This window comes from Moorena sp. SIO3E8 (assembly GCF_010692445.1).
Classification (GTDB): Bacteria; Cyanobacteriota; Cyanobacteriia; order Cyanobacteriales; family Coleofasciculaceae; genus Moorena; species Moorena bouillonii.
The window spans coordinates 1-57,671 of record NZ_JAAHHM010000036.1; the positions used below are offsets into that span (position 1 = coordinate 1).

Sequence of the window (57,671 nt, forward strand, 5' to 3'; positions counted from 1 at the left end):
TAATACCATAAAGTTCCTGAGTCAGGCTGTGTCCTTAGCAGTCAGGCAGCGTTCTCACGAATTGTCTCTGATTCCGCTTTTGAAGTGAGTGGGGTGACTTTGTCAATCTCTACACCTGAATGCTTACGACATTTCCAGCAGTAGAGTATCCTAATTTAGACTTTAAACTTATGGATGCTACAGCGATTAACCTAAACCATAGCTTTGATGTTATCTTTTCTAATGCTGTCTTACATTGGATCACTGACCATGGGTCAGTTTTAAAAGGCATTCGTAATCACCTGAAACCTCACGGAAAATTACTGTTTCAGATGGGAGGTAAGGGTAATGCTAGGGAATTACTGCTGATCATAGATGAAATTATTACTGCTCCAGACTGGAAAGAGTATTTTATAGACTTTAACTTTCCTTATTCATTTTATGGCATTGAAGACTATCAAAGATGGTTACCGGAAAATGGATTTAAAGCTCAACGTTTGCAGTTAATTCCTAAGGATATGCAGCATCAAGGCAAAGAAGGATTGAAAGGGTGGTTAAGAACAACCTGGTTTCCGTATACCAATAGAATTCCTCAGGAATTGAGAGAAACATTTTTGAATACTGTTGTGGATAGGTACATCCAGCGCTATCCAATAGATAGTCAAGGCTTGACTCATGTCAAAATGCTTCGCTTGGAAGTTGAGGCTTATGCTATCGAGAGGTAAGCTATCAGCTTAAGCGCTACGCGCACGCTACGCGAACAGCTATCAGTTATAAGCTGTCAGTTATCAGTTATCAGTTATTAGCTATCAGCTGTAAGCTATTAGTTATTAGCTATTAGTTATTAGCTTATGGGTTAGGTCACAGGCTGGAAGCCTGTGCCACTTTGAGGTGCTTTTGAATAAAATAAGCTGAGCACTGACCACTGACCACTGACTACTGACTACTGACCACTGACAGCTGACCGCTTACTGGTATTGAAAATTTTCTGCATAATCCTTGGTAGTTCGCCCGATAAGTCTATAGATACTTAGAAATCAGCTATTAGCACTCAGCATTCAGCAGGTAGTGCCTTAGCTGAATGCTTACCTTGTCAACCTTTAGAATCGGGTGTTAATCGATGTCACAGAAAAAGGATACCGTTACTGGTGATCAGCCGAAACAAATTATTTTTGAGACTTACCGATATCAGTCCGAATACTACCATAACCGTCACCCAATCTCCGTCAACCGTCAAGCCTCAACCATTAACCGTCAAGGCTCAACCATTAACCGTCACCCAATCTCCGTCAAGCGTGAAGAGCAAACCATTAACCGTCAACCATATATAGGTGATCCTAATGTGTTTTGGTTTTCAGAAATGGGCAGTGAGTGGAGTGCGACGATTAGAGAGGCGTGCTGGGAAACCATTAAGGAACCCATTGAAGAACAAGAGGATTTATCTGAGGATAAGAAAGGTGTTTCTACAATTGTATCAGCTTTGGCTTTATTGGGGATGATTGCTCTGGCTCTTATTTAAATAATTGCTATAATTTATAAACTTGTCGTCCAAGCGCTAATTGTTCTCCTTAAGGGATTTTTTCATCTTATTTAGACGCTTGGTAACTTGTGTATATTCCTTAGTGATGGGATGATTTTCTGGCAGACTTTCGATCTCGAAGTTATATTCCAGCATTAGCTCAATTTCTTCCAGCTTTGTAATTGCCTTCTCAACTCCTCCACTGGATTTTCCAGCTAAGTCTTCAGCATAGAAACGTGTTAGTTCACTAAATTGAATATAAAACTTTGGATCTTGTTTATATTTGTTTTTATTTTGCTCAAATAGATTGAGTACTTCTCTTGCTTTTTTAGAATCTTTGTTTGCTCTCAGTTGATCAATTGCCGAGAAAGCTTTAGCTTCAAGTTCCTCCCATTCAGTGCTACTTGGAGTAGTGTCAGGAGGGGGATTATCTGAATTAGATTGATTATCTGAATCAAATAGATTATTTATCAATGGAATAGCAACAGCCGCTAATAGCACCAAACCGAATATAACTCCAATCACCCATCTTGAAATCTCAGTTCGATTCCTTTCTTGTGAAGGCTCTAGTAAGTTTAGCCAGTCTGAGATTGAATGAGATCTTCGCTTTGGATTTAATTCCATCCCTTTGAGAATTGCTCTTCTCAAAGCTAGGTTACTGACGAATTTTTCGGTATCTTGTTTTTGAGGGTCTCTTTTATATATTTTGATTTCACTTTCCCTGTCTCTGCTGCTAACTGGTTTCTGTCCGGTTAACAAAAAATAGAAAGTGGCAGATAAGGCATAGATATCAACTCGTGGGCCTGCTCTAAGGCGGCGTTGTTGTTGCTCGGGTGGAGCATAATATTCAGACCATTGTTGTGTTAGCTCTATTGTCCGGTCGGGAACAAATTCCCGGGCGATGCCAAAATCAATCAGTATTGCTTCTTCGGTTCCATGTCTCACCATAATATTACGATGATTGACATCTCTATGAATCAAATTCACCTCATGCATTGCTGCTAATGCATCGGCAACTTGTTTAATATAGTTGATGGCTTGTTCCTCTGGAAGTCCACTCTCTGGTTGAGTAAGTGTCTCTAAGGTCTTTCCCTCGATATATTCCATCACCAGGCAAGGACGGTTTATGGTCTGGTCATAGAAGTACTCTATGAATTTAACAATATGCTTATGGTTAAATTGCTTGAGTCGCTTCGCTTCATCTTTAAATTTTTGTTCTCTTTCGCTTCGTTGATTATCGGGTAATTCATCTTTGCCAATTTTTATCGCAACAATCTCTTCCTGACCATCGTGTAACTGACGAGTGGCTTGGTAAGTCGTTCCAAAGGTCCCCGTTCCTAATTCACCTTGGATGATATAGTCGCCATCTTTCAGAGAATATCCTGGTTCTAAGCTTGTCATTTGGTGTTTTTTATTTAATTGTTTTTGCTAATCTTTTGCAAATCCTCTAGTTTTTCCCATAACCTATCGATTTGGTCTTGGTAAACATCTTGAACTTTGTCTTCAAAGGTGGATTTGTCCAAACCCTCTCTTTCTTCATCTACGGATACTCTGATCCCACCAGGCATGACGTGAGCAAGTACATACAAAATAATTCTACTGGATAGTAAAATAAAAATAATAACAACAACAGCACCTAATAATTGCACAATCAGTTGACTGGGGCCACCTCCGCGCAAAAACCCTGGAGCAGGTCCATCTCCAAGAGCGTAAGCCCAGGCCAAACCTTTGTTTGCTTCTATAGTGTTTGGTCCGATGCTAAACAATCCCACCGCTAGGGTTCCCCATAATCCACAACCAAAGTGAACCGGAATAGCACCAACTGGGTCATCAATTTCCCACCAATCTAATAATCGCTCAGTAACAAGAGGCACCAGGATTCCTCCCCCGATAGACCCAATCACTACTGCGTCTAATAAACTAACGTAAGCGCAGGGTGCGGTGATGCTAACTAATCCCCCCAAAATGCCATTGATGATAAAGGCAAGACTGGGTTGACCGTATCTGACAAAGCAAAAGATAATCGAGCTAATTGCACCAGCTGCGGCTGCTAAAGTAGTGGTTAAAACAATGTGAGGAATGGCGGGGGAAGTGGCCTCTAAGGTAGAGCCAGCATTAAACCCAAACCAACCTAGCCAGAGAATCAGACATCCCAAGGTGGCAAGGGTGGTATTATGCCCGTTTAAGGGTTCAATTTTCTTGTTAAACTTAGTTTTTTGTCGTGGCTCAAGTTTATCGAACTCTGATGGCTCAATGTCACGATATTTATCAGCCCGTGCCCCCAGGACGATGGTTCCCATCAAGCCAGCAGCTCCTCCCACGGTGTGGACTACCGTTGAACCGGCAAAATCCCAAAATGCTAATTTCTCAGAATCTCGGAGACTGATCTCGGTTAGCCATCCAGACTCCGACCACGCCCAATGTCCGGTGATGGGATACAAAAATCCCACTAGCAAGAAACTGAAGATTAGAAAGCTCAAAAATCTCATGCGCTCGGCCACCGCTCCAGAAACAATGGTTGCTGCGGTGCCAGCAAACATTAATTGAAAGAAAAACTTAGCTTCCCTCATAGCCAGAGAGTCAGAACCACCGGGGTTAAAAATGTCCTGGCCACTAAAAAAGAACCCTTCAGTCCCAATCCAGGGATTGTTACCACCAAACATTAATCCAGCTCCGCAAAGCCAGAAGGCTACTGTGGCGATACTGAACACTACTAGGTTCTTTGCCAAAATATTGATCGCATTTTGCTTGCGACAAAAACCGGTTTCCAATAAGCAGAATCCCGCATTCATAAAAAATACGAAACATCCTGCTATCACCAACCAGATCGTGTCCAGGACGCCCTTCAGTTCAGGGTCTATTGAGGCAGTCTGTTGAGCCACTGCCCCATGACTCCACACCAGCACAAGCATCACAGCTAGTGATATACCAAGGTAGACGCATCTTCTTTTGAAATGCCTACTGGATATTAAATTCATAGGATAGGTAGATTTGCTGATTAAGTTTTGCTGATTAATTTTCAAATAAAAAAAATATTTGTCTTGATGCAATAGGGAGTACTGGAAACCCCCTGATTAAGGAGCTCCATCGCTTTTGAGTAAGGCTTCTAGAATTTAGATGCGTTTGCCCTGAGTGATATAACTAATATAGTTAGAGAATAATTTAGACCTTAACAACCATCTTTTGTGGCTGTTGGGTTGCTTTAGCTTAATGATGCAACTGCTTGATTTCCTTAGAGTCTAAGATAATCCTCCAGCTAGATCAGCTTAGTTTAAGACAATATAAGTTAACTTAAAATCATCTCTAAATCATCAGGTGCCCTGGGAGTATATCACTTATAGCATTTCTCAATTGCTTGAGGTACTTTCGTTCTGGGTTAATGGGAGCAGAGACTTCGGAACAGATAGTAGGGATACATCCCTCTCCTGAGAGTTTCACCCATTGGCCGACTTCATCAAGACACTGACTGCCCCTCATAAGTACGATAAAATCTATATATAGTTGATTTGTTATTCAACTCTGACCTGCTCCTGGTTCCCTCCACGACCCATCGCTTTTTGACCACGAGAAATTCCCAGGGATTCTGATGGCTAGAGCACCAGCTCCAGAATCCCACCCAAGGTACCCATCCCCCAATCTAGAAGGGAGTAACAGCTGCAATGGCCATCCACCAAATTATGGGGCGGCTGCGCAGGGGCAGGATAACATTTTTCTTATAGCATATAATAACAATATGCAATACAACACGCAATCATGTATTTACAAGTTCAAATAAGGCAGAAGTGCTAAAACCAATCTCACTCCCGTTGTTGGTCATGGGAAACCACGGCAGTTGCTCATGGTGGCAATGCCCTTTGGCAACGTTAGTTACCTACTCCCTACTCCCTACTCCCTAAAACCTAGGACGAAATTACCTCTCTCCATTAAGACCTGCTATATACTGCAAATAGAATCAGGACTTTTAAGAAAAAAGGATACAGGTGATTGGCTTATTAAACAAGTGTCTAAGCAAGACTTGGTTTCGTGTAGTGGTTGCTCTCATTATTGCTTACTTGGTTCTAGTGGTATTAAGTCTATTGCAGCAAAAGACAACTCAAACCGAACAAGTTTGCTCATCTAAAGACTCAGTTTTGTCTTGTTTGGCAAAGCAACTATTATTCGTCTGTACAGTAGACAATCTTGAAGGTTTCGCTCTTTTATTTGGAGCATCTTTTTACATACTAGAAAGTCCAGAACGCAGAAACAGGATAATCTATGAGGCATGGCAAATTGTTGATAATGCCGCAGGAACGGGAGTCTCTACTAGCTATGCCAGAGTAGAAGCCCTTGAGGTTTTGAACAAGTATGGTGTTTCCATGAGGGGGCTGGATGCCCCAAAAGCCGATTTGACTGACATTGACCTGGCGAATGCTATACTCAATAAAGCTACTCTCAATGACGCTGAACTTAGTGGAGCTAACCTTACTGGAGCTGATCTCACTAAAGCCAACCTTGCTGGAGCTAACCTCAGAGTAGCTAACCTTGCTAAAGCATTACTGATGGAAGCGAACCTCAGTAAAACTGACCTGAGTATAGCTGACCTGAGATCAGCTATACTCAGTCGTGCGAACCTCAGTGGTGCGAACCTCAGTGGTGCAGACCTCAGTGGTGCGGACCTCACTAGTGCGGACCTTAAAGGCATCTTGTGGGATCGACAGACGAAGTGGAAAAATGCCAGAGGTTTGGACCAAGCCGAGAATATGCCTGATGCGTTGCGACAAAAGCTTGGTCTGGGATAGGAAATAGGGAAAGAGAGGGGAGTGTGGGAAGTATGTGGCCAGATAGGGTAATTATGTGGAGATGATGTTACAAGCCCAGTAAAAATTTCAGTGCAATCGCTTCCAGTTTCACTCCAGTCAAAATCATATCCAGTCCCAGAGCCACCTGCATCACCCCAAACACAAAACCAAGCACTCTTAGAGTCACGGGTTTGATGAGATTCAAAAGGGGATGGGCGACCAACATCACTCCTAAGTTGAGTACCATAACCACAAATAATAGCAAAAACATAGAACCCGGAGCAATTGCCATCCGTCCAAACATGGCGCTCATAGTCACCACAACAGCAATGCCATAGGGAGTTAAAATATTGGGAAAAACTAAAGGATTAATCGTTAATTTCAGAGAAGGATTTACCGGGTAGTTATCCTTAGTTGTGGGGGGATTATACTGAGCTAATACTGTTCGCAGAGCCACTAAAAAAAGGATAATACCTGTTGCGATTAGCATGGCTGAGATATCAATTTGCCAGGCTTTCAGAACATTTTGGCAAAGTAGTGCTACTGCAAAAATAACTAAGGTAGATATGCCAAAACCCCGTAAGGCAAGCTGGCGACGCAAGGCCGGATCCGCATTAGCTGTCAGCTTCACAAAAGGTACAATTAGCTTGAGCGGACCGACGGTAAGTAAAAAGATAATCAGGATATTTAATAGTCCAAATCCCTCAAAAAGTTGCTCAAACAACACCTGAGTTTTAGCATCAATCTCAGCCTTGACCGGTATGGCAATTTGATTGCTCGATGATTCGAGAGCTTGGGCTGAGATTATCGCTGTTTGCCCAGTAAAATCCTTTGCCAGTAAGGGAGATGGCGGTGTAGGGATGGTTGCTGTGGCACTGTTAAGTGCTAACATCGAGGCAAAATAAGCCGATGCGATCGCTATCCCTAGAATTCTCAACAACCTACCCATCTCTCCATCTCCCCACTTTTACAAGATTTTCTAGCGCAACTTCATATTGCTAAACAGCTTTGCCACTGGTTCCGGAAGATTAGGTAGATTGGGTAAGTCGGGAGTCTCGGACATGGCAAGGCCCGTGAGGTTGTTATCCTTGATCAGCCTTGGAATTTCGTCGAGAGCAAAAACCATGCCCCAGTCCCGCTCTGCGTTTGCCACACCTTTGCGATCGCCCCCCTTCAAGGAGTCAACGAATCCCTCAAAGGTTTCCTGACCTGACAGCTCAATGTAATGAGCTGGTGTATCGGTGGAGTTCCAGAAAGCATGGACAATGCCCCGTGGCTTTTGGACATAGCTTCCCGCAGGAGCTGTAAACCTTAGTCCATCTGCACCCCCAATCTCGAAGACAAGTTCACTCGATATCACGTAGACCAGTTGATCGCAAAACTTATGGCTGTGGGGTGACAGCAAGTGACCGGGATTGATCACACCCTGCATCACTGAGAAATCACCACCCATGTGTCTGGATCGAGCCATGATAATCATGTCCGTGGCTGTCCTTTCTCCTTCACCAGGTTTCTTGAGGAGATCCTGGGCATCAAATCGATCGTTTACATTATATTCACTCATTGTTCTACTCCTTTAATCTTGCTTTGCTGAAAAATTCCTTGAGTAAATTTAAAGGTGCAACCCTGTCATCAAATGCCTTAAAAATGGCAAACCGATAATGCAGCTCATGGGGCACTATAATGGTTTTGAAGCTATCAGCTATCAGCTATCAGCTATCAGCTATCAGCTATCAGCTATCAGCTAATGCGCACGCTGCGCGAACAGCTTTTGAATGAAAGAGCTAAGCATTCGTTTAATCTCAGTTCTCTGGCCTTTTGGCCTTTTGGCCACGCTACGCGAACGGACACGCTAAGCGAACGCCCAAGCTAGGAATTAATAGTCTTTGGCTTTGAGTCCGTTGAACTTGTCAGCCGAATAGCTTGTTTTAAGCTGACGGCTGAGAGCTGAGAGCTGTTCGCGTAGCGTGCGCGTAGCGCATAAGCTGACGAGCTTTCTATAACCAAAGTGCCACGTTTGGCAGAGGTGTGATAAGGACAATGGGCGCACCAAAACGGACATTTCACGACAGATTGCACAAACCCGAAATGCTAGCTAGCGTGGTGGCGAGTACCGTAGCTTATGCAGTGGCACGGGGAGTAGACATGGAACAGATCACTGCCGCCACAGGACTAACCCGTACCGATCTGCTCGATCCCGATGCCCATCTGTCTCAACATCTGGTACCAACGGTATGGCGCTTACTGACCAAGGCTTACCCAGGGGAAGCGATCGCACTCCACATGGCCAGTGCTACTCCCTTCTCATACTTTGGAACACTAGCCTATGGAGCTAGATATGCTGAAAATCTCAGACAAGCGTTGCAGAACTTAGTCCGCTATCGGTCTGTGCTATCGGATCAACTGCACATCGCCCTGATTGAGTCCTCTTCAGAGGGGATTTTACACATGCATCATCCCATGGATGCCGAAGATGGGGGTTGCGCTGCTGAAGTGGGACTAGCTTTGGGCTTGCGCTATATGCGGGAAATTTTAGGAGCAGATGATATCCTTCTGCGCGTGGACTTTACTCACCTGCCCTTCGGACCAATCCAGGTTTATGAAGAGTTCTTTGGTAGCCCAGTATGCTTTCAACAATCCCACAATGCCCTTGTGTTTCGTCAAGGGGCCCTAGACCTACCCACCAAACAGCCTGATCCGGATCTGTTTCGTTATATCCAGAGCCATCTAGACCTGGTGCGAGAACGGTTAGCAGGTTCTAGTAATTCTCCGGAACTATCTAGGGTCCGTGATGCGATCGCTCACAATGCTGAACGTTCTGAATATGGTGCAGAAGCCCTAGCACGACAGATGAACATGAGTCTTCGTGCTTTGCAACGCTTGACCCAAGACCATGGTATCACCGTTCGGCAACTGTTAGACGAAACTCGTCAAGCAAACGCACAACAATTCCTCAGTGACGCCAGACTCAGTATCGAAGCCATATCTTGTTTGCTGGGTTACTCAGAAGATCGTGCATTCCGCAGAGCCTTCAAGCGTTGGACCGGGCACACCCCTGCCGAGTTCCGGCGGAATGTTGGATAAGTATTTTAGTATACCCAATTAAGCGGTTATCAATTTAAGTCTGAACTAACCTGTAACGTGTAACTTTCCGTTTTTATGCCTTGATCACCACCAACAACTTAACAACAATGGTAGAAACAATCCAAGCTAAAGACGTCACCCTCAAGCAATTAAAGACCCTAGTCAATCTTCAGCTAGTTAACGATAACCAATTCTTTCACGAGTGGCAAGACAACTTACCAGAAATCAGCGAATTACAACAGCAATTACTAGATGACGTTAAAGCTGGTTATTTTAATTTACTCTATTACCCACCCTTACTAGAAAAAACCGTTAATCTTGCCATCCTATCCCCCCTGCTATTTATCGGAAAATTTTATCTGGAACCCTTTCACATCAAAGCCGAAAAAACCGTAGATATTTCTGTTGATGACCACGGCATTATTGTCAAAGGAAGCATTGATACCCTAGTCTTACATAACGAATTTTGGATGACGATTATCGAATCCAAACAGGCTAGCTTCTCCATAGAAGCTGGACTACCCCAAATTCTGGCCTACATGTTAGCTAATCCCAACCCAGATCAACCAAGCTATGGCATGATTACCACTGGTGGTACCTTCATTTTCATCAAACTAGTTAAGAGTGAAAAGCCCAGATATGGGACATCTGCTGAATTTTCACTGCGCAATCCCGGAAATGATTTGTATCAGGTGCTTCGGATTCTTAAAAAACTGAGTCACATAGACATCTAGTTCTGAAGGGGTAACCAGCAGATTAAAATACTTAATAGCAATCCGTGTAGGAATTGTGATAATTTTTGATGCCATATTCCCAGGGAGTGCGCGTTCACGCTTAGCTTTGAAAAAGCGCGGGGTCGCACCGCTCCCTACTCCCTACTCCCTACTCCCTACTCCCTACTCCCTTTACTATATGTGTTATGACTTACGACAGTACCCTGAAGTATTTAGTGGAACAATATCCCCAAGCCTTTACCCGTTGGTTGTGGAACCAGGAACCACCAGAAGATATAGAAATTCTCAACACCGAATTAAGTACAGAACCAATTCGGGCAGATGCCTTGTTTTTTGTGCGGGTTGCTGATGCGATTTTGCATTTGGAATTTCAAACCTTACCCCAATCTGAACCTCCCTTACCCCTGCGGATGCTGGATTATTGGGTGAGGTTGTATCGCCAGTATCGCTGTAAGATTAACCAGGTAATAATTTTTCTGAAACCAACCCGATTAGCGGGAGTATTTGTGAATCAATTTACCGAGCCGAACCTATCCTTCCACTACCGAGTGATTCGGATTTGGGAATGTGATCCACAACCGTTACTGACAACCCCGGGGTTACTACCCTTGGCAGTATTAGCACAAGCTGAAGTCCCAGAAACATTACTCTCCCAGGTAGCAGCCAAAATCGATATGATTGAAGATACACAAGAGCAGCGTAACCTATCTGCTTGCGTGCAACTCTTGGCTGGGGTGAAATTTGATGAGCAGTTAATTCAAGCTTATTTTCGGGAGGATATCATGCAAGAGTCGGTGGTTTATCAACGCATTATTCGTCAAGGATTAGAACAAGGATTAGAACAAGGATTAAAACAAGGATTAGAACAAGGATTAGAACAAGGATTAGAACAAGGATTAAAACAAGGATTAAAACAAGGATTAGAACAAGGATTAGGACAAGGATTAGAACAAGGATTAGAACAAGGATTAGAACAAGGATTAGAACAAGGAAAGCGCAATGAGCTTAATTTAATTATCCGTCTACTTAACCGTCGCCTAGGTCAGCTCAATCCCCAATTACAGCATCAAATTGAGCAATTATCCTTTTCCCAGTTGGAGGATTTAGGGGAAGCATTGTTAGATTTTGAAACCGAGGTGGATTTGACCAATTGGTTGAACCAGTTCAGGGATAGGTAATATGTAAGCTATCAGCTATCAGCTATCAGCTATCAGCTATCAGCTATCAGCTATCAGCTATCAGCTATCAGCTTTTGAATAAGCGATGCAGCGCGGTCTTGGGGAGGCAGCGCGGTCTTGGGGAGGCAGCGCCGCCAAAGGGGGTTTCCCCCATGAGCGACTGCCGTGGTCTCCCCCATCAGCGACTGCCGTGGTTCCCCCCATCAGCGCTTTGCATCAAGACAACAGTTCAGCATTCGTTTAATCTGAGTTATGTCAAAGCGTCGAAAGCTTTGCCACAAAGCTGTTTGCGTAGCGTGAGCCTTTAGCTGACGGCTGACGGCTGACGGCTGACGGCTGACGGCTGAAAACTGATAGCTTACCTGCTATCTATGGAGAATAGGGGATTCGAACCCCTGACCTCTGCGGTGCGATCGCAGCGCTCTACCAACTGAGCCAATTCCCCCTAGTACTTTTGTTTATTGTGTTTATTCTAGCACCGGGACTGATATCCCTGTGCCCTTGTATGGTCTAGATTTCTGCTACTGGCTGAGGTGATACCCCAGAATAGACCTGCTGCACCCGTTCTAATTCCAGCTGATTCAAATAATCCACAGTCCAGTTAGCGTGACGCTGTAGCATATGAAGGGGATAAGTACTAGCCACTCCTACCACTGGCATGCCAGCTCGCTTCGCCGCCTCAATTCCAGCCAAAGAATCTTCTATCACTAGACATTCCCCAGGTTTTAAGTTCAGGTTACCATAAACTTGATTGAGCCGCTCTACCGCTAGCAGATAGCCATCCGGTTCCGGTTTACTAGTAGTAATATCATCACCAGCAACAATCAAACTAAAATAGTGAGCTAAACCAGCGCGATTGAGCACCACTTCTGCTTCATTCCGCAGTGCTCCAGTTACCAGAGCCATCGGTATCTGAGCACCCTTGATCTGAACCATTAAATCCTCCACACCAGGATAAATGGGCAACGTTTCTATACTTTCTAGCTGACGTTGATAGGCAGCAGCTTTGCGGCTGATTAGCTGGTTTAAGTAATCCTCCGTAACCACCCGACCCCGACGCTTAAGTAACTCTCGCAGACAAGAGCGATCGCCTCTGCCTGTACAAACCTGTCGAAACTCTTCGGAATCCGGACGCAAATTTTCCCCAATAATAATTTCCTCAATTAGTTTTTCGTGAATCGGCTCATCATTGATTATTACTCCGTTAAAATCAAACAGAACTGCTTTCAAACTCATAAGTACCTAGAGATAAATTCTGTTACTATTGTTTATAAGCATAAAAAAAATAACGTTAATCAACCCTTTTTTGTTCCCCGTTACCCCTTGCCTATTCCCTTATTTTAACATTCAACGTTACTAATCTTAACAGTCAAGGTTAATTGTGTCCAAGTGCTTACTTGAGGTCAGCTATCAGCTATCAGCTATCAGCTATCAGCTTATGGGTTATAGGCACTGAAGTATAGTTTAGGACATAGTATTTTGGTTTAAAGGGAGCAGGGAGCAGGGAGCAGGGAGCAGGGAGCAGGGAGCAGGGAGCAGGGAGCAGGGAAAATAAATATGTCCTAAGCTTTGCTTCGACTGCTATACCTCACAGGCTAGAAGCCTGTGCGACGCTACTTGACTTTTGAATAAAACAGGTAACCATTCATTTATCTGAGTTAAGTCTGCTGAGCGCTGAGCGCTGACCGCTGAATGCTTACTACTTGAGAAAGGCACTATACCGCTGGAACCGGCAGCCCTTGTGACGCAATATCATCTGGAAAATTCCTCTGAGATTGAGATTCCCAAACAGCTGATTTCCCTACTGACAAAGGTTTTATACCCTGAGTTATTTGATGCAGCCACCACCATTGGGTAGTGCGCACTGCTTCAAAACTAGCTGCCCCCATCCAAGCATCAATACTACCGTTAGCGTAAGCCTTGATATAGGGTTCTTCAAAAACTTCTGTTAGCCAATTCGCCTCCCGGATCGTAGTCTGATTCCCGTCTAGAATCAAGACTTGTCCTCCCCCTTGCAGCAGTCGAAAGGATTCATGCAAGATCGACTGAGTTACCTTAGGTGGAGTTTCGTGAAACAACAGTGATGCAGTAACTAGATCAAAAGACTGATCAGCTAAACCGGTCTGTTCAGCCATACCATGAAGCCACTGAATATCCACATTAGCCTTCTTAGCTTTATACTCAGCCATGACCAGCATATAAGGTGACAAGTCAAGACCAATGACCTCGGCATCAGGAAACCTCTGCTTTAACATCAAGGTTGTGGAACCGGTGCCACAGCCCAAATCCAGAATTCGTCGTGGCTTCCCTACTATAGTATCAATCAACCCCTGACGGACCCAGGCTTCATTAGGGGGCAATGCATATTGGGTAATTGGGTCATAGGTTGTGGCTGCACTTCCATTCAAGTAGCCCCCTTCAATACCATGGAAATTCTGAGTGCTGTAATAGTCAGGATAGATTAGGTCAGGGTTACGGAAGCGATGCTCGATACGAGCCGCTACGCGAACGCACTCAGCTTCCCAATTCATAGTTTCGTCAAACTGCTGCAGCTTTTCAAAATCAATCAAGCTACCGATGATCGGGGATAAGAAACGGTCCCAAAGTGTATCTTGATTAACGGCCATAGTTATACCTGGAGATATCAAACCAACTCCTAACGCAGTATACCTTGAGGCTGATTAATCTAGCACCACACTCCTTACCGTGACCCTTTAACATTCCGAGCAAACTGCTCCCGACCCTCTTGCAGATTAGCAGGAATACCATTAGGGTAAGTTTTAGCAATCAGACTCTGGAGTTGTTCAATCCGATTACTAGGGTTAGGGTCACTCAACAAATAGAACTCAAAGGGATAAGGTGAACCAGAGGCTGCCGACTTTTTGACAATCCGCTCTCCCACTTGAGAAATATATCCTTGAAGGGCTTTATCTTGGTAAAGACCACCGTGTTGAGCGGCCATTTCCGTGCTTGTAACCCAATCACCACTTCCTGACGGGGGGAAAGTTGGATGCGCTGCTTTTCCCCAGTTACTGGGTTTTCAGAGACACTGGTAAAGTAGCTGATCAACCCAAACAAGCCGACTATGAATGCAATTCCTAAACGAAGGATTAGTCTACGCACCGATTATCTCCCAAATTTATCCATAGCAAAATACTATAAGACTATTGTTATGGAAGATATGATTAATGATTAGAACCGTTATGATTAGAGCTATCATTTAACAAGTATTACCCTATATTGACCAATCTGTATTAGTCCTGAAAACTTACATAGGTGCCCTTGACCCATTAAGAATTAAATTCGCCACGGGTCGCACCTCTTGTTTGGCCTAGAAACCATTAAGCTATGACCCACCATATTTTAGTTGTCGAAGATGAAACCAAACTAGCCCAGTTTATTGAACTGGAACTGAAGTACGAAGGTTATCAGGTTAGTGTTGCCTACGATGGCTTAGCTGGTTTGGGAGAAGCGCGGGAATCTAATCCAGATTTAGTAATACTCGACTGGATGCTACCGGGGATATCAGGACCAGAAATTTGCCGACGCCTGCGCAGTACTGGTAATCAGGTGCCGATTATCTTATTAACCGCTAAAGATGAAGTAAGCGATCGCGTTAGTGGTTTAGATGCTGGTGCTGATGACTACGTAGTCAAACCCTTCAGCGTAGAGGAATTATTAGCCAGAGTCCGAGCTCATCTGCGACGCAATCAAACCGAAGACCCCAACATCCTCCAATTTGCCGACTTAAGTTTAAACCATAGCACCCGTGAAGTCTATCGAGGTCAGCGATTAATTGAACTGACTGTCAAAGAATTTGATCTACTCGAATATCTTCTTGCCCATCCCCGACAAGTCCTCACCCGAGAGCAAATCCTGGAAAGAGTCTGGGGTTATGACTTTATGGGTGACTCTAATATCATAGAAGTTTACATTCGCTACTTGCGCCTGAAGCTAGAAGCCAACAACGAAAACCGTCTAGTCCAAACCGTGCGCGGTGTTGGCTACGTCTTGCGAGATTAGTCCTGAGTGCTTCAGTCGGGAGTGGGTCAGTCCACCCCGTCCATCCCAACTCCCGATTCCCGACTCCCGACTCCCGACTCCCGACTCCCTAAAAGCATGGAAAACTGCTATACCTAATAGCCAAAACTCATATGGATGCGGGGATGGAGTTTTGCCCTTACTAACTTACCCCCTTGGAGATGTTCTTCCACAATTACCGGCACATCTTGTGGTTTGACTCGGCAATACCAAGTCTCCTCTGGAACAATCCGCACCGTTGGACCAGAACTACACTGTCCCTGGCAAGTTGTACCAATTACGCTAAACTCAGAAACCTCAGCTTGCTCAAAGGCAGCCAGCACCTCAGCTGAACCGGCTGCTAAACAAGACTTATGTTGGCAGACTAAAACACAAGGCTTTTCGGTTTTGGCACTGTGTTGAGTAAAATCTGTTTCCACGTTGGGTTCAGTTAATATTAAGAATTATTACTACCTTCATCATAACCATTGACTTTTATGCATAGTTGAATGTCATTATCCCGTAGGATGCTAAATAACTGTTTTCAGTCCTGAGTTGGTTTTGAGGAAGCACAGTCTCCTGTTATGCACAAATGACCAATGAATAATTACCAATAACTCATTGCTCAACCATCCAATTCAATCGGACAGCAGCTTAACATTAGAATCAAGAGCACACTTTGAACCCAATTGTCCCTGAATCCGTCATGAATGCAAAACTCTTAAACAATCGCTACCGTGTCCTTGAGACTCTAGGTTCGGGTGGGTTCGGTGACACCTTTCTCGCCGAAGATATCCATATGCCCTCAAGACGGCGGTGTGTGATTAAGCAACTTAAGGCATTGGCTCATAATTCTAAAGCTTACAAGCTCGTCCAAGAGCGATTCCAACGAGAAGCAGCTGTTTTAGAAGCCTTAGGGGAAGCACATGACCAGATTCCGAGACTTTATGCCTATTTCTCTGAAGCCGAAAAGTTTTACCTGGTTCAAGAGTGGATTCGAGGAAATACCTTTACAACACTGGTCAGACAGGGAAAAAAATTTACTGAGATTGAAGTTAGGGAACTCCTAATTAGTTTGTTAAAAGTTCTAGAGTATGTCCACTCTCGCCGTATCATTCATCGGGACATAAAGCCAGATAACATCATTATCCGCCAACGAGATGGAGTACCAGTTCTAATTGATTTTGGTGCAGTCAAAGAAGCAATGAGTACCGTAGTCACTAACTCTGGCACCCCCCACCCAGCATCAATTATAATTGGCACTCCTGGCTATATGTCTTCGGAACAGTCAGCAGGACACCCAACCTATAGCAGTGATCTCTACAGTTTGGGGCTGACAGCAATTTTTTTGCTCACGGGTAAAATACCACAGCTATTCCACACAGATGAGAGGACTGGTGAGATTTTATGGCGTGAAGATGCCCCACCCCTTTATTCAAACCTAGGAATAGTGCTCGACAAAGCGATTCGATTCCATCCACGCGATCGCTTTATTAGTGCCAGACAAATGCTTGATGCTCTCCAATCTGACCCGGCATCACCTACGGAAGCCACAGTCCCCATGTCTCCCGGTGCCCCATCAACAGCCAACAACGGTACCGTAGCAACAGTCCCCATTTCTCCCGGTGAGCCACCAGCCAACAACGGTTCAGTGTCCACTATTAAAGGCCCTTATCCAGTCACTGTAAAACAAAACGATAGTTACAAGGCAGTTTTAAAGGGAGGTTTAATCGGAGGCGGTATATTACTGATTGTGGTGGCATTTGGTTCAGGATTCAACAAATTCTTGAATCCCTCTACGACCGTGCCATCCTATGATCAATCTAAATCAACATCATACCCAGACAAGCCAAGTTCTCAAGAACCGCAAGATAAAAAAGTATCATCAAAAGACCCATCACCAGAAACACCATCATACCCATCACAGTCCCAGACCAATAACCCATCACAACCAGTAACTAAACCAGAAACACCATCATACCCATCACAGTCCCAGACCAAGGATCGATCATCCCCATCACAACCAGAAACTAAGGTAACTGATCCGGTCACACCATCATCCCCATCACAACCAGAGACTACCGTAACTGATCCGGTCACACCATCATCCCCATCACAACCAGAGACTACCGTAACTGATCCGGTCACACCATCATCCCCATCACAACCAGAGACTACCGTAACTGATCCGGTCACACCAACATCCCCATCAAAACCAGACACTACTGTAAAACCAGTTCCAGTAAGGACACCGAAACCTATCACCGAACCTTCACCCATCGTAGAAAACAATACCAATAACCCAAATCTTGCTCAGCTCAACGCTATTCCCAAATTTCCCCCAGGAACTCAGCGAAGAGCAGTGGAATATGCTTTAGGCAAGCCCACAAAACAATCAAACGGCATGTGGAAGACTCGCGCTTTCCTTTATAAAAACGTTGTCCCCAATCATGTAGACCTAGGATACCTGTTCGATCGAAGTTCTGGGCGTCTGCGCCAAACGGAAGTTACCTTTTCCCAATCCGTTGACTTAGAAATCATGTCACAGACCTTAAACAAGCTGCTCAGTAACAACATCTCCACTGACATTAAACAGGGACTGAAAGATGTATATCAGCGTGAGTCTAAGACCTATAAATTTTCCAGTGGTAACAATAACAGCTTGCAGGGTGTGATTCAACGAAACGATAGCGATCGCATTTACATTGCTGTTTGGGAAGCCGATTTAAAGTAAAAAGTAATCCTAATTCCCTGATCAAGACTGTAGTGCTCAAGGCTCCCCGGCTGATAGCTGATAGCTAAGGGTTCCGTAGCGTGCGCGTAGCGTATATGCTTACTTTTTGTCTATTTCCTTAAAACATGAGACAGATACTGATATTCGGTAACTCTGGAGCAGGAAAAACTACCTTAGCCTTAAAATTACAGGTTGAGTTAAGCTTACCCATATTAGATCTAGATACTATTACTTGGATACCCGATCTACCAGGAGTAAGACGGGAAGATGCGGAAAGCGAGAGATTATTAATCGACTTTATTCAAAAAAATCCTGAATGGATAATTGAAGGATGCTACGGAAGTTTAATTGAAACAGCCGCCAAATATTCATCAGAGATGATATTTTTGAATCCTGGAGTTGAAAAATGCCTAGAAAACAATCGACTCAGACCATGGGAGCCTCATAAGTATAAGACTCCCAAAGAACAAGAAGCGAATTTTTAATTTCTACAAACCTGGATTAAAGAGTACTATTCACGTGATGATGAATATTCCTTTAAGTGCCATGATAGATTATTCAAAAGGTTTAGCGGCAAGAAAAGAGAAATAAATTAATCATGCGAGGCTACGCGATCGCCAAATCGCATTTTCTAATGCTAGGATTTTCCAACACCCTCTTTAGGATTTTATCACTCCCTCTAATTATGTATTAACTAATTATTCTCAGTTGCGTAGGGTGCGTTAGGGGGGGCTCGCCGTTATTTTCCGCCTCGTAGCCAGGGTTCGTAAAGCCCCCCGATTGTAACGGGCAAGATGCCCGTTCCACCCACCGGGTCAAACAGCAAACATGAGATGCACCCCTTCTGTGCAACCTAGGACAAAAGTACCTCACCAAATTGATAAATGTGATAAGTGGTAAATAGTTGGGTTTAACTCAAGCACTTGTCCGACATCCTTTGATTAGAAACTCGAATTTTTGTTGTGTAGCATAACGAGTCAAATCAGCCGGATCATTAAGATTTTTAGAGCTGCCATAGTAGTTAGGTGATTGCTGAATTTTGGAAGCTTTATTTTGATAAGATTGGCCGAGTAATCTATCAGCTAAAATAATAGAAATAGCTTTGTAAAAACGGGAAGCAAAATCTGTATTTTGCTGTAGCTTTTCCTGCAATTGCTGCCGACAAATTGACCAAACTACTGAGTCATTTACAGCCGTAACAGTAGCGGCAGGTAAACTTCGTGTTAGAAAAGACATTTCTCCCACTACTTCACCTCCCGATAATTCAGCAATATCTCTGCCCTCAACTGAAACTGTAAACTGTCCATCCAACACTATATACAGTGCATCAATCTCTTTCCCTTCTTCTATAAGCGTAGTATCGGCAATAATTTCTTTCTTGCTTCCTGTAGCAATCATCCATTCCACATCCCTATCACTCAATTCCTCTATCATCAAAAGTGTTTTTTTGATACCCTGCTTCCAGAGAGCTTCTACATTATGTAATTTTTCTATAGGAAGCAAGAATTCCTTATAATCATCAAAAAAAATTGCCCCTTGAGCCTTGAGAGCAGATATAATATCCTCAGTAAGCCCTAAATTATTACCAAATTTAGCGTTGTCTAAAATAGCATTACTAAAGTCAGCACCGGTTAGATTAGCATTTCTAAGATCAGCACCGCTCAGATTGGCATTCCTAAAAATCGTTCCTCTTAAATCAGCATTATTCAGATTAACATTTTCTAAGTTAACCCCGCTTAAGTCAACTCTAGCCAAGTCTTCAGAAAGATTTAGATCAGCTATCTCCGCCAGTGTAGAAAAATTAGTAGTGTTAGCGCCTTCAACACTTCTGATTAATTCTTCCAAATCCTGGTTAAATTTTTCGTTAGTTACCGGTTTAGATTGTTCGTTAGTCATACTTTAGTACCACTTTACTTAAATAAGGTTTTAATTGGTGCTTTAGAATCAGTAAGGCAATTCCTCTATCTAAGACTACACGTTCTTCCCGACTAATTTCGGGAGACCACAACCCTTCAGCTCCAGTCAGATGAACATCTGGCGTAAAAACTTCAAAGGTAGCTTCTATGTCCCAAGGCTTTGCCATTACATCTATTGTTCCCAGCTCGACTTCTTTAAGTAATCCTTTAAACACTGGTTGACCCGTTTTTACTTCAAAAACCCAAGCCGGAGAATCTTCTGATCCCTTCGTTGTGATCTGATAGTCAATGAAGTGAAACCCATCGGTTGTTCCTCCTGTATTTTTGTGACCATGGTTAGCTTTAACCCCAGGTTTATTCTTATCCCAAGACGCCTCGACTTTACTGTGATTTTCTTTATTCTCTTGCTGCTTCCTCTGTTTTTCAACATCAGGGTCAAATGAGCCACTGTAGTTACGGGCTGCCAAAGGGATCTTGGCATTTTTCAGGGTTAGCCTGAGTTCTCCACCTTTGAGTCCGAACCTAACTCGACCGAATGGCATCTGCACCCACTGTTCATTAAATTGTATAGTCAGGTATAGTTTCCATTGCTCTGTCTCGCGAGATGGAAAAATTCCTGTGGAGACTGGCTCGACTTTTAGCTCCATTGTCAGACAGTCTGGAAATTTATTTTCCTCTTGTAGGATAAGCGGTGTCGTTTTTATTTTGAACATGCTAAATTAGAATACAGAGGTTCACACTTTACTCCCGAGGCAACCCTAAGGCTTATCGGCAAACGAGTTATTCGTTAAGTTTGCAAAGAGGTGCTTTTAGGTTAGTGATGACAGAGACCTTTGCTCGAATTGTTTGAGCATAAATGCAAGTAAAATCTAGTTAAACGTAAAACACACGGCACAATTTAGAGCATCTAAAGTTTAGCTGAAGACACCGATACAGCTTTACTGAAATGATCTGAACTGATCTATTAGTTCAAGTCCAGTTAATTACTTCTAAAATAGTCTCTATATTTTTGGGTAAGCGTAATCGGTAATGGGTAATCCTCAACTACCAATTACCAATTCCAAATCACCCATTCCAAATTACCAATTCCAAATTACCTGATTTCGGATCTGATAATTAGTCAATCAAAGATGATATTATATTTATTGACTGATATAGTTAATTACCCAGAGATGTGCTACCCTGAGCTGATAATGCTGAGCGTATAATAAGATGCTTTGCCCTGAAATGATAAATTAAAAGACTTGGCTGACTAATCTTATAATTTTCCCTAATAATCATTATTATCGATATAGTTAAATAAAGGTGTGATATAAATCACATCAACTGGTGAAGTTAATGACTCCATGGAGTGACTGGATTCACTGACTGGATTCACTGACTGGATGGAGTTATTAAAATTAGCGTCTTCTCAAGCCCTAGGCGGGATTCCCCGCCAAAAAAAAAGGAGCCGATTGCGTCGGCTCCCAAAAAATCGAGGTTGATTCAACTGAGCTCAAGTGCCGTGAATCACTTACCAAATCGTCCCTAATCGTAAACTAGCAATTACCAATTACCCGATAAGGGATATGATGATTAGTCAACCGGACATGATAGTAGATGTTACTTGACGGTAACTTTAGCACCAGCCTCTTCCAGTTGCTTCTTAGCGTCTTCAGCCGCCTCTTTAGCAATGGCCTCTTTAATCGCTTTAGGAGCAGATTCCACCAACTCTTTGGCTTCTTTGAGTCCCAAACCAGTGATGCCTCGCACCACCTTAAGTACAGCAATCTTCTTATCAGAGGGGAACTCTTCTAGAACCACATCAAATTCAGTTTTCTCTTCCTCTGGCTCAGCCTCAGCAGCTGGAGCACCAGGCATAGCACCAGCCATCATCATCATACCGCCAGCAGGAGCAGCAGCGCTGACACCAAAAGCCTCTTCGATCTGCTTAACCAGCTCAGACGCTTCTAGCAGAGTCAGAGATTTTAATTTTTCGAGAATTTCATCAGTTGTAGCAGACATTGATATAACTCCTTTTAGGTGAATTGTTTAATGTGTTGAGTATTGTACTTAAGTGTTGTACAAATCTCAGAAAGGGAGAAAACCGAGTACTAGCTGTCGCCTTCTTCCTTGGCAGCAATGCCTTGGATGCATCGACCCAAAGAAGCTGGCACCTCGTTAATACTACGACCCAAGGAGGCTGGTACCTCATTAATCCCGACAGCAAGTTTGGTAGCGATAGAATTAATCGCTCCAGCAACTTGCGCGATCAGTTCCTCCTTAGAAGGCAAGTCGGCAATTGCCTTAACTTGCTCTTCATTTAAGGCTTGACCTTGCATCACGCCGCCGCGAAATTCAGTCTTCTTGGCGGCTTTCTTAAACTCCTGGTAAGCTCTGATGGCACTACCAACATCGTCTTTGACCAGGAGAAAAGCTGAAGTACCACTCAGGAATTCTGTCATCGGCTGCCAGTTTTCGTCTTCTTCCACCGCAAGCCGCATGAAGGTGTTTTTGGTCACCTTGCAAATCGTGCCAGTGGGACGCAGACGATTCCGTAAATCGGTAATTTCAGCAACCGACAGCCCCTGGTAATCAATAACTACAGCCAGCTGAGACTCACTCAAGGTTTGCTTGAGCTCCGCCACAATTGTCTTTTTCTCGTCAAGTGTTCTACCCATTTTGTTAAGTGTTAACTGGTTAATTGTTAATTGAAAATAAATAAAAATAAATATTATTTATTTTTAATTGACTCTCAACCAAGAATGATAAGTATTGAACGGTCGGTCGCGTAGCGTGTGCGTAGCACATAGATCTGACGGATAACAAATAACCAAACTAAAACCCCGGAGACTTGGCCGGGGTTAAGGGTCGTATCATTACCGCGTTCGCGTAGCGTGTGCGTAGCACAATCGCACTCACTGTAGGATCAGTGCCTGGGCAGATGATACATAGTACTTTAACCTCGGCAGGATATTAAGCTAGTTACTCCTGCTGTCTTCAGCGCAAGCCTTCTTCAATTGTCTAGTTTGTGTTGTCGAATTGTCCGGTAATTTCTAATCTCGGTTTTACGCAGCACCCTCAAGCTTGAGTTCACGCAGAATAGCAATATCCACTTCAATCGATGGACCCATGCTGGCAGACACATATAGAGTACGCCAATAGCGACCTTTCGCGCCAGATGGGCGATTGCGGTCGATAGTTTCCTGCAAAGCCTTCAGATTCACCAGTAAGTCTTCGGGGCTAAAGGATGCCTTACCAAACATAACATGAACAATGCCAGTACGGTCAGCCCTAAATTCTAGTTTACCAGCTTTGAATTCTTGAATTGCCTGAGCTATGTCATTAGTAACTGTACCACCTTTAGGAGAAGGCATCAAGCCCCGTGGTCCGAGGAGACGACCCAATCTGGCTACTTTGGGCATCATGTCCGGCGTAGCAATTAGCCGGTCAAAATCCATCATCCCATTTTGAATTTCTGCAATTAACTCCTCAGAACCGGCAATGTCTGCCCCTGCATTAGTAGCTTCCGAGACTTTTTCACCCCGAGCAATCACTGCTACTCGTATCGTCTGACCTGTTCCCTTCGGTAAAGCCACTGTAGTGCGCAGTTGCTGGTCAGTATACTTTGGGTCAATTCCTAAGCGAATATGGGCTTCAGCGGATTCCGAAAATTTGGCCGTGGCTGTTTCTTTGAGGAGTTTGAGAGCTTCTATGGGTTCATAAGGTCGCTCTTCAACCTTCTTTTTTAGTTCTTGTAATCGACGCGATGGTTTCTTGGGCATCTGTATCTCCTGGGGTACTTAGCGAAGTAAAACTCCTCCCCCTCTATGGTTTACGTTAATACATTGGAGTTGAAAGTTGAAAGTTGAAAGTTGAAAGTTAAAAGTTGAAAGTTGAAATTTCCAGGTTACAGCGTCAATTCATCTTTCATCCTTGATCCTTCATCCTTGATCTTTCATCCTTACTAATCGGTTATGGCTACACCCATGTTTCTAGCTGTGCCTTCCACAATTTTCATTGCCGCTTCTATATCATTAGCATTGAGGTCAGGCATTTTAGTTTGGGCGATTTCTTGCAGCTGGGAGCGAGTAAGGGTACCAACTCTAGTGCGGTTAGGTTGTGCTGACCCTTTCTCAATACCAGCAGCTTTCTTGATCAGTACAGATGCTGGTGGGGTTTTGAGGATAAAGGTAAAGCTTCGATCCTCAAACACGGAAATTTCCACTGGTATCACCATACCAGCTTGATCAGCAGTTTTGGCATTGTACTCTTTACAGAATGCCATAATATTTACCCCGTGCTGACCGAGTGCTGGTCCGACGGGGGGAGCTGGGTTAGCTTTCCCAGCTGGGAGCGCTAACTTAATCAATGCAACAACTTTTTTAGCCATGATCTAGGGTCTAGCTTGTTTTTTCAATCTGATTGAACTCCAATTCTACTGGTGTATCCCGCCCAAAGATCGAGAGTAAGGCTTTGAGTTTGCTCCTTTCGGGGCTAACTTCAATCACTTCCCCTTCAAATTCTTTAAACGGACCAGATAGCACCATGATTTTGTCCCCTACTGCCATATCTACTTTGACAATCGGTTCTTGCTCTTCGGTTTGCTTGAAGATCCGCTCTACTTCACCATAGCTGAGGGGTACGGGTTTAACATGTCCTCTGCCACGCCCGTAGCGGCGTTTTTGTTCTGCCCCAACAAAATTAATCACATTTGGTGTGTTTTTGACAACTTGCCAAGCTTCATCATCCATCACCATCTGGACTAACACATAGCCAGGGAAAACTTTTTCTTCGCTGTGTTGGCGAGAACCATCCTTACGGATTTTAACCGTAGGTGTTTGGGGAATCTGTACTTTTAAAATCCGGTCCCCTACATCCATAGTTTGGATGCGCTGTTCCAAGTTCGTCTTAACCCGTTTTTCACAGCCAGAAGCAACCTGAACTGCGTACCAACGTGGACTTGCAGGTTTTGATACCTCTTGATCGAAATCTTGGGATTCGTCTGCAGCAAAACTCATCAAAATACCTGTCCTGATGCCCAGGAAAATAAACCATCTACCAAGTAAATTATGGTGGCAGACAGAATGACCATCAACAATACCGCTGCTGATTCACTAATCAACTGTTGCCGAGAAGGCCAAACAACTTTAGCGAGTTCTTCTTTGGTTTCGTTGAAGAACTGACCTAGGTTAAACCCAGATTCAGTTTCTTTAGTCTCTGGTTCAGCTTTTGTTTTCTTTGCCACAACTTCTCCTTTCCCCCATCAACGCATTAATATCGGTCTACCATGGTCGGTGCTGAGTGCTATGTTCGCATCTTGCTCAGTTAATCCAGCCAGGGATTAGATGACACAAGTCGGCTTTACTGGAGGTGCGACCCGTGGCCAATTTAATTCGCCAAGTAAGAGCGCACCTATCTCAATTTCCTGTTCCTTGTATCGGGGATAGTCTAGCTGGTAGGGCTCCCGCCACAAAAATCCACTAGTCCTGATGGTTGAGTCAAACTGTTCTACTCAGCCCCCTCAACTGAAGGAATCCCAGTGGATTTGCTCAGGTAAACCCTGGCATAGCACAGGTGCGACCCCTGGAGAATTTAATTCGCCAAGTAAGAGCGCACCTAACTTTTGTATTCTACCAATTTTGAGCGCGCCCTGGAGGACTCGAACCCCCGACATCAGGTTTTGGAGACCTGCGTTCTACCAACTGAACTAAGGACGCAGATGGATTAGAGAGGTAGAGGTCAACCTCTCGCTTGATCTAGTTTACCCTAATTTTGGCATTTACACCAACCAACTTGATGCTAGGCCAGAAAAAGTTTATAAACTACGGTCAAAGCGTTGTTTGATGCGAGTAGCCTTACCAACGCGATCGCGTAAATAGTATAGCTTAGCTCGACGCACCTTGCCTCGACGGACTATTTTTATATTAGCAATTTTTGGAGAATGGAGTAGAAAAACCCTTTCCACACCAACCCCTTGGAAAATCCGGCGTACTGTAATCGTTTCATTAATGCCACCATTTCGCATGGCAATCACAGTGCCTTCATAGGGTTGAACCCGTTCCTTATTACCTTCTTTAATCCGTACCCCCACCCGCACGGTGTCACCGACGTAGATGGTAGGGACATTTTCCTTAAGTTGTTCCGCTTCAAGGGAACGAATGATTTCTTGAGCATTCATGGTTTTTGCCTATGCCTAAAAGCACCAGTTTCTGATTATATCCGAAAGAAACACTTGAAGTCTAGATTTTTTTGGGAAAAGGTAGGACTTCAGCACCACTACCTGTTTCTGTGTCTGTCTATTTCGTTTAATACCGAGTTGCATTCAAAGAGAGTAGATTAGTTGGATAGGGAGATGGGGAGATTGGGAGATTGGGAGATTGGGAGATGGGGAGATTGGGAGATGGGGAGATTGGGAGATTGGCGGAAGAGAAAGTTGTACCTTTGACCGCAACTTAGTATAAATAGCTGATCTGGTAGCTATATCTACTTTCTGTTGCTTCCTTTTTTTCTTTGAGTACTCAAACGTGTACCTATAATACCAAGGGCTAGTAAACCCAATGTAGCAGTAGGTTCATTAACACTAGCCTCTGAGGGGCTAGGCTCAGAGAACACTGGATACAGGAACTGGCGACCAGCGTAGTCATCGTTAACCAAGGGGCTAAGGTTGGTGACTGGGTTGCCTGGAGCTATACCTAGTCCTCGGGATTCCATCAGAATATCTACGCCTGGGGTGTCAACACCCGGATCCTGATCTGGAACTGTAAACAATGAAAATGGCGAAGCGGCTGGATTGAGGGGATCGATTAGTTGGGCGATCGGGTTGCTCAATGTGGCTAGAGCTGTGGCGCTAGTACTGCCATCATAGTTGTCGTCGATAAATCTATTAGGACTGATGTCTCCCTCGATATCCCCTAATCCAATGGCATGACCGATCTCGTGGGTCAACAATCGCCTGAAAAAGTCGAGGGTATATACTGTTCCGGCATTATTGTTGAAGGTGATATCTGCTCCGACAATGGCGCTTGAGCCTGCGTAATTTTCCGTTCCAGAAGTGAGAGTTACAGTATCGTTGATGTAATAGAAAAACGATTCACCTTGGGGTGAGGTATTTCCAGGATTCCAGAACGTTGCATCGGTCGAGGCAAACAGGTCAATCTCCGCACCATCTGGGTGAACGTTTCCTCTACCTGTGCCTATTACTTGTGTCTCTAAATCTGCTACAAATGACAAATCGGTACCTAAACCAGATACTGGATCAACTACAGTCCAGGCGTTGAACGCAGCCTCAATGGCATTTTGAAACTCATTGACACTAGGAACAATATCCCAGGTGAATAAATCCCGGTAAGCTTGATAGGAACCGCCCTGTAGTGAGTATCGCAATCCGCCCTCCAGGGAACGCTCTCTTCCATGGATAGTCCTTGGAGCTGCATCCCATCGGGAGCCACCTTCGAGTGTGCTACCAGACCGGTTAAAAATTACAAAAGCGTCAGAGCGTGCTGGGTTAGCAACTTCAATCGCGGCAAAACTCAAAACAGACCCTAGGATGGCTAGTGATAGGTTTTGTGTCAGTTTGAGTAAATCAATAGGTTGTTTGTTTTTGAAGTTTGTTTTCATAAAATTGTTAATTTTAATATCTTAAAATCTATGGGCAGGTTATTTTGAAAAACATCAAATAACCTAGTTTTTTATATGCTTTAATTAAATTAAATATAAAATTGAAGGAAATTACCTCAATAAAAATACTGAAAATTTTAAAATAAATATAGTAAATTTGATCATAAATATTAAGCGATCGGGATGGGAAATTGGTATGAGTAACGACAAATACGCAAAGAACACGAAGACTAAAAAGAAATAGTCCTTTTGAGCCATTGATTCACAATTTATTCACAATGAAATAATATTAGCGATCGCGTAGCGTGGCCGTTCGCGTAGCGTGGCCAAAAGGCCAAAAGGCCATCGCTTTAAAGTTCTAATCCCTGAATAACACTCCAAGCTTTGAACACATTACCTTGCATCAAGGCAGCTATACCAGATAGGGCTTGTAATTCGGGAATAGTTGGGTTGATTTTAAGGGCAGGTTTCAGGGCATTTTCTCCATCTTTTCCATCCCAATCATAGAGATAGACGAAAGCAAGATAAGCGTGAGCATAGGGATTTTGGGGGTCAAGTTGGGTGACTCGCTTTAATGCTGCGATCGCACCTTCTACATCTTGCTGCAATACCCTACTCAAGGCCAGAGCATAGGCCAAGTCTAGGTTATTCGGTTCCAATTCCAGCCGATAGCTTAAGGCTAAATCTGCTTGCTCTAAGTAGTCCTGAATCGGATCGTACTGGTTAATCCGGGCAGTTTCTTCAAAAACCGGTTCTAGGCCATTGAGTCCTTTAGGTAAATTAGTGGATAATATCCGCATTTGGGTGATTAAATCTAGTTCTGGTGCAGGTATGGGGGTAGCTGCTGGATCGATGGTCAAGGTAACGGTTGGTACTTGTATCCCATAGGTTTCCCCAGTTTGTCGATTGAGGTAAGTTGCTTTTAGAGTATAGCTTCCAGCTGGGATATCTGCTGGGGGAAACATCGCCATCCGTTCAATGACTTGAAATTGGGAATTGGCAGGTGGTAATTGGGAAGAGTGTAGTTCTCCCATGGCAATACCATGGTCGTGTAACCATCCGTGGGTTAAAGGTTGCAGGTTAGTATCGGTTGAAGGTTGAAGGTTAGTTTCGGTGGAAGGTTGAAGGTTAGTTTGGGTTGAAGGTTGAAGGTTAGTTTCGGTGGAAGGTTGAAGGTTAGTTTCGGTGGAAGGTTGAAGGTTGTTAGGTTGTAGGTTAGTTTCCGTTAAACCTTCAACCTTGGCCAAAAGGCCACCCTTCGCGAACAACTGGCCAACCTTCAACTTGTTAACCTTCAACTTGTTAACCTTCAACTGGCCAACCTTCAACTCTACCGGTTGCCAGGTTAGGATAACGATGCCAGATTGTAATTGCTCCCAAGAACCAGTCCACTGATAAGTTACTGGTACAGGTACTCCAGCAGGAGATGTTTCTGGTACGGTGACTTGGTCTAATTTAACTCTGGAATTTGAAGTGAGAGTATTGCTGTTCGCGTAGCGTGGCCTTTTGGCCAGGGAAGCATTGCCATCTAAACTAGTGGGTTTTATGGATGATTGGTCACCCACAGGCTTTATCGATAATGGTTTTACGGCTATTGGTGGCTGCCGCTTGTGATACAGTTTCAGTTGGCTAGCATCGGGTAACTCCCAAGTCTGGTGTAGGTCAAATTCTGTCCCTTGCTCAACTGCCTGAACAATAGCTGCTTGGGATTCTGGGATTGACCCTTGGGCACCAGTTTTAGTGAGGAACCAAGAAAGCGATCGCATATCCTGTTTCACTTGTTTGGCTTGGGTTCCCACTTGACGCCCGTATACTTGGAAATTGGCTAATGCACCATAGTAATTGAAGTTGTGTTGGTTAATGTCTGGGGTTGATGGTAATACTCCTAAGTTAGAGCGCAAGTAAGGTTGAGTCTTGATGATTTCAGCAATTACCTTCCGATGAGGCCATGGCTGTCCTAAGTAGGGAAAATGTTGTACACGGGGACTAAGTAATTGAGTCAATCCTCTACCTCCTAATGGAAATAGATTCAACATCATCAGTACAGTTGCTAGCCCTACCGTGCTCCAACGCATCGGTTTACCCCAACGATTAGTCCAGCAGGTTAAGCCATAAGCCAGAAACAGTGATAGCACTGGAACTAATGGCAAAATATAGCGAGCATCTTTATTAATATTCAATGAACACAATAGATAACCACCCACTATGAAGACCCCTAGCCAGGTTAGTGACCAGATGGGGGGATGGGGGGATGGCAGATTGTTCGGTTTTGCGATCGCGGATTGCTTGAGCCCATACTTGAGCCCATAAATTAATAGTCCTACTATCGGTATTAACAACAGCGGCCAAGAGATCAGGTAAGGTAAGATTTTCCAGTAGTAAACCCAAGCATCAAGGGTATTGAGGGCTGGGTCTCCTTCTGCGATCGCGGAATCTATGGTTGCTCGCTTCCCAGAGGTCAATATCAACAACCAATTAATCCGGTACCATGGACCAAATAGCAAAACTGATACCAGCAAACCGCCGATTAACTGAGCTAACCTTTGCCATTGCCTCTGCCACAGAACCCTTACCCCAGCCCAAGCGATTGGCACGAATAGAAAAAATAAGGCGGTTTGCTTAACTAGCAAGGCTAATCCTAAACAAAGCCCAAACCCCAACCCCCACAACCATCCTTGTCTTACTGTGGTTCGCGATAAGGGTGTCTTTGCCCTTCCCAAACTCCACCACACTGTCAGAGACCAAAAACACAAACTGACTACTGTGGTTAATGGATAATCCAGCAAAAATTCTAAACGGTAGCGATATAGTCCTGGTAACAACATGACTAAACCAGCAGCCCATAACCCTACCCGGCGGTTAAATAATACCAGCCCTAATCCATAAACTGAAGCAATTAGCACTCCACTGCATAAAACTAGCGCTATCGTAGCTAGCTCTGGTCCGGTTCCAAACAGCTGCTGAACCATTGCGGCAATAATATAAGTCAATGGCGGGACTTTTGAGGAAATTGCCCAAAAACTGCTCCACCACTCTCCAGAGAACCACTCAGGATGCTGCAACGCCTGCCAGTAATTCAACGAACCAGTCAAATAATCCGCCTGGTCCCAAGCTGGGACAGAGTGATCTAGGGCAAACCAAATGCGATCGCAAAATCCACTCCCTAGCCAAATTAGTCCTAAAATTACTGGATCTCTAAAGCGTCTTTTCATAGTGGTGAGTGCTAGGTGCTCAGATGAATTAGCTACAACAATCGTAAGCATTCAGCCGTCAGCCGTCAGCCGTCAGTGGTCAGCTTATTTTATTCAAAAGCTGTTCCCTTAGCCTGGCCTACGGCCAATGGCTGTTCGGTTTAGCGTGCGCGTAGCCCATAAGCTGTTCGGTGTAGCGCTAATCGCTGATAGCACCTCAAGTAGCATCTCAAGTAGCGCATTAGCTGAATCAGGACTTACGCGGTTAACTTGATTTCGCCCCCCTAGCCCCCCAATTTTGGGGGGAAATTGAGTTAAAGTCCCCCAGAATTGGGGGACCCACGGGGGCAAATGCGTAAGTCCTATGAATGATTACCAACAATGCTAGCTATATTTATTGAGTAAATTGATATTGAACGGGCACTCTTGAGAAAGAGTTTATTTGAAGAAAACCCAGATGTTCATACCTATGTAGAGGAGGAAGAAGATGGCCAAGACTTCTGATGCGATTAAAATTCTTAACAAGAAGACTCGTACCGACCCCGAGATGGAGGAAATGATAGCAGAAGCTTCTCTTAATGCAGAGGTGGCACAGTTGATTTATGAAGCCAGAACAAAAGCGGGGTTAACCCAGAAACAGCTTGCAGAACTTGTGGGTACAAAGCAGCCTGTGATTGCACGACTCGAAGATGCTGATTATGAGGGACACTCCCTTTCTATGTTGCAAAAAATCTCTCGCGCTCTCAATCAGCGGGTAGCGATCGCATTTATCCCTACCGCAAATTTAATTCCATAGACCATTTGCAAATATAGCAGTTCTCAATTGGATGAGGTAATTTAGTCTAGGGTTTTAGGGAGTAGGAAGTAGCGATCCATCGCTATTACCTATTTCTTGTTAGCTTTTTAGCTCAATTCTATTAACTGCTTCACCATCTTCACATGAACAATACCAGCCTCCTCAAAGGAATCTCCCACTACTTCAAAACCTAACTTTTCATAAAGCCCTTTCACATGCTCTTGAGCATGAACTACCACTACCTTAATTCCAGCTTGCTCAGCTAACTCTAATGCTTTAATCATCAACTGTTTTCCAATGCCCTTACCTCTAGCATCAGATAAGACGGCTAACCGTTCTATTTTAGCTGTTTTATCATCTAGATATCTTACCCTAGTTGTTCCTACTGGCTGATTATTCCAATAGGCTAATAAATGCTTAGCTATTTCATCCTTACCATCAAACTCTAAATCCGCTGCTACCCCTTGTTCAATCTGAAAAACCTGCACCCTGATTAACTTAATTTCTGATAATCGTTCAGTATATCCAACAACTTTAATAGTTAACTCATCCATTTACTTATTCCAAGTATGTAAGCATATGCGCTACGCGCAGGCTACGCCAACAGCGGTCAGCGGTCAGCGGTCAGCTTAAAAGAAACCTCAGCACTTAAAGTACCGTGGCACAGGCTTCTAGCCTGTGATCCATAAGCTGATAGCTGATAGCTGATAGCTGATAGCTTACCCAATTATTAACTGCTTAAATTATAAGATAGCGGTTTCTATCCTAATCAGTTACACAGGATTTTTTCTATCTTACCGATTCCCGATTCCCGATTCCCGATTCCCGATTCCCGATTCCCGATTCCCAGATCCGCTGTTCGCGTAAACCCAAAGAAAGATTTGTATCTCACCTAATTTAAAACCGCTATACTTAAAGCCTTAACTTACCGAGGGGCTTGACACTCGACTCATCAAACCACTCTATCTTAGTACTATACTTTTCCTCAAGTCCTTGTTGCAAATGATCAGATGGATAAAATAGAAACACATCACTAAACCCTTGAGGAATATCGGGAATAGTAGGGGGAATGACTAACTGAAGTTTTACCTGAGGATTTAATAAATAACTAAGAGAAATCACATCCCCAGGATTCACGGAAGAAACATTGCTAACTACCAGAGGTCGCTCAGCTTGATTAATAATCCTAGCGATGGTAGGATTGTGATGGCCAACTTGCTTGTTCCACCAGATTTCTGCTTGGGAACTAATAGCACAAGAGATAACTCCCCCTGTAAGCAGCACAGCTACTATTCCTTTCCAGACTTTCTGTGTTCTTAAATTAGCCTTTATTAAATTAGCCCTTGATAGATACCCAGTTATATACATACTAATTACATAAGCAACAGCCAGTTGCACTCCGATATAGCAAGGTAGGAAATACCGACTACTCACTGAGCGTCGTCCTCCCCAAATTAAGTCGGGTAAGATTAAGCCTAATGCAGTAATAACGATTAACGTTAAAACCAGTAACCAAACTCGCTGGGTAGTATAACGACAAATAAAATAAATTGCATATCCCACAAAACTCACTAAAATTGGTGGGATTATATAGGTAAATGGATGCTCCAGTGGTATTCCAAAATCCAAAAATATCAAACTTAGGTTTATACCCCAGATTTTTACCAAAAATGATAAAGGAACTTGAATAGTTGTCCAATGGGTTTTATGCTGAATGATAGCTAAGTTACTAACCACCACAACTAACCAAGGGGAAAAGGCTAGAAACCCGGCACCAGATGATATCAAATAAGCAATAAGAGTTTTATTAAAGCGAAACCGTTCTATTATAAACACATAAATTCCATGTCCAATAGCCACAAATATAGAAAATAGAAACGTGTAAAGACTAAGTGCCAAGGTGATAGCATAGATTACCCATGACCAGAGGTAGCTTGTTACTTTTGTACTATCCTTAGTTTTCCGGATAGCTCGCAACAGAGACGCGCAAGATAATATAATAGTCAATGTCCATAGACTATATTCCCGTGCTTCTTGAGCGTAGAGCACATGAAAGGGAGATACCGCTAAAAGTGCTACCGTTACCCATGCCACTAGAGGGGATTCAAATAATTCTAAGCACAGCCAATAGATAGCTGGGAAAACCAGCAGGCTAAACAGAACAGATAAACCCCTAGGGTTATTGACAGCAGCACCAAATAGCTGCCGCCAAAACCGCGCCATTAAATAATAGAGGGGTGGATGTTCTGGGTTTGTAGTTAAGGCATTAATAGTATCCCCTAAGTCTTTTTCAGGATTAGGATGCTGATACTTTTGTAAGTCTTCAACACCAATTACCCTACCATCAAAAACTTCCTTAATTACTTCATCTCCGGTGTAGCCAGAACTCCGAATTGAAGTATAAACCTCATCGTGCCAGTAGATTTTATGGTTTAGATTGAAGCAGCGGAAGAAGATTCCTAGCAGTAAAAGGACGATAATCAAAAATCGCCATCTTAGGGAAAAACACTGCTTAGATGGTTTGGTCATATCTTCAATGGGTGCTTGGCTAATCCCTACTCCCTACTCCCTACTCCCTACTCCCTACTCCCTACTCCCTACTCTCTACAACCCAGGGCTTTGTACTTCACCGAATTGAGAAATGCTATAATTGGTGACTACCTCGTTTTTTGGGCAAAATCTGGATCGTTTGGATTGGAAGTAGTAGCTAAAAATAGCTGTGGTAGTAGTAGTCCAGAATTAGCTTTGTAGTCAGCAAACTCTGGATAGCGGGAGAGAGACTTATCTTTTTTGAGCATATTGGGAATAAATATACTTGCCATAAAACCTGCCAAAATTACAAAGGGTAGCCAGTGCTGAGCTAGCATGGCAAAACCAGAGTAGATCAGGATTTCTCCCAAGTAGTTTGTGTTTCGACAGCGAGCAAAGAATCCTTCTGTGATTAATCCAGAACGATACTTGAGAGTATAGTATTTCTGGGCATCACTGGCATAGTGTAGAAAGACTCCCATGACATTAATGGAAATAGCAGCAGCGACCAGGGGTAAGGGAGGCTCAGAACCACTGCTGATCAGAATAAAGGGAGCAACCCAGTAGAGCATTAGTATTCCGGAGCCAAGAATTCCGATACCAATTGGTATTTCTTGCTCCCACTGCTTGTCTGGATAGATACGGTCTTTGAGTAGCCACATCACCCCATAGGTACCATGGAGGGCTAGGTAAACCCATGGGCCAAGGTTGAAATTATGATAGAAAACCATTAATCCCAGCACTACTGGCGCAGTAAGTGCTTTGTGAAGATTGATGACGTGCTTGCTTTTCATAGGTAGGGTGTCTTCTTGATTAAAGGCTTGCTAAGTCACTACAGTAATTCTAAGGAAATTTGTGAGTGACTAAGTACCTGGATATAAATACTATTAGTTGTGTTTAACTTGCTAGTTTTATAATTTGTAATTTATCTAGTCAAAATTAATTTAATACGACGACTTCTCTTAAAGGTGATATCACTACCGTTATTGTTTATGATATCTATCATTGATTTCATAAACAATAACGGATAAATCAAGAATAATACTAACAGACTTGTATAAATAAATACTTGTTATCAGGGTATCTTCTTAAGAGAATTCGCGTATTCCTCAGTAATTTATCTTAAAAATACTATAATTGATACCATTATTAGAATTGATGCCATTATAATTTATGATTAACTAGAGCCTCTGGGGGGGGTAACCGGCAAGCTAAAATCATTACTGGGTAATAATTTTAGCCCATAAGTTACTTAGCGATGCAGCGCCGCAAAAGGGGGTTTCTCCCATGAGCGACTGCATCAAGACAAGGTGCGCTTGACCTTGGCTAATTTAATTCTTAATGGGTCAAGCGCACCTTTAGAAACCCTATAGCAGTTCTCCATCGGGTGAGGTACTTTCCTCTTTAGTTTTAGGGAGCAGGGATTAGGGAGCAGGAAGCAATAAATAAAATTTATATTTACCTCAAGCTTACTAGGAAACGCAATAGTTCAGGTTTACTCAAGTCAAGCAATTAAACAATGTTATGTTTCTCATTAATAAAGAAGCAACCACTCAAAAAATTGAATTGCTGGATAAATCTAAAATTATTTTCCAGAATAAACTATTCACTAAATGGTTTGATATTTTTCCAAAGGCTTATCAAAAAGCATTCAAGTTTTGTCGTTCCCAAATATCTGATGAATATTCGTCTTTGTATTTGCTTGTAGAACATCGGCATTATTTGACAATTTGGATTGAGCAAGAAGAGGTAAGTTTAGCTAACAAAGTTTATAGTTCACCAATAAATAGTGCTCAACCTAAATCCACTGATTCGTTACCACTAATGGCAGCTAGAGCTAAAGGGGAAAATCCCAGATATTTTGATGGTGAACAATCCAGAAATCCTAACCAGTTTCCTAGGGAAGTTTTACCTGATTCACTCCCCGAAGATATTTCAGCTTCCGAAGCTTCGATAGTTACTGAAAACCTTGGATACTGGTACAATCACACAGAATCTTATTCCCCGGCAACTCCAAAATTAGCTACTGGTAATCTCAATCAGGAGCAAGAGATTCCGGAATCTGAGTTCCACCTGCATCCTAGGTTTCAGGAAATTACTAAGCAATCTCTTAAACGGCTGTCTAAAAAGTAATATCGAGGGATTTATTACCAGGAGCAACATGTCTTGACCCAGCTACCGAAATCACAGTTATCTCCCTCACGAATTGGCTCAAAAACCGTCTATAGCAGAAGTCAGAAGTCAGAAGTCAGAAGTCAGAAGTCAAACTCTTGCGCTTATTTAGGTTTGAGACTTTTTTCATGTCCTAACTGCCCTGGCGAATGCTATAAGTTTGATTGTAGAAAATCAGATGGTTGAGGGACTTTCGTCCTGGGTTGCGCGGCAGTAGGGAGTAGGCAAGTCAGAAGTGGGAAGTCGGAAGTGGGAAAAGTTTTGTGTACTTGCTTAACTAATTATTTGAACGGAGTATATAGTGATTAGAGCCCCAATTACCAAGACAGAAATGTAGGGATTTCTGCAAGAGGAGACAAGGAAAGTTGGGTTAATTGTAAAACTAGCTACATTTTATGGTTGACAAATCACTTTAGTTGTGTTAAGTTTATTATTATTTAGTCCATCCTAAATACTTTGTCTTTACCCACATAGGCGTGAAACCGTTAATTGACTGGGTAAGACTTCAGCTTGATGCCCAAAATCCCCGGATTAATGACATAAATTATGAATAGATTGGGTCAAGGATGTAGCAAAATCTGCGACGCGATTGACTACATTCTTCCGTTGACACTTCCAGAGCAAAATTGCCACAATCTCACCAGCTATTTCCAAAAATAGATCAAGTAGGGGGTAAACTACCCAAATGTTAAGAATTGATCCAGAAAAGATTAATCAAGCGATGCAGCGCGGTCTTGGGGGTTCCCCCCACTCGCTATTGCATCAAGAAGAGATTAAGTGGCTGGATGAATGTACAATTATTTTCCAAAATAAAATATTCACTAGAGGTTTTGATCTTTCCCCAAATGCTTATAAAAAATCCTTAAAGTGTTGTAGTTGCGAAATCTCTGAGGAATTTCGGCCTCTGTATTTAGTTTTAGAATATCCCTATTATGTGACAATTTGGATTGAGCAAAAAGAAAAAAGTTTAGCCAACAAAGTTTTTAGTTCACCAATAAATAGTGATCAACCTAAATTCACTGATGTTTTATCACTAAGAACAGCTATATCTGAAGCGGAAACTCCTAGACATCTTGATAGTGAAGAATCCAGAAATCATAACCAGTTTCCTACGCCAGTTTTACCTGATTCACTCCCGGAAGATGTTTCAGCTTCCGAAGCTTCGATAGTAACTCAAAACCCCGGATACTTGTACAATTCGACAGAATCTGATTCCCCGGCAAATCCAAAAGTACTTACTGGTAATCTCGATCAGGAGAAAGTGGTTTCTGAGACAGCAGTCAGTGACCAGAACAATACACTTCTTGCAGAAGTCGGGAACAGGGAACAGGGAACAGGGAACAGTGGAGAAGAATTGACGCAAACACTATCAGAAAATTACTTTTGCAAGGAGAAAGTGGTTTCTGAGACAGCAGTCAGTGACCAGAACAATACACTTCTTGCAGAAGTCGGAAACAGGGAACAGGGAACAGGGAACAGTGGAGAAGAATTGACGCAAACACTATCAGAAAATTACTTTTGCAAGAGTTCTAATACACCAAAAGCTGAGGGCGACCTGAATCCTAGTGGTCAGCAAATTACTAAGCAATCTGGTAAACGGGTGTTTAAAAAAAAATATCGAGGGATTGTCTATGAAGTGGAAGCTATCTTAATCCAGTTACCGGAATCCCAGTTACAGACGGATTATAAAGGGTTTGTTCGAAAAAAGTCTAAAAAGCGATATCGAGGAATTTCCTACTAAGTTCATAAGTAAGCGGTCAGCGGTCAGCGGTCAGCGGTCAGCGGTCAGTGGCCAGCCGTCAGCCGTGAGCTAAAAGCTCACGCTACGCGAACAGCTTATTTTATTCAAAAAAGTACCGTGGCACAGGCTTTGGCCTTTGGCCACGCTGTGCGAACGACGCTGTGATCCATCAGCTGAATGCTGAATGCTGATAGCTGATAACTGATAGCTGATAGCTGAATGCTGATAGCTGATAACTGATAGCTGATACCCGACACGCTGATAGCTGTTCGCGCAGCCTGCGCGTAGCCCATAAGCTTCCCTAAAAACTATTGCATTCCTTCAATGGGTGCAAAGCCTTGTCGTTGAATATTTTCAGTAATAGTACGGGGTTCGAGGAATTGTACTAGATAATCGGGACCTCCTGCTTTTGACCCTACTCCAGACATCTTGAACCCACCAAACGGTTGCCGTGATACAATCGAGCCGGTAATATTGCGGTTGATATATAGATTACCGACGTCAAACTCGGCTGAGGCTTGTTCTATATGGGATGGAGTGCGAGAATATAAGCCTCCGGTGAGCCCATAGTTGGTACTGTTGGCTATATCAAGGGCTTCTTGGAAATTCTTTGCGGCCATTACTGCTACTACTGGACCAAAGATTTCTTCTTGGGCAATGGTGGCCTTGGGGGAGATATCTTTAAAGATAACTGGACCAATAAAGTATCCGGTCTCAGGTGCTGGCATTTCTAATGCTACGTTAGCTTCCTGACGTCCTTTTTCAACGTACTCCCGAATGCGATCGCGTGCAGTAGCATCTATCACTGGACCGACCTGGGTACTGGGTGCTTCTGCTGGCCCAATGTTAAGCGATCGCGTTGCTTCCACTAACCGTTTTAGGAAGCTTTCATACACTGGCTCTAACACAATTACTCGGGAGCAAGCGGAACACTTTTGACCACTGTAACCAAATGCTGATTTCACGACTCCAGCTACAGCTTGGTCGAGGTCAGCACTTTCATCTACGATAATTCCATTCTTACCTCCCATCTCCGCAATGACTCGCTTGAGATGTTTTTGACCTGGTTGCACAATGGCGGCATCGGCGTAGATACGACAACCGACTTCTTGGGAACCGGTAAAGGCAATTAGATGGACATCGGGATGCTTGACCATATGGGCACCGACGGTTGAGCCTTTGCCTGGAACGAATTGAAATACTCCTTTGGGTATCCCGGCTTCTACTAAAATTTCAGCTATTTTCCCGGCAATCACTGAGGAGTTTTCTGCGGGTTTGAGTAGAGTACAATTCCCAGCCACTAGGGCTGCTACAGTCATTCCTGTAGTAATGGCCATGGGGAAGTTCCAGGGAGAAATGACTAGGGCAATACCTCGGGGTTGATAGACATAGCGATTGGTTTCTCCAGCAATGTCGTAGTTATATCCATCCCTTAGCCGTTCCATCTCTGATGCGTAGTAATGACAGAAGTCAATCGCTTCGGAGACTTCTGCATCCGCTTCCCGTAATGGTTTCCCAACTTCCAGACAGACCAAGGCTGATAATTCAGCACGGCGTTGTTCGATCAAGTCTCCTGCTTTACGTAAAATACCAGCACGTTCGCTTACTGGTGTACGTCGCCAACTGGGAAATACTGCTTTAGCTTTCTCGATTGCTAATTCTGCTTGTTCTACAGAAATTAATCCAATTTTCCCGATCACGACCCTAGGGTTAGAGGGATTAACAGAATCTACTGTGTCTGTTGTAGGCTGATATTCCCCATTGATTAAGGGTAAATAGGTCTTACCTAGTTGTTGGCGAACGGTAAGTAAGGCTTGTTTAGCTTTTTCTCTGGCTTCTAGCTGAGCATAGTCTGTATTGGCAGCATTGGTGAACGGGTTTGAAGGTTTAAGGTTTGAAGGTTTAAGGTTTGAAGGTTGAAGGTTGGAAGGTTGTTCGCCTTTGGCGTTCCCGTAGGGTAGGTTGGAAGGTTGTTCGCCTTTGGCGTTCCCGTAGGGTAGGTTAGTAGGTTGTTCGCCTTTGGCGTTCCCGTAGGGTAGGTTAGTAGGTTGTTCGCCTTTGGCGTTCCCGTAGGGTAGGTTAGTAGGTTGTTCGCCTTTGGCGTTCCCGTAGGGTAGGTTTGAAGACGGTTGTGAACTTTCAACATTCAACTTTCCAACATTCAACGTGCCAACATTCAACGTGCCAACATTCAACTGTTCCTGTAACTGTTGTGGTGGTGCAATCAATTCCTCTACGGGTCTATCTTCTAAGCTTTGTCGTAGGAAGGAACTATTTGCGGTATTTTCCAATAGCCGTCGAATCAGGTAAGCCATTCCTGGTAGGAGCTCTCCATAGGGTGCATAAACCCTGACTCGATGACCCTGATTGACTAAGGCTTTGGCGAGTTGGTCTCCCATACCGTAGAGGACTTGCATCTCAAAGCAGCGACGGGGGATATTGAGATTTTCAGCAATTGCGATCGCAATTGCTTGAGAGCGCACGTTATGGGAACCAATAGCGCTATAAACATACTCGTGGTTTTCTAGCAGCAGTTGGGTGATACGCTCAAAATTGGCATCTGTGGCGGCTTTCTGGTTATATACTGGTTGGGGCCAATGGTTTTGCAGTGCTGTTATCGTCTCTTGGTCCCAATAGGCTCCTTTGACCAAGCGTATGGTTACTGGATTACCCCGCTGTTTTGCCCAGGCAATCAAGTCCTGACAATCTTGTTGTGACTCTCGCAGATAGGCTTGCAGGGTAACACCGATATCGGTGCGAGAGCGAAACTCTTCTTCCATTAACAAGTCTTTGAGTATGGAGAAAGTAATGTCTTTGTACTCATACTGCTCCATATCAAAATGAACCGCCGCCCCCAATTCTTTGGCACGGCGGAGCAATTTGCGGATGCGATCGCACACCCGATTTTGGCTACCCTGAGGATCAAGAGAATCAAATTGAGAGTAGAATGCTGTCAGTTTAACCGATACTTGGACTAATGGCAAGGATTTACCATCAGCAACATCAATTTCCTCTACCTTAGACCACTGTTTTGCTGCTTCAGTGAGTTGTTCGATCAGTTGCAGATAGCGGTCTAGGTAAGACTGAGCTTCTACTTCTGTAATTACGGCTTCTCCCAATAAGTCTAGGGTAAATGCCATCTTCTGGTTTCGCAGGCGTTTAATGGTTTTAAGGGCCTGGTTGAGATTTTCCCCAGCAATATACTTTTGGGCTAGGGTGGCTACAGCAGCAGATATGGTTTTGGCTGCCAGTTGTCCTGGTATGGAGTCGGGATTGGTGAAATTGAGCATTCCCTTCAGGGCAGCAGGCAGTTCTACTGACTCATCCCCTAGGTATTCTTGAAAGTGACGAGCAACTTCCGTTTGGCTACGCAGTGCAGGTAGGGTATCGATGAAGCGAAATAGCTGCACCCGTAGTCCTGGATTACTCATTGCCCAGGCTAGTAACTTATCATCCCACCGCATTTGGTCTCGCATTTGGGCAAGAAAGGAACCTTTCTCCCGAGTTGCGGCTAGAAGTTCTCTGGCAATTTCCTGAGTTTTGGCTTCGTAAGTGCTTTTGGGGATTTCTATAACCACCGGTGGTAGACTCCTGTTCTGGATGCTGGCAGTTTTTGATAAAACAATTATTCTATTTCATTTTCTCTAGTTAAAGCAATATCTGACCTGAGTCTTTAGAGGGATTTGATCATAAGCATTCAGTTTTTATTCAAAATTAGCTCAAGTACCGTGGAATAGGCTTCTAGCCTGTGACATGTGGAATAGGCTTCTAGCCTGTGACATGTGGAATAGGCTTCTAGCTGATAGAAAAGCCAGAATTAATGATCGTGATATTTTTGGCATCATAGAAGTAACTCCTATTTAGGTGGGAGGAAAACCGCGCTGGTGTGGATTAATGGTTATGACCAGCGCGGTTATTAGTATCGGTCGTCACTTTCTATACTATACATAACTACTCGAAAAAAAGCAAGGGGCAATTAAAAGTTTTTACATTTATTTACAACTAAAATTTGTAACAGGATTTATACTCAAATTTGTGTAGGATTTAGCTAGTTTTTTTGGGTTATAGCAATCGTAAATTAATTGTAATAATTTTTGTTTCCTGTTCCCTGTTACCTGTTCCCTTTTACTACTCCCTACTCCCTACTCCCTTTTTACATCAATCCTATGTTTACATTTAAACTCAAAATGCTATAGGATAGTATCAATCATCATTTACAGACTAGTTATGTTAACCCTTGATGAAATCGAAACAGCTATTCGACAATTACCGAACAGCGAGATTGTAGAGCTGGCAGCCCGCTTACAAAATTATTTAGATGATGCGCGATAATAGGTGGGACCAGCAGCTAGAATCTGACCTAAAATCTGGAAAGCTAGACAAGCTTATTGCCAGATCAGAAGCAGATATTGCTACCAATCAAGTTAAGGAGCTTAATGAAATCCTTGACGACACCTAATTTTTCGATAAATGCTATAAACTAGATTAACCATAAATCTAAGTAAACAACTAATCATCATGAATTGGAGAGAATACATTCATTCCAATCCCAACATTTTATTAGGGAAGCCAGTAGTTAAAGGTACTCGTTTATCCGTTGAGTTTATTTTAGGCTTGTTTGCTGCTGGTTGGACAGAGTTACAGATATTGGAAAGCTATCCAACACTAACTAGAGAATCAATTCGAGCAATCTTTGCTTTTACTGTTGAATGTATGCAAGATGAAGTTATCTATACATTGGCACCGATGGCTGAGGCAAGGTAGTGAGACTTCTAGCAAATGAAAACTTTCCACTTCCCAGTGTCAAAAGGTTGCGAAAAGCCGGTTATGATATCTTATCAATTACCGAAGAGTCACCAGGAATTGAAGATACTGAGGTATTGGCTTGGGCAGTGTCTGATCAACGAGTTATTTTAACCTTTGATCGTGATTATGGTGAATTGATTTATCGATTGGGTCTAAAACCACCATCAGGTGTGATTTATCTACGCTATCAACCCCTAAACCCCATCGAACCTGCCGAAAAATTGTTAATGTTGTTACAGGTTGAAGGATTAGAATTTGAAGGTAAATTTACAGTAGTTGAGCGAGAGCAATTTCGTCAGCGACCATTGCCTAACTGACCATTGATAAAGTTCAGTTAATTTAGACTTTACTAGGCTGCCTAAATCCGGATAGGGAGAATCCTAACGAATTTCTCCTAACTTATTAATTAAGGGTGAATTTCTACTCCCGACTACTGACTCCCTGCTCCCTGCTCCCTGCTCCCTGCTCCCTAGATTACCAAAGCCTTGGAATCCCACCAAGCTACTGTTGAGAATTACAACATTGAGAATATGAATAACCAAACTCGATTCAATCAAGCTCCCCCACTACCTCCTTATTATGTCGAACGTCCGGAAGTAAGCGAACCACTAAAACAAATCCTTTTATCCCAAGAAACAGCAAAAGCTGCAACTGTAGTAGTTAGTGCTATCTATGGCTTAGGAGGAATTGGAAAATCCACCATTACTGCAGCATTAGCCCATGACGAGGAGGTTCAATCCCATTTTCCTGATGGGATTTTTTGGGCAACCTTAGGTCAGCAACCTGATATCTTATCCTTTCTAAGTACGTGGATACAGCAATTAGGAGATTATGATTTCAAAGCGATTAACATTGATAGCGCTTCTTTACAACTAAAAACATTATTATTCGATAAAAAAGCGTTACTAATAGTGGATGATGTTTGGAATCCTGACCATGTTGAACCCTTTCGAGTCGCTGGGGATGGCTGTCGGGTTTTAGTCACTACCAGAGAAGCCCAGCTTAAAGATGCTATTCCCTATGATTTAGATGTGATGACTCCAAAGCAATCCTTGGAGTTATTAACGTCTTGTTTCAATAATGAGTTAACTAATCAAGAACTCGATTATGCTGAAAATTTAGCCAAAACCGTCGGCTACTTACCCCTAGCATTAGAATTAGCTGCTGCTCAAGTTAGGGATGGTATGTCTTGGCAGGAGTTACTGGGTGAGTTAGAAGATTTAATTGTTGGTGTAGAAGCTTTAGATCGATTGAAAGCGGAGGAAGATCCAAGTGACGCTAAGCGCAAAAACTACAGTCTAGTGGCTTCGTTTAATCTCAGTTTAAAGGGATTATCCGACGACGATAGATTGAAAAACTTTGCTTGGTTAGGGATACTGCCGGAGGATGTCACCATTACTGAAACCATGGCGACAACCTTATGGGATTGTAATTTAGTTGAAGCCAAAGATACCTTAAGATACTTACGACAAAAAGCCTTATTACTACCAGGGTTATCTACTACACCAGAAACTAACTATCGCCTCCATGACTTGTTACATGATTTAGCCCGTAGTCTGGTACAATCAGAGCTAGGATTATCAATACCCTCAGCTCATCAACAATTATTAGAACGTTATCAAACTAAGACCAATTTGGGATTATGGCATACCTTACCCGATGATGGTTACATCTATAACCACTTAATCTGGCACCTAGAGAAAGCAAAAAAAATTAATGACATTCATCAACTCCTGAAAGAAGAAACTCCAGCAGGAGATAACGGTTGGTATTGGCAGTGTGAGAGACAGGGAAAAACTGCTAATTTTATCAAGGATGTATCGAAAGCTTGGGCAATAGCAGCAGATAATTTTACAGAAAATCCTACAGAATCGATTAGTTTACAGTGTCGGTATGCTCTGATTACCACATCTCTCAATAGCTTGGCTGGAAATATTCCTCCAAAATTAATGGCAGCATTACTGGAGAATAATATCTGGACCCCAGCTCAAGCACTAGCTTATGTGCGACAGAGCAAAGATTCTGAAAATCAAGCAGAACGTTTAAAGGTAATTAGTGAGTATCTTCCTCCTTCTTTATTACCAGAAGTTTTAGAGGTTGCCAGAGGGATTGGGTATGAATACTACCGAGCACAAGCCTTAATTGCCATAGCTCCGCATTTACCGGAAGAGTTATTACACCAAGCTTTAGATTGTGCCAGAGGGATTGGGTATGAATACTACCGAGCACAAGCCTTAATCGCCATAGCCACCTACTTACCGGATGTGTTATTAGAAGCTTTAAATTGCGCCAGAGGGATTTCCAATGAAGAAGACCGAGCACAAGCCTTAATTAGCTTAGCCCCCTACTTACCGGAAGTGTTACCAGAAGCTTTAGATTGCGCCAGAGCAATTGGGTCTCAATCCGACCGAGCACAAGCTTTAATCACCATAGCTGCGCACTTACCGGAAGTGTTACCAGAAGCTTTAGATTGCGCCAGAGGGATTTCCGATGAATACTACCGAGCACAAGCTTTAATCACCATAGCCCCCCACTTACCGGAAGTGTTACCAGAAGCCTTAGATTGCGCCAGAGGGATTTCCAATGAACAAGACCGAGCACAAGCCTTAATCGCCATAGCCCCCCACTTACCGGAAGTGTTACCAGAAACCTTAGATTGTGTCAGAGGTATTTCACATGAAGAAAACCGAGCACAAGCCTTAATCGCCTTAGCACCCCACTTACCGGATGTGTTACTAGAAGCCTTGAATTGCGCCAGAAGGATTGGGTATGAATACCGACTAAAAGCCTTAATCGCCTTAGCCCCCTACTTATCCGAAACGTTGTTACCATCAGACTTAGATTGCATCAGAAGGATTGGGTCTGAATTCGACCGACGGTATGCTTTAAGAGACTTAGCCCCCCACTTACCGGAAAGGTTGTTACCCGAAGCTTTAGATTGCGCTAGAGGGATTTCGGATGAATACTACCGAGCACAAGCCTTAATCAGCTTAGCCCCCTACTTATCCGAAACGTTGTTACCAAAAGCCTTAGATTGCGCCAGAGAAATTGGGTCTGAATACTACCGAGCACAAGCCTTAATCAGCATAGCTGCGCACTTACCGGAAGTGTTACCAGAAGCCTTAGATTGCGTTAGAGGGATTGGGCATGAATACCACCGAGCCGATGCCTTAATCAGCTTAGTCCCCCACTTACCCGATGTGTTGTTACAGCAAGCCTTAGATTGCGCTAGAGGGATTCCGGATGAACAATACCGAGCCGATGCCTTAATCAGCTTAGTCCCCCACTTACCCGATGTGTTACCAGAAGCATTAGATTGTGCCAGAGGGATTGAGTCTCAATACTCCCGAGCCCTTGCCTTAGGAGCCTTAGCCCCCTACTTACCGGAAGTGTTAGCAGAAGCATTAGATTGTGCTAGAGGGATTCCGAATGAAGAATACCAAGCCCTTGCCTTAGAGTACTTAGCCCCCCACTTACCCGAAACATTGTTACCAAAAGCTTTAGATTGTGCCATAGGGATTTTGGATGAACCCTCTCGAACCGATGCCTTAAGAGCCTTAGTCCCCCACTTGCCCGAAACGTTGTTACCAAAAGCCTTAGATTGTGCCAGAGGGACTTCGGATAAATTGGAGCGAGCTTTAGCCTTAAGAGACTTAGCCCTCCACTTACCCAAAACGTTATTACCCCAAGCCTTAGATTGTGCTAAAGGGATTCCGTATGAAGAATGTCGAGCCGATGCCTTAATCGGCATAGCCCCCCAATTACCCGAAACATTGTTACCAGAAGCCTTAGATTGCAATAGAGGAATGGGGTCTAGATACTACCGAGCATTAGTCTTAATCAAGTTAGCTAGCCATTTTCCTCAAGTGTTACCATCAGCCTTAAATTGCGCCAGAGGGATTTCGAATCAAGAAGACCGAGCACAAGCCTTACTCGCCTTAGCCCCTCAGGTACCCAATGTTTCACTCGAAGTCTTAGATTTTGCCAGAGCCATGGAGTCTGAATCCCGCCGATCCCAAGCCTTACAGCACTTGATTAAAAACTTAACTCCTTTCGGCAAAGCCGACGCTACGCGAACGGTGGTTGATTTTCCTTTTTGGCAACAAATTCTTTATAGTTTAGCTAGTCTAACCCGTCCCAATTTTATTAAAACTATTCCTCAATTAGCGCCTTTAATCACCAAGTTTGGGGGTGTTGAAGCCCTAAGAGAAACGGTGGTAGCAGTTGAAGATGTTAGGCGATGGTGGAAATAGGGAGTAGGGAGTAGGGAGTAGGGAGTAGGGAGTAGGCAATAGGCATGCTAGCAATAGTTTTCCATCAATGTTATGGATATTTCAATAGATTGAGTTCTGAGATAAAGCGATAATCTCGTTGATTTTCAATAAGGGTAGCAGCAATTTATCCAAGCCAATGCTGTTGTCGAATTCTTCTAACCCATTCGCTACTATTTTGAGTATCTTGTCGAACAGTCCACATACCAATAAATGGTTGATTCTCTAATTCCAGAGGGTGAAGAGATGGCGTTTTTTTCGTTAAATACTGTTTTTTGAACACCTCAATGATATCGGCAATAATTTTTTGAGCGTCTTCTGGTAGTTCTTGAATATCTTTTGTTAGTTGTTCTAGGTCACGCATAAGTTTTAACAAGTATGTCCAATAACTTTATATAAATCCATTATACAAATTAATTGCTTTTTGGCTTATTCCACCACAACACCGATCAATCAACGTTAATGTCTAGCATCTCCCTCGGAAAATCGCCCTTACCCTTGTAATCTGTAACGTAAAAACTATATAGTTATTGAGCTTGTCGGGTGGGCAAAAAGATTTTGGTTATTGTGACTATTCGAGATTAGATTACTTTGCCCACCCTACTTTATTGAGCTTGTCGGGTGGGCAAAAACAATTTGGTTATTGTGACTATTCGAGATTAGATTAGTTTGCCCACCCTACTTTATTTAGCGCACTCGTGCCAATATCGCTTCTATCTGTTCTAAGGGCACGGCACCAGAGAAGGATTCACCATTCATAACAAAGAAAGGTGTGCCACTTAGTCCCAATAGTTGTGCTAGCTGCATGTCTTCTGCAATTGCACTATCAGCTACGTTTCGGTCTCGGTTAAACTGCTCTAGGTCTAAATCTAGGGCTTCGGCAATTTCAAGATATAAATCTTCTCCTAATTGCTTTTGATTAGCGAAGAGGGCATCATGGTACTGCCAGAATTTCCCTTGTTGAGTGGCGGCCCAAGCTGCTTGAGCGGCTGGCAGGGCTTGGGGATGAATTCGGATGAGGGGGAAGTGTTTGTAAACTAAGGTGACTTCATCCCCATGGTTTGCTATAAACTCCTTGACGGTGTCGTGAGCTCTGGCACAGAAGGGACACTGAAAGTCTGAGAATTCTACTAACACAATTTTATCTTCAATGGCGCTAGTGGTGGGGGAGGAACCAATGAAGGCTTGGGGATTGGTTTTGAAGCCCTGCAAGATGGCTTGCTGTTGCTGCTGACTTTCCCGTTCCAGTTGCTGCTGGTATCTCTGGACCGATTCTAGGATTACTTCTGGGTGGTTGCGGATGACTTCGAGTATTTGTTGTTCTAGTTCAGGAGTAATCTTGGCGGCTGCTGTGGCTGGCAGTGACCAGGTTGAGAGGGACAGGAGTAGTACTAATCCTGTGAGTGATAGGGCTTTCTGGAGAATGGTAAGGAGCTTAGTGACCATGATTTGCTTAAATTTAACCAAGGCATAGGGTATCTCATATGGGCCAACATGGGCAACGCATGGGTATAGCGCTACGGGCAAGGCAATAGGCATGCTAGCAATAGGCAAAAGTTGCGTGGGAAATGAAACAGGCAAGATGCCTGTTCCACCGCGAACAGTGGTCAGCGCTCAGCTTATTTAATTCAAAAGCACCTCAAGCACTGTGGCACAGGCTTCCAGCCTGTGACCTAACCCAACCCATAAGCTAATAGCTCTGAGCTATTAGCTTATGGCTCAAGTCATACTTTATTCCGATTGCAAGGGTGCATCCAAGACTTTGGTAATGCGATCGCGTGCCCCTTCTAAGTGGGCTAAGCTAGCTGTATCAAGGTTTTTCCCTTGTTTGTTCAAGGTCTTTGCGATCGCATCCCGCAATTGACGGAGTTTATACCGGGCTAACACCCGAGCATCCTCGGGAGTATTAAAGGTTTGGATAGCAATAATAAATTCAGGGAAGGTGCGGGCAGTTTCTAGACTATTGGAATTGCGCAGTGCCATGTTCACTAAAAGACTCATATACTGCCGTTGCAATCCCCGACGCAAGCTAGAGATTGGCTCAATCTTAGCTTTAGTATCTAGTTTCCAGATGCTATCTTGAACAGTGTCAAACACTTCTGCCATGGTCAAGGCTTCCCCGGAACTAGTTTTGAGTTGAGCATCCCGCAAACGAGCCAACCGTTCTGATGAAAATAAATCCCCCAGCACCATAGTTTGAATTAACATCACTCGGTCATGAATGGGATAATCTAGGGGGAAAATAGTGGGAAAAGTACCCCAGTGAGTCCAGCGAGATGGGGCTAACTGGTTGAGGAGTTGGGGTGAGAAGTTAAAGGTATCTTCTGCAAACATATACTCCCCGAGCATGGCTAGAGCCTGACGCTGTTTTTCCACAGGGATGGGTTCAAAGGGGAGTGTGCCAGTCTTGCCACCAGTGTAGTTTCGATTAAAAGTTTGTCCCCCAATATAACCAGTAAGGGACATAGCGTTTTCAAAGAAATAGGAGAAGACCGTATCAAAGCGATCGCGTAAATCCCCAGCACTTTCTTCAGGCAGGAGGTAACTGGTGTTCAAGCGTTTCCAAATTCCCTTAGCATTCTCCATTTGCCACTGAGAGTAGCGCAATGGATCACTACTAAGGTCCCAAACCTTAGCTTCTGGGTCAATAAAATCGAAAGTATCCTCATCTGTAGCATAAGATAGCCCCATTTCAGAGCCTTCAGCCGCAATTTTGCGCAGTGTGCGTAATTCTTGTTGAGGAGTCAGAGCATCAATCGGAGTGTAGCCATACTTAATCACCCACTTATCATAGGGACCAACCACTGTAGAGAAATAATCTCCCTGTTCCATTCCCTCTGGCGCTAGATTAACTGGGACATAATCCATGACTGACCCGACTAGCCCTTTATTGCGGGTAATCTCAGTATTATTCAATTCCTCTGGACTCAACATGGTGCTGCCCCGGAAATTGTGGCGCAATCCCAGAGTATGACCAACTTCATGAGCCGTCAGGTAGCGCAAATACTGATTGATGAAGGTTTTCATTTCCTCACCACTGGGCAACTGGTGGTTTACCATCGATAGAGACAATGCTCCAAACTTAGCTTGCTGAGCTGATACCATGGCAAAACATAACTCATGGTCTGGGACTTGGGTTAGTCCGCTCAGGAATTGCCCAGCTGGTAGGTTCAACTCAGCTGCTTTGCCAGGATTGCTCTTCAGGATTTCCTGCCATTTGAGGTAAGGAACTTTGATGCCATTACTACACAGGGAACCATTAAACGCGAATTGGGATAACCCAGATAATGCCTGGGATTGAGGCTGGGAAGCAATAGCCTGGTATTCCGCTTTGATCCAGCGCACCGCATTAGCATCAATAATGACATCTGCATCCAAGATTTCCCCAGTCAAGGGGTTCACTCGGGATGGACCCATAGCGATAATGCCTGGGAATGAGGGAAAAGAATTGGACCAGCGAATGGTGTTGTAGCGAATATCAGCCGGGTCCCAGGTTGCATCATCTGGCATTTGCCGCACTTCAATGGCATTGTCAAACCCTGCCTCCCGAAACGCTTCATTCCACATCAAAATCCCCTCCCGAATTGCATCTCGGTACTCCAGAGGTACAGTATTTTCAATCCAAAACACAATCGGTTCTTTTGGGGGGGATACCGTAGCAGTAGGGTCTTGTTTTTCTAAATGCCAGCGCCTGATATAACGGATAAAGGGTTGTTTGCGGTTTTGATTGGATAAATTTTGATAAGCACTGATGAAATAGCCTACTCGTTCATCCGCGAGTCGATGACGGTAACCATTGTTAGTCGGTAGTTGAGAAAAGCTATAGCGGACACTAAGATTAAATGCTCGTTGATCTGGGAGACTCCTTAAGGGAAAGAATAAATCTCCCCCACCAGAAAAGCCATAAACTGACTCAATCTCTACATTCAACGGAAATGCTTGAGCGTCACTGACATAGGATTTTTGAGGGTCTACTACATAACTACCTCCTAATATCCAAGGAAAAGCCGATGCTAGTCCAGAAAAAGACCCATCGCTGACGAGGAGTGGTGTTAAATCCACCAACAGAGTCTTTCGTTCTGGATGAATACTGGTAATGGGCAGGGAATATAGCACCGAATCACTGAAGGAACGCTTAACAGAACGCTCTTGGGGGTCACCGGGTCGAGTACGGAAGTAGATATTTGGTATTACTAAATCTATGGTCTTCTGTCGGCGGCGGAATTGGAACAAAAAATCATTAACTGGCCAACCGGTTTGGAGTCCCAACTCCCCAATTCCCGAAGCAAGGGTGACAACACATAGGAAATTTTGATTTAGTTGATCGGGCTCAATTTCTAAATAAACTTTGTCTTTTTCTTTATTGCGGTAGAGGGTGAGTAATCCTGCTAATTCTTCGGCATCTTCTACAACCTTATCAAATGGCTTTAACTTGGAATCACTACTATCTGAATCGGATAACTCCTCTGAGGGTGCCTCTGAGGGGTCTTCAGCAATTTCTGTAGTTTGAACTTGGCTATGGGCTAAGGTTAGCTGGGGCGAGTAAACAATCTGTTGATCCAACTGTTGACCCAAACTCTTGGGGGTTGGATTAGATACAGCTATGGTTTGGAGGTACAACGGGGATAGTACCAAGACGAATGCACACAGACAGAATATCAAGAACTTTAGTCTTTTCATCGATTAATCACTAATTTTGTGTTCCCAAAAAAATATAAATTATGAATTATGATAGTTATGAATGATGAATTTAAAAAAAATACACTTCAGCTCATAATTACCAAAATTTTCAATTTTAAAATTTTTTCTAGCGTTTTTTATCCTTATAATGTACCTTCAATTTTATGACAATTACTCCCTACTTTCCAAGACTAAAGTACCTTAACTAATTGATAGCTGCTAGAGTGACAACTTTTTAGTTGTTAATTAGTTTAATTGTTTTAGCTTCTGATTCGTAAGTCTTACTATCAAGAACCCAGAGCAGAGCGATGGGTTGAGATTTTCTATTTATTTTTAGTCTAAAATGGTGTGGTTTTACTATAGTGGTTTTACATAAACGAATCTATTGACTAACCCTTCAAGCACCCCGAAATTTCCACACCTTGGGTTAGTCTATATCTCTTATTGCTGTACTTTGAGCCTTGGCAGTTCAAAAATTACACTAACTTCAAGTAAAGGTATACTTTGAGCAGTCAGCTTTCACCTATTGATCAGCTATTTAATAGTCAGCTCTTGTAGCTGAAAACTTAAGCCCAGAAGTATAGTTTATTAAAAGTAGTGCCAGCTAAATTAGGTAAGCATTTAGTTAATGCGCTAAGCGCACGCTGCGCATTAGCTGAATGCTGAATGCTGATAGCTTAAACTTGATTAGCAGCGAAGCTATTGATAACACTAGACACCAAAGTCAGAACGATGGCTCCGAAAAAAGCTGGCCAGAAACCGTTTACTAGAAACGTAGCAGGAGTGAAATAGGATGCCAGGGATAGGGTGATAGCATTAATCACCAACAGAAATAGTCCCATGGATAAAATTGTGATGGGCAAGGTCAGAATCACTAGAATCGGTCTAATGATGGCGTTAACTAAACCAATGACTACTACCGCTACAGCAGCTGCACCAAAACCACTAATGGTAATTCCTGGTACCAGGTAAGCAGTAATCATTAGTGAGATAGCACTTAGCAGCCAAGTCAAAAATATATTAAGCATCGATCTCACAAAAATATCGCTCACTATGATTTTAGCGATTCTGGCGAGATTAGCCTGTAAGCTATCAGCCGTCAGCTATCAGCTATCAGCTTATGGGCTACAGATGGTGCTACTTGAGGTGCCAAAGGCAAACGGCTAACCGCTGACCACTGACCACTGACCACTGACCACTGACGGCTGATAGCTGATAGCTGAATGCTTACATTAGCCTTGTTGTCCTAAAGAGCGATCGCATTTGTTCAAGGTGCTCGCCATGATCTATTAAGCTGTAAGATGGCTGAGCAGTATTTGGTGCTAGTTACTTGGGTGTAACTCAAGTGATTATGCATCACAGTATGATTGAGTTGAACGATTCCAGCAATAAATCTTTATGTTTTTCCGGCTACTGGTTACATTCTTATTTGCGTGCTCTGTTTTTTGTTATCCCTTACCTGTTCACGCCAAGAGTATAGCCTGCGATGGGAAACAACTCGTGGGAGCAGACTTATCTGGTCAAGACTTACAGGAAGTCCAAATTAGCTATTGCAATTTGGACCAGGCTAACTTAGCAGATGCCAAATTGATCCAAGCATCTATCCAACATACTACCCTGAATAATGCTAATCTCCATGGAGCAGACTTTACCAACAGCGACACCTACAACATTAGCTTCAATCATGCAGATTTAACTGATGCCATCTTTACTGGTTCCTTACTGCAACGTGCCAGTTTTGATGGGGCTAACATCACTGGTGCTGATTTTAGTAGCACCCTGATCCAACCGGTCAGACAACGCTTAAAACTCTGCGATGTAGCAAGTGGGGTGAATCCTACCACTGGTGTGGTGACTCGTGACTCTTTAGGGTGTTGGTAACCTGTAATATCAAGTTTGGTTGAATACCTATCATCTAGGGGAGGGTGGGGAGATGGGGAGATGGGGAGATGGGGAGATGGGGAGATGGGGAGATAGAGCAGATTTTTGTTAAGGGTAATTATCCTGACATGATATAAATTGTTGACTGTTGACTGTTGATGGTCAACGGTCAACAGTCTTGATTGATCGGGCTGACTTGACCGATGGTATGCTGGATGGTGTGCAAATTTGATAACTGTGTCAGCAAGGTGCATCTGAAAACTGGTGTTGCGCTTGTGAGTCTTTGGGATGTCGATTAAACGAGTAGGTGTAATTGGTGGAGGACAACTGGCCTGGATGATGGCAATGGCTGCTAAGTCTTTGGGTATTCGGCTAGTGGTTCAAACTCCTAATGTTACTGATCCAGCTGTTTGTGTTGCTGCTGAAACTATCTTTGCTGCTATTGATGATGGGGTAGCTACCGAGCAAATGGCATCTCGCTGTGATGTGATTACCTTTGAGAATGAATTTATTAACCTCGATGCTCTGAAATGTCTGGCAAAGCGGGGAATTTGCTTTTACCCTAGACTAGAAGCTTTAGCGCCACTGTTGGATAAATATCACCAACGCTGCTATTTCGAACGGATTGGTTTACCCCAGCCAGAGTTCATCAGTCTGGAGGGGGAGGTGGGTAAGCAGGAATTAAAGTCCCTAGGCTCTTCTCGGGGCGTTGCTGAATTGAAGTATGAATCCGCGATCGTTTGGTTTTGGTCAAGCCCCCTAAATCCCCCAACTTTGGGGGACTTTCAGAGTTTTGTTCCCCCCAAAATTGGGGGGCTAGGGGGGCAAAATCATACCCAGAATCAGCAACGCCCTTCTCGGACCCCAATCAACCTGAGTCAGTTAGAGTTTCCTCTGGTGCTAAAAGCGCGACGCCAAGGTTATGACGGCAAGGGTACGTTTATTATTAAAGACAGTCATAGCTTACAGGAAATTTGGAACCAGTTAGGGAATCAGCCTGTGGTGCTAGAAGAGTTTATTCCCTTTGAACGGGAGTTGGCAGTAATGGCTGCCCGTTCTGTAGATGGGGAGGTGGTGGTTTACCCGGTGGTGGAAACTCAGCAGGAAGAACAGGTGTGTCGGCGAGTGATTGCACCAGCTCAGATTAGCCCAGATACGGTGGCGGAGGTGAATGCGATCGCAAAAACACTCCTGACTAGTTTAGACGTAGTGGGAGTCTTTGGGATTGAGTTATTCCTCACTAGCAATCACAAGGTTTTGGTTAATGAAGTGTCCCCTCGTACCCATAATTCCGGCCATTACACCATTGATGCTTGCGAAACCTCTCAATTTGAGCAGCAACTGCGAGCTGTGGTGGGTTTACCCTTAGGTAGCCCAAAGATGCATTGTGCCAGTGCAGTAATGGTCAATCTTTTGGGTTATGAGTCTTCCCAGGATGATTACCAACAGAAACGGCAGACCTTAGCCAGTTTACCAGGGGCGTTTGTCCATTGGTATGGTAAGACTGAATCCCGTCCAGGACGTAAGTTAGGTCATGTCACAGTTTTGAGTGATGGGAATTCTGTACAAGAGGTAATTGAGAAGGTTGAATCGGTTTGGTACGGTTAATATCCTGTTGAACGCGCACGCGTGGCCTTTTGGCCAAGGTTGAAGGTTGAAGGTTCAAGGTTAAAAAGTTGAAGGTTATAGTTGCGTAGGGTGCTTTAGGGAAGGGCTTGCCCTGATTTTCCGCCTCTTCGCCCCTGGTTGGGAGAGCCCGCCCCGTAACGCACCACTGGTTGAAGTCTTGATGCAGTAGGGTGGGCAAAGTAATCTCCGACAAGAATACTCATTTGAACCAAACAGTTTTTGCCCACCCTACAAGCTACCTACTCCCTACTTGTTGAACAATGTAGCTATAGTAGTTTGCAACTATGTTGACACTCCCCGCCCTATAAGAGCGGGGATTCTTAGTTCATCGACATGCCTTGTCTTGATGCAGTCGCTCATGGGGGAAACCCCCAAGACCGCGCTGCATCGCTAAAATTAGTTATCCAGCAAAGGCAATATTTAAGCCCAATATCCGTTTAAAAACCAAATACCTAGCCTAATTTAACTAACCCCAGTGGGCTTATCTCCCTAAGCGTTGAGTTTTCTCAGTTTCCGTGTGCCGGAGACGAAACCTTAGAAGAGTGGAGCCTTTATGGTTAGTCGGCTATGGGTAAAAGGGTTAAAACTTTTTGATTAAGGCTCCACTCTTCTTACGGTAACTTCTAACCCCACGGTACTTTTTATTTTTCAAGGTTTGCTTTACTGGTTTTCGGTATCCGCGCTTGATCCATACGTTTTTAATGAGGTTTTTCGCGCCTCATGTACTAGCATCGCAAAACGCTCGTAGGTTTTATGACAGTACCGACGAATCCTGTCTGTGCTAGGCTACATCCTAATTATAGCAAAAGAATCGTGCATCCGCCGAACGAAGGACGGGGCTTGAGACCCAAATTTTTGGTCAAGGAGGAAATTATAGGGGTCAAAAGCCTTACGTAGCTGGGACAATCGCCTCAAGTTGTCCGTCAGGTTATACTGCTAGCAACGGTCTTTGTTCAGCTAACTAATTTACTCTGCCCCAGCTGAAGCGTGAAGCTGGTTGAAGGTTGAACGCGCACGCGTGGCCTTTTGGGCAAAGTTAACTGCTTAAAGGTTATAGTCTTGATGCAGTAGGGTGGGCAAAGTAATCTAATCTAGAATTATTAAAAGAACCAAACTGTTTTTGCCCACCCTACAAATTCCCTACTCCCTACTCCCTACTCCCTACTCCCTTTGCTAAAGCAGTAGATAACTGGCGTAAGCGATCGCTAACTTCTAAATTCACTTCATGAGCCTTTAAATCCTCTGGCATTTCAGCCATTAGTAAGGGATTTTCTGCTAACCATTCATTCTGGGCTACTCCTCGCCACACAGCTTCATATCGAATAAAGCGATCGCGCAATTCATCCAGTTCCTGTAGGCAAAATTGCCCAAACCCTGCGGCCTCAAAAATAGCCGAACGCAAATAGGTTTCAAAGGCTTTGAGATCCGTTTCAAGTTCCAATATCACCTCCTCCGCTGAATTGGTAGGTTTTGGTGGCACATCCCCAGAGACGTCACGAATACCTAATAGCTCATGGCGAAGCTTGGGATCATAGAGCAACTTTGACCCACGATTTACATATCGTTTTAGCACGCTGAAAGCCTTCTCTTCCCCACTGTAGTAATTATCGACTAGTTCTATATCGGCTCCCAGTCGTTTCACAATACGCTGACGAGTTTCACTACCTAAAGGGCCAGGAATTAAGGAGTCGGCAACCGGACGTGCAAAGCGAAGAAATAACGCCGTCAAACTTCGACTTAAGACTTCCACAAACTCCTCGGGATTACCAATCAGTCGCTGCTCTAATTCGTGACTTTTCCAGAGTAACTTGGTCAGATAGTCAACTCACTTTAATGCTTCTTCCTTGATTTCCAGAGCAAGTTGATGAGCAATATCTACTAAGAGGGTGCTAATGGTACCAGAAAGTTCTTTACGCCAGTTATAGTCAGTTACTTTAGCATCAAATACACCGGCATTAGTTTCCTTAAATATTCGCTGTTTTCTTTGTTCGTTATCGGTCTTGATTTATTCAATTTTGGTTTCAATATCCTGGAGATATCGAGACCGAAATTTTTCTACGACATCTGACGTGAGCGATTCTTCCCCTGCTGCCGTAGACTTGCGAATATTATCATTATAATAGTCGCTTAGGTCTGCTTTAATCGTTTTCCACTTTTCTTCCCACCACTGGGAAAATTCAATCCGACGTTGATTTTATTGTAATCGCTTGGCTTCCGCTGGATTCTCTGAATAACGCTTACTAACGATTTCAAAAATTTCTTTTGATGTTGTTAGTATGTTGGTGATTAAAGCGTCACAACGTTTTTCTAAAACAGTAACCCTTTCATTATTAATATAATCAGTAATGCGAGCCTTGATTTCCTGGATACCAGTCGCTTCCTGTCTTAAGGCTTCCTCGTATTCGATACCTGTCAGAGAGTTAAGCTTAGTGAA

At 43.6% G+C, this 57,671-nt stretch carries 55 protein-coding genes, 2 tRNA genes and 1 other annotated feature (1 of these 58 running past the window's edge); of the genes, 21 read left to right on the forward strand and 36 right to left on the reverse strand.

The window, feature by feature from the left end:
- Positions 1 to 119: 119 nt before the first annotated feature.
- Entirely contained in the window at positions 120 to 704 is a 585-nt protein-coding gene (locus tag F6K46_RS17125; RefSeq protein ID WP_293058910.1) for a methyltransferase domain-containing protein, read from the forward strand.
- A gap of 395 nt (positions 705 to 1,099) precedes the next feature.
- Positions 1,100 to 1,498, forward strand: a complete 399-nt coding sequence (locus F6K46_RS17130) for a hypothetical protein (protein WP_293058912.1) — start codon at positions 1,100 to 1,102, stop codon at positions 1,496 to 1,498.
- Between the two features lie 36 nt (positions 1,499 to 1,534).
- On the opposite strand, the gene F6K46_RS17135 is transcribed toward F6K46_RS17130, so the two are convergent.
- The 3 genes from F6K46_RS17135 to F6K46_RS17145 all read right to left on the reverse strand — a co-directional run bounded on the left by F6K46_RS17135 (position 1,535) and on the right by F6K46_RS17145 (position 4,975).
- Positions 1,535 to 2,899 carry a serine/threonine-protein kinase gene (locus tag F6K46_RS17135; protein ID WP_293058915.1) on the reverse strand — a complete coding sequence of 455 codons (1,365 nt, stop codon included), beginning with the start codon at positions 2,897 to 2,899 and terminating at the stop codon, positions 1,535 to 1,537.
- Between the two features lie 14 nt (positions 2,900 to 2,913).
- Entirely contained in the window at positions 2,914 to 4,410 is a 1,497-nt protein-coding gene (gene amt, locus F6K46_RS17140) for an ammonium transporter (protein WP_293059046.1), read from the reverse strand.
- 391 nt (positions 4,411 to 4,801) lie between these two features.
- Positions 4,802 to 4,975 carry a hypothetical protein gene (locus F6K46_RS17145; protein ID WP_293058918.1) on the reverse strand — a complete coding sequence of 58 codons (174 nt, stop codon included), beginning with the start codon at positions 4,973 to 4,975 and terminating at the stop codon, positions 4,802 to 4,804.
- A 551-nt stretch (positions 4,976 to 5,526) separates the two neighbouring features.
- Between F6K46_RS17145 and F6K46_RS17150 the strand changes: the two genes are divergently transcribed.
- On the forward strand, positions 5,527 to 6,276 hold the full coding sequence (locus F6K46_RS17150) for a pentapeptide repeat-containing protein (protein ID WP_293058921.1): 750 nt from the start codon (positions 5,527 to 5,529) through the stop codon (positions 6,274 to 6,276).
- Positions 6,277 to 6,343: 67 nt separating this feature from the next.
- On the opposite strand, the gene F6K46_RS17155 is transcribed toward F6K46_RS17150, so the two are convergent.
- Both F6K46_RS17155 and F6K46_RS17160 read right to left on the reverse strand, forming a co-directional pair.
- A complete protein-coding gene (locus F6K46_RS17155; protein WP_293058924.1) occupies positions 6,344 to 7,225 on the reverse strand; it encodes a MarC family protein in 882 nt (293 codons plus the stop codon).
- Between the two features lie 30 nt (positions 7,226 to 7,255).
- Entirely contained in the window at positions 7,256 to 7,840 is a 585-nt protein-coding gene (locus tag F6K46_RS17160) for a cupin domain-containing protein (protein WP_293058927.1), read from the reverse strand.
- A 183-nt stretch (positions 7,841 to 8,023) separates the two neighbouring features.
- Between F6K46_RS17160 and F6K46_RS17165 the strand changes: the two genes are divergently transcribed.
- Positions 8,024 to 8,149, forward strand: coding sequence for a hypothetical protein (locus F6K46_RS17165; protein ID WP_293058930.1), 126 nt, complete (start codon positions 8,024 to 8,026; stop codon positions 8,147 to 8,149).
- A gap of 3 nt (positions 8,150 to 8,152) precedes the next feature.
- On the opposite strand, the gene F6K46_RS17170 is transcribed toward F6K46_RS17165, so the two are convergent.
- Positions 8,153 to 8,317, reverse strand: a complete 165-nt coding sequence (locus tag F6K46_RS17170) for a hypothetical protein (protein ID WP_293058933.1) — start codon at positions 8,315 to 8,317, stop codon at positions 8,153 to 8,155.
- Here F6K46_RS17170 and F6K46_RS17175 point away from each other — a divergent pair.
- The 4 genes from F6K46_RS17175 to F6K46_RS17190 all read left to right on the forward strand — a co-directional run bounded on the left by F6K46_RS17175 (position 8,317) and on the right by F6K46_RS17190 (position 11,516).
- Positions 8,317 to 9,360, forward strand: coding sequence for an AraC family transcriptional regulator (locus F6K46_RS17175; protein ID WP_293058936.1), 1,044 nt, complete (start codon positions 8,317 to 8,319; stop codon positions 9,358 to 9,360). The genes F6K46_RS17170 and F6K46_RS17175 overlap by 1 nt on opposite strands.
- A gap of 107 nt (positions 9,361 to 9,467) precedes the next feature.
- Positions 9,468 to 10,094, forward strand: coding sequence for a restriction endonuclease subunit R (locus tag F6K46_RS17180; protein WP_293058938.1), 627 nt, complete (start codon positions 9,468 to 9,470; stop codon positions 10,092 to 10,094).
- Between the two features lie 185 nt (positions 10,095 to 10,279).
- Complete coding sequence (locus tag F6K46_RS17185) at positions 10,280 to 11,272, forward strand: DUF4351 domain-containing protein (RefSeq protein WP_293058941.1); 993 nt, start codon at positions 10,280 to 10,282, stop codon at positions 11,270 to 11,272.
- 85 nt (positions 11,273 to 11,357) lie between these two features.
- Positions 11,358 to 11,516, forward strand: coding sequence for a hypothetical protein (locus F6K46_RS17190; protein WP_293117182.1), 159 nt, complete (start codon positions 11,358 to 11,360; stop codon positions 11,514 to 11,516).
- A gap of 128 nt (positions 11,517 to 11,644) precedes the next feature.
- On the opposite strand, the gene F6K46_RS17195 is transcribed toward F6K46_RS17190, so the two are convergent.
- The 4 genes from F6K46_RS17195 to F6K46_RS17210 all read right to left on the reverse strand — a co-directional run bounded on the left by F6K46_RS17195 (position 11,645) and on the right by F6K46_RS17210 (position 14,234).
- A tRNA-Ala gene (locus tag F6K46_RS17195) sits at positions 11,645 to 11,717 on the reverse strand.
- A 65-nt stretch (positions 11,718 to 11,782) separates the two neighbouring features.
- Positions 11,783 to 12,508, reverse strand: a complete 726-nt coding sequence (locus tag F6K46_RS17200) for an HAD family phosphatase (RefSeq protein ID WP_293058946.1) — start codon at positions 12,506 to 12,508, stop codon at positions 11,783 to 11,785.
- 479 nt (positions 12,509 to 12,987) lie between these two features.
- Positions 12,988 to 13,899, reverse strand: a complete 912-nt coding sequence (locus F6K46_RS17205) for a class I SAM-dependent methyltransferase (RefSeq protein ID WP_293058949.1) — start codon at positions 13,897 to 13,899, stop codon at positions 12,988 to 12,990.
- A 74-nt stretch (positions 13,900 to 13,973) separates the two neighbouring features.
- Complete coding sequence (locus F6K46_RS17210; protein WP_293058952.1) at positions 13,974 to 14,234, reverse strand: hypothetical protein; 261 nt, start codon at positions 14,232 to 14,234, stop codon at positions 13,974 to 13,976.
- Positions 14,235 to 14,620: 386 nt separating this feature from the next.
- On the opposite strand from F6K46_RS17210, the gene F6K46_RS17215 reads away from it, so the two are divergent.
- Complete coding sequence (locus F6K46_RS17215; protein ID WP_293058955.1) at positions 14,621 to 15,295, forward strand: response regulator transcription factor; 675 nt, start codon at positions 14,621 to 14,623, stop codon at positions 15,293 to 15,295.
- Positions 15,296 to 15,408: 113 nt separating this feature from the next.
- On the opposite strand, the gene F6K46_RS17220 is transcribed toward F6K46_RS17215, so the two are convergent.
- Positions 15,409 to 15,732, reverse strand: coding sequence for a (2Fe-2S) ferredoxin domain-containing protein (locus tag F6K46_RS17220; RefSeq protein WP_293058958.1), 324 nt, complete (start codon positions 15,730 to 15,732; stop codon positions 15,409 to 15,411).
- A gap of 266 nt (positions 15,733 to 15,998) precedes the next feature.
- Between F6K46_RS17220 and F6K46_RS17225 the strand changes: the two genes are divergently transcribed.
- Entirely contained in the window at positions 15,999 to 18,026 is a 2,028-nt protein-coding gene (locus F6K46_RS17225) for a serine/threonine protein kinase (protein ID WP_293117185.1), read from the forward strand.
- Positions 18,027 to 18,151: 125 nt separating this feature from the next.
- Positions 18,152 to 18,511: an AAA family ATPase gene (locus F6K46_RS17230; protein ID WP_293058964.1), complete on the forward strand. Its 360-nt coding sequence runs from the start codon at positions 18,152 to 18,154 to the stop codon at positions 18,509 to 18,511.
- A 430-nt stretch (positions 18,512 to 18,941) separates the two neighbouring features.
- Here F6K46_RS17230 and F6K46_RS17235 read toward each other — a convergent pair whose 3' ends face one another.
- The 12 genes from F6K46_RS17235 to F6K46_RS17290 form a co-directional block, all read right to left on the reverse strand.
- A complete protein-coding gene (locus F6K46_RS17235) occupies positions 18,942 to 19,922 on the reverse strand; it encodes a pentapeptide repeat-containing protein (RefSeq protein WP_293058967.1) in 981 nt (326 codons plus the stop codon).
- Complete coding sequence (locus tag F6K46_RS17240; RefSeq protein ID WP_293058971.1) at positions 19,915 to 20,655, reverse strand: hypothetical protein; 741 nt, start codon at positions 20,653 to 20,655, stop codon at positions 19,915 to 19,917. The genes F6K46_RS17235 and F6K46_RS17240 overlap by 8 nt, the downstream gene beginning before the upstream one ends.
- Positions 20,656 to 21,544: 889 nt before the next feature.
- Entirely contained in the window at positions 21,545 to 21,946 is a 402-nt protein-coding gene (rplL, locus tag F6K46_RS17245; RefSeq protein ID WP_070394156.1) for a 50S ribosomal protein L7/L12, read from the reverse strand.
- Positions 21,947 to 22,035: 89 nt separating this feature from the next.
- Complete coding sequence (gene rplJ, locus F6K46_RS17250; protein WP_070394157.1) at positions 22,036 to 22,602, reverse strand: 50S ribosomal protein L10; 567 nt, start codon at positions 22,600 to 22,602, stop codon at positions 22,036 to 22,038.
- A gap of 148 nt (positions 22,603 to 22,750) precedes the next feature.
- Positions 22,751 to 22,943: a sequence feature (ribosomal protein L10 leader region), on the reverse strand.
- 46 nt (positions 22,944 to 22,989) lie between these two features.
- Positions 22,990 to 23,706: a 50S ribosomal protein L1 gene (rplA, locus tag F6K46_RS17255; protein ID WP_070394158.1), complete on the reverse strand. Its 717-nt coding sequence runs from the start codon at positions 23,704 to 23,706 to the stop codon at positions 22,990 to 22,992.
- 182 nt (positions 23,707 to 23,888) lie between these two features.
- Positions 23,889 to 24,314: a 50S ribosomal protein L11 gene (gene rplK / locus F6K46_RS17260; RefSeq protein WP_070394159.1), complete on the reverse strand. Its 426-nt coding sequence runs from the start codon at positions 24,312 to 24,314 to the stop codon at positions 23,889 to 23,891.
- Between the two features lie 10 nt (positions 24,315 to 24,324).
- Positions 24,325 to 24,942, reverse strand: a complete 618-nt coding sequence (gene nusG, locus F6K46_RS17265) for a transcription termination/antitermination protein NusG (protein ID WP_070394160.1) — start codon at positions 24,940 to 24,942, stop codon at positions 24,325 to 24,327.
- On the reverse strand, positions 24,942 to 25,169 hold the full coding sequence (secE, locus tag F6K46_RS17270) for a preprotein translocase subunit SecE (protein ID WP_071105457.1): 228 nt from the start codon (positions 25,167 to 25,169) through the stop codon (positions 24,942 to 24,944). The genes nusG and secE overlap by 1 nt, the downstream gene beginning before the upstream one ends.
- A gap of 399 nt (positions 25,170 to 25,568) precedes the next feature.
- A tRNA-Trp gene (locus F6K46_RS17275) sits at positions 25,569 to 25,641 on the reverse strand.
- A gap of 98 nt (positions 25,642 to 25,739) precedes the next feature.
- Positions 25,740 to 26,102, reverse strand: coding sequence for a 50S ribosomal protein L19 (gene rplS / locus F6K46_RS17280; protein WP_293058981.1), 363 nt, complete (start codon positions 26,100 to 26,102; stop codon positions 25,740 to 25,742).
- A gap of 305 nt (positions 26,103 to 26,407) precedes the next feature.
- Positions 26,408 to 27,541: a hypothetical protein gene (locus tag F6K46_RS17285; RefSeq protein WP_293058984.1), complete on the reverse strand. Its 1,134-nt coding sequence runs from the start codon at positions 27,539 to 27,541 to the stop codon at positions 26,408 to 26,410.
- A 350-nt stretch (positions 27,542 to 27,891) separates the two neighbouring features.
- A complete protein-coding gene (locus F6K46_RS17290) occupies positions 27,892 to 30,804 on the reverse strand; it encodes a glycosyltransferase family 39 protein (RefSeq protein ID WP_366664714.1) in 2,913 nt (970 codons plus the stop codon).
- 415 nt (positions 30,805 to 31,219) lie between these two features.
- On the opposite strand from F6K46_RS17290, the gene F6K46_RS17295 reads away from it, so the two are divergent.
- Positions 31,220 to 31,528, forward strand: coding sequence for a helix-turn-helix transcriptional regulator (locus F6K46_RS17295; protein ID WP_293058990.1), 309 nt, complete (start codon positions 31,220 to 31,222; stop codon positions 31,526 to 31,528).
- Between the two features lie 107 nt (positions 31,529 to 31,635).
- Here the strand turns inward: F6K46_RS17295 and F6K46_RS17300 are convergent, their stop codons facing one another.
- The 4 genes from F6K46_RS17300 to F6K46_RS17315 all read right to left on the reverse strand — a co-directional run bounded on the left by F6K46_RS17300 (position 31,636) and on the right by F6K46_RS17315 (position 34,851).
- Positions 31,636 to 32,082, reverse strand: coding sequence for a GNAT family N-acetyltransferase (locus F6K46_RS17300; protein ID WP_293058993.1), 447 nt, complete (start codon positions 32,080 to 32,082; stop codon positions 31,636 to 31,638).
- A 215-nt stretch (positions 32,083 to 32,297) separates the two neighbouring features.
- Positions 32,298 to 32,420, reverse strand: coding sequence for a hypothetical protein (locus F6K46_RS17305; RefSeq protein ID WP_293058995.1), 123 nt, complete (start codon positions 32,418 to 32,420; stop codon positions 32,298 to 32,300).
- 20 nt (positions 32,421 to 32,440) lie between these two features.
- Positions 32,441 to 34,057 carry a glycosyltransferase family 39 protein gene (locus F6K46_RS17310; RefSeq protein ID WP_293058997.1) on the reverse strand — a complete coding sequence of 539 codons (1,617 nt, stop codon included), beginning with the start codon at positions 34,055 to 34,057 and terminating at the stop codon, positions 32,441 to 32,443.
- A gap of 128 nt (positions 34,058 to 34,185) precedes the next feature.
- Positions 34,186 to 34,851 (reverse strand): DUF1295 domain-containing protein, encoded by a 666-nt coding sequence (locus F6K46_RS17315; protein WP_293059000.1) that lies wholly within the window; start codon positions 34,849 to 34,851, stop codon positions 34,186 to 34,188.
- A 730-nt stretch (positions 34,852 to 35,581) separates the two neighbouring features.
- On the opposite strand from F6K46_RS17315, the gene F6K46_RS17320 reads away from it, so the two are divergent.
- Entirely contained in the window at positions 35,582 to 36,190 is a 609-nt protein-coding gene (locus F6K46_RS17320; RefSeq protein ID WP_075901802.1) for a hypothetical protein, read from the forward strand.
- Positions 36,191 to 36,950: 760 nt separating this feature from the next.
- Positions 36,951 to 37,970 carry a hypothetical protein gene (locus F6K46_RS17325; RefSeq protein ID WP_293059003.1) on the forward strand — a complete coding sequence of 340 codons (1,020 nt, stop codon included), beginning with the start codon at positions 36,951 to 36,953 and terminating at the stop codon, positions 37,968 to 37,970.
- 104 nt (positions 37,971 to 38,074) lie between these two features.
- Here the strand turns inward: F6K46_RS17325 and F6K46_RS17330 are convergent, their stop codons facing one another.
- Positions 38,075 to 38,263: a hypothetical protein gene (locus F6K46_RS17330; protein WP_293059006.1), complete on the reverse strand. Its 189-nt coding sequence runs from the start codon at positions 38,261 to 38,263 to the stop codon at positions 38,075 to 38,077.
- Positions 38,264 to 38,278: 15 nt separating this feature from the next.
- Positions 38,279 to 41,548, reverse strand: a complete 3,270-nt coding sequence (gene pruA, locus F6K46_RS17335; protein ID WP_293059009.1) for an L-glutamate gamma-semialdehyde dehydrogenase — start codon at positions 41,546 to 41,548, stop codon at positions 38,279 to 38,281.
- A 479-nt stretch (positions 41,549 to 42,027) separates the two neighbouring features.
- Between pruA and F6K46_RS17340 the strand changes: the two genes are divergently transcribed.
- The 5 genes from F6K46_RS17340 to F6K46_RS17360 all read left to right on the forward strand — a co-directional run bounded on the left by F6K46_RS17340 (position 42,028) and on the right by F6K46_RS17360 (position 47,029).
- Complete coding sequence (locus F6K46_RS17340; RefSeq protein ID WP_269087040.1) at positions 42,028 to 42,150, forward strand: hypothetical protein; 123 nt, start codon at positions 42,028 to 42,030, stop codon at positions 42,148 to 42,150.
- A 138-nt stretch (positions 42,151 to 42,288) separates the two neighbouring features.
- Positions 42,289 to 42,429, forward strand: a complete 141-nt coding sequence (locus F6K46_RS17345) for a hypothetical protein (protein ID WP_198954139.1) — start codon at positions 42,289 to 42,291, stop codon at positions 42,427 to 42,429.
- 59 nt (positions 42,430 to 42,488) lie between these two features.
- Complete coding sequence (locus F6K46_RS17350) at positions 42,489 to 42,734, forward strand: DUF433 domain-containing protein (RefSeq protein ID WP_075901808.1); 246 nt, start codon at positions 42,489 to 42,491, stop codon at positions 42,732 to 42,734.
- A complete protein-coding gene (locus tag F6K46_RS17355) occupies positions 42,734 to 43,093 on the forward strand; it encodes a DUF5615 family PIN-like protein (RefSeq protein ID WP_075901810.1) in 360 nt (119 codons plus the stop codon). The genes F6K46_RS17350 and F6K46_RS17355 overlap by 1 nt, the downstream gene beginning before the upstream one ends.
- Positions 43,094 to 43,306: 213 nt before the next feature.
- Positions 43,307 to 47,029: an NB-ARC domain-containing protein gene (locus F6K46_RS17360; protein ID WP_293059013.1), complete on the forward strand. Its 3,723-nt coding sequence runs from the start codon at positions 43,307 to 43,309 to the stop codon at positions 47,027 to 47,029.
- A gap of 145 nt (positions 47,030 to 47,174) precedes the next feature.
- On the opposite strand, the gene F6K46_RS17365 is transcribed toward F6K46_RS17360, so the two are convergent.
- The 4 genes from F6K46_RS17365 to F6K46_RS17380 form a co-directional block, all read right to left on the reverse strand.
- Positions 47,175 to 47,411 carry a hypothetical protein gene (locus F6K46_RS17365; protein WP_293059016.1) on the reverse strand — a complete coding sequence of 79 codons (237 nt, stop codon included), beginning with the start codon at positions 47,409 to 47,411 and terminating at the stop codon, positions 47,175 to 47,177.
- Positions 47,412 to 47,734: 323 nt separating this feature from the next.
- Positions 47,735 to 48,493 (reverse strand): thioredoxin domain-containing protein, encoded by a 759-nt coding sequence (locus F6K46_RS17370; RefSeq protein WP_293059049.1) that lies wholly within the window; start codon positions 48,491 to 48,493, stop codon positions 47,735 to 47,737.
- Positions 48,494 to 48,778: 285 nt separating this feature from the next.
- The gene (locus F6K46_RS17375; RefSeq protein WP_293059019.1) at positions 48,779 to 51,727 is read right to left on the reverse strand and encodes a zinc-dependent metalloprotease; all 2,949 of its coding nucleotides are present in this window, start codon (positions 51,725 to 51,727) and stop codon (positions 48,779 to 48,781) included.
- Between the two features lie 677 nt (positions 51,728 to 52,404).
- On the reverse strand, positions 52,405 to 52,755 hold the full coding sequence (locus tag F6K46_RS17380; protein ID WP_293059022.1) for a phage holin family protein: 351 nt from the start codon (positions 52,753 to 52,755) through the stop codon (positions 52,405 to 52,407).
- A 472-nt stretch (positions 52,756 to 53,227) separates the two neighbouring features.
- On the opposite strand from F6K46_RS17380, the gene F6K46_RS17385 reads away from it, so the two are divergent.
- Together F6K46_RS17385 and F6K46_RS17390 are read left to right on the forward strand one after the other, a co-directional pair.
- A complete protein-coding gene (locus tag F6K46_RS17385; protein ID WP_293059025.1) occupies positions 53,228 to 53,608 on the forward strand; it encodes a pentapeptide repeat-containing protein in 381 nt (126 codons plus the stop codon).
- Positions 53,609 to 53,896: 288 nt separating this feature from the next.
- The gene (locus F6K46_RS17390; protein WP_293059028.1) at positions 53,897 to 55,216 is read left to right on the forward strand and encodes a 5-(carboxyamino)imidazole ribonucleotide synthase; all 1,320 of its coding nucleotides are present in this window, start codon (positions 53,897 to 53,899) and stop codon (positions 55,214 to 55,216) included.
- A gap of 95 nt (positions 55,217 to 55,311) precedes the next feature.
- On the opposite strand, the gene F6K46_RS17395 is transcribed toward F6K46_RS17390, so the two are convergent.
- From F6K46_RS17395 to F6K46_RS17405, 3 genes are all read right to left on the reverse strand, one after another.
- Positions 55,312 to 55,440: a hypothetical protein gene (locus tag F6K46_RS17395; protein ID WP_293059031.1), complete on the reverse strand. Its 129-nt coding sequence runs from the start codon at positions 55,438 to 55,440 to the stop codon at positions 55,312 to 55,314.
- 944 nt (positions 55,441 to 56,384) lie between these two features.
- Positions 56,385 to 56,987, reverse strand: a complete 603-nt coding sequence (locus F6K46_RS17400) for a hypothetical protein (protein ID WP_293059034.1) — start codon at positions 56,985 to 56,987, stop codon at positions 56,385 to 56,387.
- Positions 56,988 to 57,431: 444 nt separating this feature from the next.
- Positions 57,432 to 57,671, reverse strand: the 3' portion of a protein-coding gene (locus F6K46_RS17405; RefSeq protein WP_293059037.1) for a dynamin family protein. The gene runs 1,014 nt beyond the window's last position; only the last 240 of its 1,254 coding nucleotides appear in the window; its start codon lies beyond the right edge, outside the window; the stop codon is at positions 57,432 to 57,434.

What these genes read in the sequence shown, in the direction of transcription:
- F6K46_RS17125 (WP_293058910.1), top strand. Translation starts at nt 120, where the DNA reads ATGCTTACGACATTTCCAGCAGTAGAGTATCCTAATTTAGACTTTAAA.
- F6K46_RS17130 (WP_293058912.1), top strand. Translation starts at nt 1,100, where the DNA reads ATGTCACAGAAAAAGGATACCGTTACTGGTGATCAGCCGAAACAAATT.
- F6K46_RS17135 (WP_293058915.1), bottom strand. Translation starts at nt 2,899, where the DNA reads ATGACAAGCTTAGAACCAGGATATTCTCTGAAAGATGGCGACTATATC.
- amt (WP_293059046.1), bottom strand. Translation starts at nt 4,410, where the DNA reads ATGCTTGTGCTGGTGTGGAGTCATGGGGCAGTGGCTCAACAGACTGCC.
- F6K46_RS17145 (WP_293058918.1), bottom strand. Translation starts at nt 4,975, where the DNA reads ATGAGGGGCAGTCAGTGTCTTGATGAAGTCGGCCAATGGGTGAAACTC.
- F6K46_RS17155 (WP_293058924.1), bottom strand. Translation starts at nt 7,225, where the DNA reads ATGGGTAGGTTGTTGAGAATTCTAGGGATAGCGATCGCATCGGCTTAT.
- F6K46_RS17160 (WP_293058927.1), bottom strand. Translation starts at nt 7,840, where the DNA reads ATGAGTGAATATAATGTAAACGATCGATTTGATGCCCAGGATCTCCTC.
- F6K46_RS17165 (WP_293058930.1), top strand. Translation starts at nt 8,024, where the DNA reads ATGCGCACGCTGCGCGAACAGCTTTTGAATGAAAGAGCTAAGCATTCG.
- F6K46_RS17175 (WP_293058936.1), top strand. Translation starts at nt 8,317, where the DNA reads ATGGGCGCACCAAAACGGACATTTCACGACAGATTGCACAAACCCGAA.
- F6K46_RS17180 (WP_293058938.1), top strand. Translation starts at nt 9,468, where the DNA reads ATGGTAGAAACAATCCAAGCTAAAGACGTCACCCTCAAGCAATTAAAG.
- F6K46_RS17185 (WP_293058941.1), top strand. Translation starts at nt 10,280, where the DNA reads ATGACTTACGACAGTACCCTGAAGTATTTAGTGGAACAATATCCCCAA.
- F6K46_RS17190 (WP_293117182.1), top strand. Translation starts at nt 11,358, where the DNA reads ATGCAGCGCGGTCTTGGGGAGGCAGCGCGGTCTTGGGGAGGCAGCGCC.
- F6K46_RS17200 (WP_293058946.1), bottom strand. Translation starts at nt 12,508, where the DNA reads ATGAGTTTGAAAGCAGTTCTGTTTGATTTTAACGGAGTAATAATCAAT.
- F6K46_RS17205 (WP_293058949.1), bottom strand. Translation starts at nt 13,899, where the DNA reads ATGGCCGTTAATCAAGATACACTTTGGGACCGTTTCTTATCCCCGATC.
- F6K46_RS17210 (WP_293058952.1), bottom strand. Translation starts at nt 14,234, where the DNA reads ATGGCCGCTCAACACGGTGGTCTTTACCAAGATAAAGCCCTTCAAGGA.
- F6K46_RS17215 (WP_293058955.1), top strand. Translation starts at nt 14,621, where the DNA reads ATGACCCACCATATTTTAGTTGTCGAAGATGAAACCAAACTAGCCCAG.
- F6K46_RS17225 (WP_293117185.1), top strand. Translation starts at nt 15,999, where the DNA reads ATGAATGCAAAACTCTTAAACAATCGCTACCGTGTCCTTGAGACTCTA.
- F6K46_RS17230 (WP_293058964.1), top strand. Translation starts at nt 18,152, where the DNA reads ATGAGACAGATACTGATATTCGGTAACTCTGGAGCAGGAAAAACTACC.
- F6K46_RS17235 (WP_293058967.1), bottom strand. Translation starts at nt 19,922, where the DNA reads ATGACTAACGAACAATCTAAACCGGTAACTAACGAAAAATTTAACCAG.
- F6K46_RS17240 (WP_293058971.1), bottom strand. Translation starts at nt 20,655, where the DNA reads ATGTTCAAAATAAAAACGACACCGCTTATCCTACAAGAGGAAAATAAA.
- rplL (WP_070394156.1), bottom strand. Translation starts at nt 21,946, where the DNA reads ATGTCTGCTACAACTGATGAAATTCTCGAAAAATTAAAATCTCTGACT.
- rplJ (WP_070394157.1), bottom strand. Translation starts at nt 22,602, where the DNA reads ATGGGTAGAACACTTGACGAGAAAAAGACAATTGTGGCGGAGCTCAAG.
- rplA (WP_070394158.1), bottom strand. Translation starts at nt 23,706, where the DNA reads ATGCCCAAGAAACCATCGCGTCGATTACAAGAACTAAAAAAGAAGGTT.
- rplK (WP_070394159.1), bottom strand. Translation starts at nt 24,314, where the DNA reads ATGGCTAAAAAAGTTGTTGCATTGATTAAGTTAGCGCTCCCAGCTGGG.
- nusG (WP_070394160.1), bottom strand. Translation starts at nt 24,942, where the DNA reads ATGAGTTTTGCTGCAGACGAATCCCAAGATTTCGATCAAGAGGTATCA.
- rplS (WP_293058981.1), bottom strand. Translation starts at nt 26,102, where the DNA reads ATGAATGCTCAAGAAATCATTCGTTCCCTTGAAGCGGAACAACTTAAG.
- F6K46_RS17285 (WP_293058984.1), bottom strand. Translation starts at nt 27,541, where the DNA reads ATGAAAACAAACTTCAAAAACAAACAACCTATTGATTTACTCAAACTG.
- F6K46_RS17290 (WP_366664714.1), bottom strand. Translation starts at nt 30,804, where the DNA reads ATGCTTACGATTGTTGTAGCTAATTCATCTGAGCACCTAGCACTCACC.
- F6K46_RS17295 (WP_293058990.1), top strand. Translation starts at nt 31,220, where the DNA reads ATGGCCAAGACTTCTGATGCGATTAAAATTCTTAACAAGAAGACTCGT.
- F6K46_RS17300 (WP_293058993.1), bottom strand. Translation starts at nt 32,082, where the DNA reads ATGGATGAGTTAACTATTAAAGTTGTTGGATATACTGAACGATTATCA.
- F6K46_RS17310 (WP_293058997.1), bottom strand. Translation starts at nt 34,057, where the DNA reads ATGACCAAACCATCTAAGCAGTGTTTTTCCCTAAGATGGCGATTTTTG.
- F6K46_RS17315 (WP_293059000.1), bottom strand. Translation starts at nt 34,851, where the DNA reads ATGAAAAGCAAGCACGTCATCAATCTTCACAAAGCACTTACTGCGCCA.
- F6K46_RS17320 (WP_075901802.1), top strand. Translation starts at nt 35,582, where the DNA reads ATGTTTCTCATTAATAAAGAAGCAACCACTCAAAAAATTGAATTGCTG.
- F6K46_RS17325 (WP_293059003.1), top strand. Translation starts at nt 36,951, where the DNA reads ATGCAGCGCGGTCTTGGGGGTTCCCCCCACTCGCTATTGCATCAAGAA.
- F6K46_RS17330 (WP_293059006.1), bottom strand. Translation starts at nt 38,263, where the DNA reads ATGGGCTACGCGCAGGCTGCGCGAACAGCTATCAGCGTGTCGGGTATC.
- F6K46_RS17345 (WP_198954139.1), top strand. Translation starts at nt 42,289, where the DNA reads ATGATGCGCGATAATAGGTGGGACCAGCAGCTAGAATCTGACCTAAAA.
- F6K46_RS17350 (WP_075901808.1), top strand. Translation starts at nt 42,489, where the DNA reads ATGAATTGGAGAGAATACATTCATTCCAATCCCAACATTTTATTAGGG.
- F6K46_RS17360 (WP_293059013.1), top strand. Translation starts at nt 43,307, where the DNA reads ATGAATAACCAAACTCGATTCAATCAAGCTCCCCCACTACCTCCTTAT.
- F6K46_RS17365 (WP_293059016.1), bottom strand. Translation starts at nt 47,411, where the DNA reads ATGCGTGACCTAGAACAACTAACAAAAGATATTCAAGAACTACCAGAA.
- F6K46_RS17370 (WP_293059049.1), bottom strand. Translation starts at nt 48,493, where the DNA reads ATGGTCACTAAGCTCCTTACCATTCTCCAGAAAGCCCTATCACTCACA.
- F6K46_RS17375 (WP_293059019.1), bottom strand. Translation starts at nt 51,727, where the DNA reads ATGAAAAGACTAAAGTTCTTGATATTCTGTCTGTGTGCATTCGTCTTG.
- F6K46_RS17380 (WP_293059022.1), bottom strand. Translation starts at nt 52,755, where the DNA reads ATGCTTAATATATTTTTGACTTGGCTGCTAAGTGCTATCTCACTAATG.
- F6K46_RS17390 (WP_293059028.1), top strand. Translation starts at nt 53,897, where the DNA reads ATGTCGATTAAACGAGTAGGTGTAATTGGTGGAGGACAACTGGCCTGG.
- F6K46_RS17395 (WP_293059031.1), bottom strand. Translation starts at nt 55,440, where the DNA reads ATGAGTATTCTTGTCGGAGATTACTTTGCCCACCCTACTGCATCAAGA.